The organism is Kitasatospora sp. NPDC015121 (assembly GCF_055562955.1).
Genome location: NZ_JBVHEH010000029.1, coordinates 56,926 through 97,559 on the forward strand (window position 1 = coordinate 56,926; position 40,634 = coordinate 97,559).

The following is a 40,634-nucleotide window of genomic DNA, read 5'->3' on the forward strand; positions in this document are numbered from 1 at the left end:
GCGGCTTCGGCGCGCAGCAGCGCCTCGTCGCGGGCGGTGGCGAGCCGGTCGGCCTCGGCCTCGGCGGCGGCGGCCCGGGAGCGGGCGGCGGCGGCGGTGCCCTGCAGGCGGGCGAGGCCTTCGCGGCGGTCGGCGATGGCGCGGGCGGCGGCCCTGAGCCGGGTCTCCTCGGTGGCGAGGGCGCGTTCGAGGTCGGCGCGTTCCTCGGTGGTCTCGGCGAGCGCGTACCGGGCCTGTTCGAGGGCTTCTTCGAGGGCGGCCTCGTCCTCGCGGACCCGGGCGGCCTCGCGTTCGAGGTCCTCGGGGTCGCGGCCCCGGCGCTCCTCCAGCTGTCCGGCGGTGGCGGCGGCGCGGACCCGGGCCTCGGCAAGGCCGATGGTGCCCCGGGTGCGCTCGGCGAGCGAGGAGAGCCGGTACCAGGTCTGCCGGGCGGCTTCCAGCGCGGGCCCGAGCTGTTCGACCTGGGCCTCCAGGACGGCTTCGCGCTGGACGGCGGCGGCGAGTTCCTGCTCGACGGTGGTGCGGCGGAGCTTCAGCGCGAGTTCGTCGGCGACCTCGGCCTCGACGGCGCGGCGCAGCGCGAGCAGGTCGTCGGCGAGCAGCCGCAGCCGGGCGTCGCGCAGTTCGGCCTGGATCCCGGCGGCCCGCCGGGCGATCTTCGCCTGGCGGCCCAGCGGTCCGAGCTGGCGGCGCAGCTCGGCGACCAGGTCCTGGACGCGGTTGAGGTTGGTCTGCATCGCGTCGAGCTTCCGCAGCGCCTTCTCCTTGCGCTTGCGGTGCTTGAGGACGCCGGCCGCCTCCTCGATGAAGGCGCGCCGCCCCATCGGGTCGGCGTGCAGGACGGAGTCGAGCTGTCCCTGGCCGACGATGACGTGCATCTCGCGGCCGATGCCGGAGTCGGAGAGCAGTTCCTGGATGTCGAGCAGGCGGCAGACGGTGCCGTTGAGCGCGTACTCGCTGCCGCCGTTGCGGAACATCGTCCGGGTGAGGGTGACCTCGGAGTAGTCGATCGGCAGGGCGCCGTCGGTGTTGTCGATGGTGAGGCTGACCTCGGCGCGGCCGAGCGGGGGGCGTCCGCTGGTGCCGGCGAAGATGACGTCCTCCATCTTGCCGCCGCGCAGCGACTTGGCGCCCTGTTCGCCCATCACCCAGGAGAGCGCGTCGACGACGTTGGACTTGCCGGAGCCGTTGGGGCCGACGACGCAGGTGATGCCGGGCTCGAAGCGCAGGGTGGTCGCCGAGGCGAAGGACTTGAACCCGCGCAGGGTCAGGCTCTTGAGGTGCACCCGACCGTCCTCCTCGCGCCGCCGCGCGGTCGCCCGCCGTCCCCCGCCGGGACGGCCCGCCGCCTGCGACTGTATCCGGCCGGGCCGTCGGCGGCCCTCAGCCGGTGGTTTGGCGCCGCGGCGGGTCGGGGAGGTGTGACGGCAAAGGGTCGTCGCGGACACGACGAAGGGACGTCCGCCTCGGACGTCCCTTGCAGGCTGCCGCCCCCTCGCGGGGGAAGCTCAGCGCACGACTGCGTCGATCGCGAGGACCACGAACGATCAGGTCAGGGCCGGCTCGCGCTGGTCCAGGTCGATGCTGCTGAGCAGCGAGTGCTCGTCGGCGACGGCGGACAGCGCGTCGTTCTCGGCCTGGAGCTTGACCAGCTCGTTCTCCAGGTCCTGGACGCGCTGCTGCAGCCGTCGCATCTCGGAGAGCATTCGCGGGTCGGGGCCGCCGACGTACCCGAGAAGCGCCTTTGCCATGATGTGTGGTCCTCCACGCTGAGTGACCGAACCGTGTACGGTGGGTCTTGGGGGAAGGGATACGCACGCGCCTGCGCGCCGGACGTGCTGGCTGGGCACTACGAAGGCATCCGCTGGTGAGTGGCACACTCACAGGCGTGGCCTCGCCGGTTAAACGCAAACCTGTGCGCGGGTTTCCAGCGTCTCACCAAAGACCGTACGGGTCAACACGATCACCGCACGCTACCGCGCCCCTGTCACCTGCATGGCGGGAACGACACGCCATCGGCCGGGCTAGTGGATCACTACGTCTGCGGAGTCAACCACGAGTCTGCCCCGATGGCAACCCTGTGACACCGGCAGTTGCCGGGGGCTCTCCTCCCACCGGCAACTGCGGTGCGCTCATCGGATCGCGAAGCCGTCGTACCCGTCGCCCACCGCGGTCCAGATCTCGGTGACCCCGCTGACCCGACCAGGCGTTCCGGGCCCGCGGAGCGCGGCGAGCAGCCGCTCGCAGTCGGCGCGCGACCCCTCGGCGACCACCTGGACGCGGCCGTCGCCGAGGTTGCTCGTGTAGCCCGTCAGCCCGATCTCCAGCGCCCTGGCCCGGGTCCACCAGCGGAACCCGACCTGCTGGACGCGCCCGCGCACCCAGATGGTGGCGCGGACCGACCGGTGGCTGTCGTGACCTTGCATGTGTCCGACCATAGTCGGGCACGCCGGGGGCGCTCGGAACGGGCTTCACGCCCCTTCCACCGACCCTCCCCACCCGCGGCGGTTCAGTGCCGCGGCTCGGCCAGCGCGTGCAGCGTCCAGCCCCGGCCGGCCGGGTCGAGCGGGGCGGTGGCGGCGGTGAACAGCTCGGCCGCCCGCCGGTAGGAGAGCCGGCCGCGGCCGGTGAGCGGGCAGCGGTCCCGCTCGGGGGTGCCCGCCGGGGCGCGGCGGTCGGTGAGGAACAGCGGCCCGGCGGTGCGGCCGGCCACCAGCAGCGGCAGCAGCCGGGCGGCGGCGCCGCGCCAGCGCAGCGGGGGCTCGCCGGGGGCGGTGCGGGCCTGCCGGCCCGCGAGGTCGATCCGGTCCACGTCCAGCGCGAGCAGCCGCTCGATCGGCGCGCCGCTCTCCCGGACCAGGTGCCAGAGCACCTTCTCGCGCAGCGGCACCCGCAGCGCCAGGACGGCCCGCAGCCGCTCCTCGTCGAGGCCCCCGGTGGGCGCGGTGGGCAGCGGGCGCAGCCCGGCGGCGGGGTCGGCGGCCAGCCAGCCCCGGGCGCACCACCAGCGCAGGGCGGCCCGCAGGACGGACAGCTCGCGGTTGGCGGTGCGGGCGCCGACCGCCCCGGCCCGCCCGGCGAACGCGGCGGCCACCCGCTCCGGCGCGCCGGGCCCGTCCAGCAGGGCGAGCGGCAGCACCGGCGGGGCGGCCCCCCGCCGCTCGGGGCCGGTCGGCGGGACGCGGCCGACCAGCAGCCAGGCCCAGGTGTGCAGGGCGATCCGGTAGACCCGCCGGGAGCCGTCCGCGAGCGGGGCCCCGGCCAGGTACCGCTCGGCGGCGACGGCGAACTCCACAGGTGTCACAGCCGCAGTAAATACGGCAGCGAATGCGACGTCAACACCGACCCTGACAGCGGTAAATCGACGATTTACTGCGGCTAATCCCCATCCCTCCAACATTGATGCCGATCCGCTCAACTTTTTCGGCGGAAGCCCTTGCCGGGCCGCCCGGCGACCGGGCAGCCTGCCGGGTGTGAAACCGATCCCACGGCGGCTCGCCGTTCTGCGCGGGCGGCAGTTCCGCCTCTTCTTCACCGGCTACGCGGTCTCCCTGTTCGGCTCCTCGATGGCCTCCGTCGCGGTGGCCTTCGCCGTGCTGGACGGCGGGGGCGGCGGCTCCGGGCTCGGCGTGGTGATGGCGGCCCGGATCGTGCCGATCGTGCTGCTGCTGGTGCTCGGCGGGGCGGCCGCCGACCGGCTGGGCCCGCGCCGGACGATGCTCGGCTCGGACGGGCTGCGCTGCGCGACCCAGGCCGCGACGGCGGCGCTGCTGTTCGCCGGGCACGGCACGGTGTGGGCGCTGGCGGTCCTGATGGTGCTGTGGGGACTGGGCGAGGCGGTGTTCCTGCCCGCGCTGGACGCACTGCTGCCGCGCCTCGTCCCGCCCGCCGAACTGGCCGACGCCAACGCGCTGACCGGCATCGCCCGCAACGGCGCGGCGGTCGCCGGGCCCGCGCTGGCCGGGCTGCTGACCGCCGCCGCCGGGCCCGGCTGGGTGCTGTTGCTGGACGCCGCCTCGTACGCGGCGGGCCTGGCGGCGCTGGCCCTGCTGCGCGTCCCGCCGCCGCCAGCCGGGGCGGTCGGCGCGGACGAGCCCGGGCTGGTGGCCGAACTGCGGGCCGGCTGGGGCGAGTTCCGCTCCCGGCGGTGGCTGTGGGTGGGCGTGCTGCAGGGCTGCCTGTTCAACCTGCTGGTGTGGGCGCCGTTCCTGGTGCTCGGTCCGGTGCTGGCCCGCGAGCACCTGGGCGGTGCGGGCGGCTGGGGCGCGGTGATGGGCGCGTACGGGGCGGGGGCGGTGCTGGGCGGGCTGGTGCTGCTGGGCCGTCGGCCGGGGCGGCCGCTGCGGGTGGTGCTGGCGGTGTCGGCGGGCTGGGCGCTGCCCTCGGGGGCGCTGGCGCTCGGCGGGTCGCTGCCGCTGGTGATGGCGGCGGCGGCCGGGGCGGGGGTGGTCTCGATCGTCTCCGGCTCGCTGTTCTCCACCCTGGTGCAGCGCCACGTCCCGCCGCGGGCGCTGGGCCGGGTCGGCGCGTACGTGACGCTCGGGGCGTTCGCGTTCGGGCCGGTGGGGCTGGCGCTGGCCGGTCCGCTGGCGGCGGCGGTCGGGGCGCGGACGGTGCTGGGCTGGGGCGCGCTCTGGCAGCTGGCGTCCGGCGCGGCGGTGCTCGCGCTGCTGGGCCGCCGCGAGCCGGGGGCCGCCGACGCCGTGCCCGCCCCGGAGCCGCGGACGGCCCCCGTCCCGTCCGGGGACGGGAGCCGGGGGCCGTCGGGCCGCTGAGGGACGCGGGCGCGGGCGGGGGCGGGGGCGGGGGTCAGCCGCCGAAGTTGCCGAAGTCGCCGCCGCCGCCGAAGTCCCCGCCGCCGCCACCGCCGTCGAAACCGCCGCCGCCGCCGAAGTCTCCGAAGTCATCGGTGTCGAAGTCCGCGCCCGAGTACTCGCCGGCGTCCGCGCCGCCGTTGTCGTCGTACCCGCCGTCGCCGTAGGCGTAGGCCGGGGTGGAGACCATCGAGCCGAGCATGGTGCCGACCAGCAGGCCGGGCAGCAGGCCGCCGCCGAAGTAGCCGCCGGCCCAGGGGCTGTAGGCGGGACCGGCGTTCCAGTACGGCTGGTGGCCGTGCTCGGTCTCGACGGTGCGGACGTCCGGCTCCTGGCCGCCGGAGACCCGGGCCGCGTCGGCGGCGCAGGCCGGGACGGAGCGCGGCGCGCCGCCCGGCGGGGCCCACTGCACGTCGGTGCTGGAGGGGCCGTGCCGCGGGTCGAAGAAGCACGGGACGCGGCGCTCGGGCAGCGGTCGGCCCTCGCGGCGGGCGGCCAGCGTGGCCAGCGCGAACCGGCCCTGCTCCAGCGCCTCGGTGACCGGGCGGACGTCCTCGGGCCGCTTCGCCTCGTCCATGGTCCGCTTGGCGCGGTCGTAGGCGTCCAGCGCGGCGGTGTAGTCGGCGCGCTGGACGTCGTCCGCGTCGGGGGCGCCCGGGTCGAAGTCGAGCCGGTCGAGCTCCTCGCCGAACGCGGTGATGTCCTCGTCCACCACGGTGCGCAGCTGGGCCAGTTCGGCCCGGACCTGCTCCTGCTTGCGCTTCTTCGCCCGGCGGAACAGCAGGAACGCGCCGCCGCCGAGCAGGACGAGCAGCAGCACCGGGACGACCACCCAGGCGATCGAGGTGCTGTGCTGCGGGCCCTCGCCCTTGGTCTGCTGGGCCGCCCCGTCGACGAACTCGTTCAGGGTGGCGGCGACGTCCCCGCCGTGGGAGCGGTACGCGGCGCCGGCCAGGTTCTCGGTCGCGGTCCTGCTCAGCGCCCCGGCGTCGGAGACGGCCTGGAACTGGTCACCGCGCCAGACCGCGTAGACGCCGACGATGCCGACCTTGGTCCGGAGGTCCCTGAACAGGCTCTGCTTCGGGTAGGCCTCGCTGTCGGGCAGCACCGCGACGAAGATCGGCCTGTCGGCGTCCTTCAGCTTCTTCGCCAGCGCGTCCGCCTGCTCCGCGGGGAACCGGCCGTCCATCGCCGGGTCCACGTAGAGCTGGACCTTCTTCATCGCGTCGGCCGCGTCGTTCAGGCCGGACGCCGAGGCGGGCGCGGCCAGGCCGAGCACCACCAGCAGGCCGAGCAGCGCCGCCAGGACGGCGGCGGGCCCGGTACCGGCGGCCCGGGAGCGGCGGGGCACAGTTCTCATGCTCCAGACCGTACCGGCCCGGGGCCGGACCCACCCCCTCCCCCGGTACCGTCCGCCCCGGAGAGTCCCCCTACTCCAGGGCGAGACGGGCGGCCCGGACCCCCGCCGACCGGCCGGAGTCGGGGCCGGGCGTGCCGCCGGGGCCGTTCGAGCGGGCATAGTGGTGACGATCTTCCGCACTCGCGTCCGTTCCCCCGACAGGAGACCCCAGGTGATCCTCGGCCTCGTCACCGCCGTCGCGGCGTCCGTCTGCTACGGCACCGGTTCGGTGCTGCAGGCCCTCGGCGCCCGCCGCTCGGCCCGGCAGGAGGCGGCGGCGGGCATCGTCACCGAGCACGGCGGGCCGAGCCTGTCCTCGACCGCGAAGGCCGCCGTCACCTGGGAGTTCATCCTCGGCACGGTGCTGGACTTCGTCGGTTTCGGCCTCGGTGCGCTGGCCGCCCGGCTGCTGCCGCTGTTCCTGTCGCAGACCATCATCAGCGCCAACCTGGTGATCACCGCGGTGCTCTCGGTGAAGCTGCTGGGCCTGCGGCTGCGGCAGCTGGAGTGGCTGTCGATCGGCATCCTGTGCGGCGCGCTGGTGCTGCTCGCGGTCGCGGCCGGTCCGGAGGGCGGGCACGAGGCGGCCCGCTCCTTCCACTGGGCACTGCTGATCGGCTCGGCGGTGCTGATCGCGGGCGGTTCGCTGCTGGTGCGCCGGCTCGGTTCCGGCGGGGCGATCGTGGCGGGCCTGCTCTCCGGCCTGGGCTTCGGCGCGCTGGGCATCGGGGTCCGGATCCTGGACGGCGTGCAGCCCTTCGACCTGGGGGCGCTGCTCGCCGACCCGGCCCTGTACGCCGTGCTGGTGGGCGGCATCGGCGGGATGTACCTGCACACCGTCGCCCTGCAGGTCGGCTCGGTGAACGGGGCGACCGCCGCCCTGGTGGTCGGCGAGACGGTCGTCCCCGGCGCGGTGGGCGTGCTCTGGCTGGGCGACTCCTCCCGGGACGGCCTGGGCTGGCTGGCCGTCTCCGGCTTCGTGCTGGCGGTGGCCAGCGCCGTCGGCGTCGCCTACTTCGGCGAGGAGGGCGGCGCGCTGCAGGCGGCCGCCGAGGAGGAGGAGACGGCCACCGCCGGGAAGGCGCGCTGACCCCGCGCCCCGGGCCCGCTCCGGCGGCTCCCGCCGACGCTCGGTCCCGGGGCGGTCAGGCCCGGGGCGGGCGCTGGCAGGTGGGGCAGGAGTAGCTGGAGCGGTTCATCCAGGCGTCCCGGCGCATCGCGGTGCCGCAGCGGCGGCAGGGCCGGCCCTCGCGGCCGTACGCGTCGAGGTCGCGGGAGAAGTAGCCGCTCTCGCCGTTGACGTTGACGTACATCGAGTCGAAGCTCGTCCCGCCGACCGCGAGCGCCGCCGTCATGACGTCCCGGGCGTGGCCGAGGAGTTCGAGCGCGGCGGGGCGGGTCAGGGTGGCGGTGGGGCGGTCGAAGTGCAGGCGGCTGCGCCAGAGCGCCTCGTCCGCGTAGATGTTGCCGACGCCGCTGACCAGGGTCTGGTCGAGCAGGGCGCGCTTGACGGTGGTGCGCTTGGCGCGCAGGGCGCGGGCGAAGGCGTCGTCGTCGAAGCGGGCGTCGAGCGGGTCGCGGGCGATGTGGGCGAGCGAGAGCGGGGTGGCCTCGGGGTCGCCGGCCTCGGCCTCCTCGACGGCCAGGCCGCCGAAGGTGCGCTGGTCGACGAAGCGCAGCTCGGTGCCGCCGTCGGTGAACCTCAGCCGGGCCCGCAGGTGCACGGAGTCGGCCATCTCCGGTTCCTGGACGAGGAGTTGGCCGCTCATCCCGAGGTGTCCGACCATCGAGAGGCCGTCGCCGAGCGGCACCCACAGGTACTTGCCGCGGCGCTGCGGCGCGCCGAGCGTGCGGCCGCGCAGCAGGGCGGTGAACTCGTCGGCGCCGCCGACCTGGCGGCGGACGGCGCGCGGGTGCAGCACCTGGACGTCGGCGACGGTGCGTCCGGCGGCCCAGCGGGCCAGACCGCGGCGGACGACCTCGACTTCGGGCAGCTCGGGCACGGCGGGCCGGTCAGACCGTCGCGGCGGGCTGGTCGGCGGCGGGCGGCACGGCCTCGTTCTGGGCCTTAATGGCGCGCCAGGCGGACTCGGCGGCCTTCTGCTCGGCTTCCTTCTTCGAGCGGCCGCTGCCGGAGCCGTAGTCCTGACCGGCCACCCGGGCGGCGGCGGTGAAGGTCTTCTCGTGGTCCGGCCCGGATTCGGTGACCACGTACTCGGGGACGCCGAGGCCCACGGAGGCGGTGAGCTCCTGCAGGCTGGTCTTCCAGTCGAGTCCGGCGCCGAGCTGCGCGGATTCCGCGATCAGCGGGTCGAACAGGCGGTGGACGAACTCGGTGGCCGCGTCCAGGCCCTGGTCGAGGTAGGTGGCGCCGATCACGGCCTCGACGGTGTCGGCGAGGATCGACGACTTGTCGCGGCCGCCGGTGCCCTCCTCGCCCTTGCCCAGGCGGATGAAGGCCCCGAGGTCCAGGCCTCGGCCGACCTCGGCGAGCGCGCGGGAGTTGACCACCGCGGCGCGGAGCTTGGCGAGCGTGCCCTCGGCGACCTCCGGGTGGAGGCGGTAGAGGGTGTCGGTCACCACGAGGCCCAGCACCGAGTCGCCCAGGAACTCCAGGCGCTCGTTGGTGGGCAGGCCACCGTTCTCGTACGCGTACGAGCGGTGGGTCAGGGCACGTACCAGAAGGGCGCGCTCAAGTGGGTACCCGAGGCGCCCTTCCAGGACGTCGTATTCGGTCGAAGCCGGCCCACCGCCCTTGCCCCCGTTGGTCCCGGGGTTCGGCTTGCGGGTGGAACTGCCACTGTCCGACATCGATCCGTGCACCCCGCCGATCAGACCGAGAGGACCTGGCGACGGTTGTACGTGCCGCAGCTCGGGCACGCGATGTGCGAGAGCTTCGGCTCGTGGCAGCGGTCGCACGCGACGAGCGCGGGCACGACGGCCTTCCAGTTGGAACGGCGGTGACGCGTGTTGCTGCGCGACATCTTCCGCTTCGGAACAGCCACGGTAAATCTCCTGGTTCTACGGCGAGGCCCTCACGGGCAGCGCTGTGTCTTATTCCTCGTCACCCTCGTCGCCGGGGGCGGCGGAGAGTCCCTGCAGTGCCGCCCACCGGGGGTCGGCGGCGTCGTGGTGGTGAGCCGGGTCGTCGCTCAGGCGTGCCCCGCACTCGGAGCACAGGCCCAGGCAGTCGTCCTGGCACACCGGCTGCAGCGGCAGTGCGAGCACCACCGCGTCACGCAGCACCGGCTGGAGGTCGAACAGGTCGCCCTCCAGGCGGTAAGTCTCGTCCTCGGACTCCTCGTCGAAGTCGTCCCCCGCGATGGCGCGGTGCCGCTCCTCGGACTCCGGGTAGTAGTAGAGCTCCTGGAAGTCGACCTCCAGGTCGTCCTCCACCGGCTCCAGGCAGCGCGAGCACTCGCCGGTCACGTGGGCCTCGGCGGTGCCGGTGACCAGCACGCCCTCGACCACGGACTCCAGGCGGAGCTCCAGCGTGATCTCGCTCTTCTCGGGGACGCCGATGACGTCCGCGATGCCGAGCTCCGCCGGGGCCTCCAGGGTGCGGGAGACCTTGCGCAGCGATCCGGGGCGACGGCCGAGCTCGTGCGTGTCGAACACGAGCGGGTCGCGGTGGTCGAGGCGGTTCAAGGTTTCCTGACTTCCTGGTGGCGGCACGCATTCCTGCGTGGCGCGGGTTTTCGGTCTCCGTAGCCGCACCGCCCGGTTGCGGGCGCGCGGCGGACCCGGCGCGAACAGGCCGGAGTGGTCAGACTACCGGAGACTGCGCGCCGAACCCAACTCGCCGCCTCAGCGGCCGCCGAGCTCCCGCAGCCTGGTCATGTCGATCATGCTGGTGTCGAAGAAGCTGGTCTCGTCCAGCCCGGCCTGCTGCCCGCCCTGCTGCTGGGGCGGCTGGGCCGGGGGCTGCTGCTGGTAGCCGTACGGGTCGGCGGGCAGCGGGTTGCCCCACTGGTCGAAGCCCTGCGGCTGCTGGTAGTGCGGCTGCTGGTAGTACGGGTCGACCGGCTGCTGGTGCCCGTAGGGCTGGCCGTACGGGTCGGTCTGCGGGGCCGCCGCCGGGTCGTAGCCGCCGTACGCCTCGGCGTACTGCGGGGCCTGCGGCTGGGCCTGGGGGTCCCCCCAGCCGGAGGCCGGGTCCTCGCCGGGCTGCTGCCAGCCGGCCGCGGCCGGGGTCTGCTCCGGCCAGGACTGCTGCTGCGGCACCTCGGCGTACCAGCTCTGCTGCTCGGCGCCGTCGGCGAAGCCGGCCGCCACCGCCTCGGCGCGGTCCTTGAGCTGCTGGGCCTCGTCGGCGGCGGCCAGGTAGGCGCCCAGCTCGTCGATCGGGGCCTTGCCGAGCAGCTTGTCGCGGCCCTTGCCGACGGCCTCCAGGGTGGCGGAGAGCACCGCCTCCAGGGTGGCCAGCTTCACGTCCACGTACTCGTCGGCCTCGGGGCTGGGGCTGGTCCGCGGCCGGAACTCCTCGCCGTCCTCGGTGCCGTCCGCCTCCGGCTCGTACACGCCGGACTCGCCGCGCAGCTTCTGCCGGCCGCGGCCGACCGCGCCGAGCGTCTTGGTGAGCACCACCTCGAAGTTGGCCAGCTTGGAGTCGACGTAGTCGTCGGCCTCGGCCCGCTTGGTGTGCACCTCGGACCGGGCCTCGGCGAGGATCCGGTCCGCCTCGGCCTGGGACTGCCGGACCACCTCGGTGTCGGAGATCAGCGAGCCGCGCTCGTCGTGCGCGCCGCGGATGATCCGGTCGGCCTGCTCCCGGGCGTCGGCCACCATCTGCTGGTGGTCGGCCACCACCGACTGGGCCTGGGCGAGTTCGGCGGGCATCGCCTCGCGCAGGTCGCGGAGCATCCCGGTCAACTCGGCACGGTTGACCACGCAGGACGACGACATCGGCATGGCCTTGGCCTTCTCGACCAGGGCGATGATCTCGTCGAGTTTCTGCTGCACGTCCACGGGCTCTTCAGTCTTTCCGTGTGCCGCCGAGGTGCGGCGGAGGCAGTGCCCGCTGGCCGCCGGCTGCGGCCCCGGGGCCGGGGGTACAGACTGTACGGCCACCTGCCCCGCGGCTCACAACGCCCCGGCTAGCCGCGGCGTTCGGCGATCCGCTCCAGCAGCCGGCGGTGCACCGCGTCGGGCAGCAGGTGGGAGACGTCGCCGCCGAGCGAGGCGACCTCCTTGACCAGGCTGGAGGAGAGGAAGCTGTACGTCGGCGAGGTCGGCACGAACAGCGTCTCGACGCCGGTCAGGCCGTGGTTCATCTGGGCCATCTGCAGCTCGTAGTCGAAGTCGCCGGCCGCCCGCAGGCCCTTGATGATCGCGGGGATGCCGCGCTCGCGGCAGAAGTCGACCAGCAGGCCGCTGTGCGACTCCACCTCGATGTTGCCCAGGTGGGCGGTGGTCCCGGCGATCAGCTCGATCCGCTCGTCGATCGAGAACATGCCCTGCTTGTTGCGGTTGATCAGCACCGCCACGTGCACCACGTCGTACAGCTTCGAGGCCCGCTCGATGATGTCGAGGTGTCCGTTGGTGATGGGGTCGAAGGACCCCGGACAGACGGCGCGGCGCATGGGTGTGCTCCCTTGTGGGGCGGGATGTTCCGTTACGAGTCTTGATCAGCCCCGTCGGCGGCGCGACCGTACCAGAGCGTGCCCTCGCCGTACTTGCGCGAACGCAGCGGCTCGAACCCGTCCGGCCAGCCGAACTCACCGCCCCGGGTGCTGCGTTCCACGGTGACGAGAACGTGCGCGGACAGCCAGCCCCCCGAGCGGAGTGTGACCAGCATCTCGCGCAGCACGGCGTCCTCCACCGCGTACGGCGGATCCAGGAACACCAGGTCGTACGGGGTGGCCGGGGGCGGCCCGGCGATCACCTTCTCGGCCTTCTCCGCGCGCACCTCGGCGCCGGGCAGGCCCAGCGTCCGGACGTTCTCCCGGACGGTCCGCACCGCGCCCGGGTCCGCCTCCACCAGCAGGGCGTGCGCGGCCCCGCGGGAGAGCGCCTCCAGGCCGACCGCGCCGCTGCCCGCGAACAGGTCGAGCATCCGGGCGCCGGTCACCGGCCCGGACAGCGCCTCGATGGTGGAGAACATCGCCTCCCGCGCCTTGTCCGAGGTCGGGCGGGTGTTCCGGCCCGGCGGGGCGGCGAGCGGGCGGCCTCCGGCACGGCCGGCGATCACGCGAGGCATGGCGTTGGGTCCTTTGCGGGCGGAACGGCGGAACGGGCTGCGCGCCCGACCCTAGCCGACGGATCGGCCCCGGGCCGGGCGCGCGGCCCCGCTCCCCGTTCGTTCCGCCGCCGGGCCCGGCGGCGGGCTCACTCGTTCGAGGCGGCGCCCAGCAGCGTCGGCGACGCGTACCGCGACCAGGACAGGCAGCCGTCGGGCGGGCAGTACTCGGGGCGGCGCGGGTCGTGCCCGAGCTCGCGCAGCTTGGTGCGGACGGAGTCGGGCGTGCGGCCGTAGCGGGCGGCGATCCGGGCGATGGTCTCGCCCTCGTGGAAGCGCCGGACCAGCTCCTCCTCGTGCTGCGGCACCCACGGGGAGCCGTGCCCGGGGTAGAGCTCGCGCAGCACGTCCCGGTCCGGAATCGGCTCGGAGACGTCGGCGACGATCGCCAGCGCGCGCAGGGCCCGGTTCAGCGCGATGCGCAGGGACGCGACGTCCTCCACCGGGAGGCGCAGCTTGCCGGAGGCGACCGGGTTGGCGGCGTCGCCCTCGCGCCAGCCGGTCAGGGTGAGGGTGACTTCGCGGTCGTCCTCGCTGGCGACCTCGATCCGGAAGACCTTGTCGCCGAGCGGGAGCTCGTTGAGGTGACGGAATGCCATGGCAATGACCCCCAATTCTCGTGCCGGGGAAGCGACTTGGAGCGCGCCCCGAACAACTACATTCTCTCCCGGGGCACTGACAATCCGTGGGGTGCGAAGGGCCCGCGCGGCCCTTCCCCGGCCGTTCCCGCTCAGCCCTTCTCCAGGTACTCCGCGCGCTCCTCGTCGAGCAGGCTCTCCAGCACCGTGCGCAGCTCGGGGTGGGCGGCCAGGTCGGGGTCGGCGGCGACCAGCCGGGTGGCCTCGGCCCGGGCGGTGGCGATGACCTCCTCGTCCTCCAGCACCGAGAGCACCTTCAGCGAGGACTTCACGCCGGACTGGGCCTGGCCGAGCACGTCGCCCTCGCGGCGCTGTTCGAGGTCGATCCGGGAGAGCGCGAAGCCGTCCAGCGTGCCGGCCACCGCGTCGAGCCGGGCCCGGGCGGCGCTGGCCGCGGGCATGTCGCTGACCAGCAGGCAGAGCCCGGCGGCGGAGCCGCGGCCGACCCGGCCGCGCAGCTGGTGCAGCTGGGAGACGCCGAACCGGTCCGCGTCCATGATCACCATCACGGTGGAGTTCGGGACGTTGACGCCGACCTCGATCACGGTGGTGGCGACCAGCACGTCCACCTCCCCGGCCGCGAACCGGCGCATCACCTCGTCCTTGGCGTCGGGCGCCAGCCGCCCGTGCAGGATCTCCACCCGCAGTCCGGCCAGCGGGCCCCCGGCGAGCATCGCGGCGGTCTCCACCACGGCCAGCGGCGGCCTGCGCTCCTCGCCGTCCGCTCCCCCGCCGACCTCCTCGGGCTCGTCCTTGCGCTTCTTCCTGCCGCCCTTCGCGGGCTGCTCCTCCTCGTCCCCGATCCGGGGGCAGACCACGTACGCCTGGTGGCCCTTGCCGACCTCCTCGCGGACCCGCTCCCAGGCCCGGGCGAGGAAGTTGGGCTTCTCCAGCGCGGGCACCACGTGGGTGGAGATCGGCGAGCGGCCGGACGGCAGCTGGTCCAGGACGGAGGTCTCCAGGTCGCCGAAGACGGTCATCGCGACGGTCCGCGGGATCGGGGTGGCGGTCATCACCAGCAGGTGCGGGGGCTGCTCGCCCTTGGCGCGCAGCGCGTCGCGCTGTTCGACGCCGAAGCGGTGCTGCTCGTCGACCACGACCAGGCCGAGGTCGGCGAACCGCACCCTGTCCTCGATCAGGGCGTGCGTGCCGATCGCGATCCCGGCCTTGCCGGAGGCCATGTCGAGCAGCGCGCCCCGGCGGGCGGCGGCGCCCATCGAGCCGGTCAGCAGGGCGACCCGGGTGCCGGTCTCGGAGCCGCCGATCATCCCGGCCTCGGCGAGGTCGCCCATCATCTCGACGATCGAGCGGTGGTGCTGCTGGGCGAGCACCTCGGTCGGGGCGAGCAGCACGGCCTGGCCGCCGGTGTCGACCACGGCGAGCATGGCGCGCAGCGCCACCAGCGTCTTGCCGGAGCCGACCTCGCCCTGGAGCAGCCGGTGCATCGGGTGCTCGGTGGCCAGGTCGGCGAAGATCTCGGCGCAGACCTTGCGCTGCCCGTCGGTCAGGGTGAACGGCAGCCGGGCGTCGAAGGCGTCCAGCACGCCGCCGGGGACGGGGCGGCGCGGGACGGCGGGCAGCGCGGAGTCGGCGGCCCGGCGCTGGGCGAGGGCGACCTGCAGGACGAACGCCTCGTCCCAGCGCAGCCGGTTCTGCGCGCGCTCCCTGTCGGCCTGGTGGTGCGGGCGGTGGATCAGTTCCAGCGCCTCGGGCAGCGGGATCAGGCCGTGCTCGGCGCGCAGGTCGGCGGGCAGCGGTTCGCCGACGTCGGCCAGGTGCTTGGTGAGGGCCATCCCGACGCAGAGCGAGAGCTTCCAGCTGGGCATCTGGGCGCTCGCCGGGTAGACCGGGATGAGCCGGCCGGCGAACTGCTCCGCGGCCGTCGATCCCTCCTCCTCGTCGATCAACTGGTAGTCGGGCGAGGCGAGTTGGCGGGAGCGGTTGAACAGGCCGACCTTGCCGGCGAACAGGCCCTGCCGGCCGGGGCGGAGGTCCTTCTGCCGCCAGCCCTGGTTGAAGAACACCAGCGAGAGCTTCGAGCGGCCGTCGGTGACCACCACCTCCAGCCGGTCGCCCTTGCGGCCGCGGAACGGGATCAGCGTGACCTTCTCGATCCGGGCCAGCACGGTGACGTGCTCGTCCACCTCCAGCTCGTCCAGGCTGGTGAGCTGCCCGCGCTCGACGTACCGGCGCGGGTAGTGGTGCAGCAGGTCGCCGACCGTGCGCAGGCCGAGGCTGTCGGCCAGCACCTTCGCGGTGCGGTCGCCGACCAGGTCCTTCAGAGGTTCATCGAGAGCGCCCATCGCCCCCATTTCACACCACGGGACCGACGCTCCGGGCTCACTCCACCCCGATGAGCAGCGGGGCGGCCTCCTGGCCGCCCTGGTAGGCGACGGTGTCGACCTCGGGACGGGTGCGCCGGGCGTGCGCGATCAGCCGGTCGGCGAGCTCGGCGGGGGCCTCCTCGCCGAGCACCAGGGTGACCAGTTCGCCGCTCGCCGCGATCATCCGGTCGAGCACGGTCAGCGCGGTCTCGGTGAGGTCGGTGCCGATCACCGCGACGTCGCCGTCGATCAGGCCGAGCACGTCGCCGGCCTGGCAGACGCCCGCCATCGTCCAGGACTCGCCCTCGGCGACGGCCAGTTCGGCGTACCGGGTGGCGCCGGCCGCGGAGGTCATCGCGACCACGTCCTCGTCGAAGCGCCGCCCGGCGTCGTGCACGGCGAGCGCGGCCAGGCCCTGCACCGGGGAGCGGGTGGGCAGCACGGCGATCCGGACGCCCTCCTCGCGCAGCTGGTCGGCGGCGGCGCCGGCGGCGTGGCGCAGCTCGGGGTCGTTGAGCAGCAGCACCACCTCGCGGGCGCCGCAGCGGTGCACGGCGGTGACCAGTTCGGCGCTGGCCGGCGGCCGGTCCGGGTCGGCGGACAGCACCACCGAACCGGCCTGCTCGCACAGCTGGGCGAGGCCGCTGCCGCTCACCACGCTGAGCACGGCGCGGCCGTGCGAGACGGTCTCCTCGCGCTCCCCGGCGCGGGCGGCGGCCTCGGCGAAGTGGGTGATCCGGATCCGGTAGGGCCGCCCGGCCTCGACGCCCGCCTCGACGGCCGCGCCCGCGTCGTCCACGTGCACGTGGACGTTCCACAGGCCGTCGCCGCCGCCGATCACCAGCGAGTCGCCGAGCCGGCCGAGCCGCTCGCGCAGCCCGGGCAGCTGCCCGTCCTCGGCCTCCAGCAGGTAGATCACCTCGAACGCGGGGTGGCCGGGGCCGGGCGGGCGCTCGTGGCCCTCGCAGCCGTCCAGCACCAGCGGGTCGACCTCGCGGCGCAGGGCGACCGGGCCCATCGGCTGCTGCCCGGAGACGGCGTCCACCAGCGCGCCGAGCACCGCGACCAGGCCGCGGCCGCCCGCGTCCACCACGCCCGCCTCGGCCAGCGCGGAGAGCTGGTCGGGGGTGCGCAGCAGCGCCTGCCGGGCGGCCCGGTACGCCTCCTGGGCCTGTCCGGTCAGTCCGTCCGCGCCGGTGGCGGCCGCCGCGGCGGCGGCGGCGACCGTCAGCAGGGTGCCCTCCACGGGTTCGGCGACCGCGAGGTACGCGGAGCGGGCGCCGTGGTCGAGCGCGGCGGCCAGTGCGCCGCCGGCCGCCAGCACCTCGGCCAGGCCGCGCAGCCACTGGGCGAGGATCACGCCGGAGTTGCCGCGTGCCCCGATCAGCGCGCCGCGGGCGGCGGCGGCGGCGGCCACCGCGAGCTCGGGCTCCTCGGCGGCGGCGAACACCGCGTCCAGCGCCTCGGCGGCGGACTCCACGGTCAGGTAGAGGTTCGTCCCGGTGTCCCCGTCCGGCACCGGGTACACGTTCAGCGCGTCGATCTCCTCGCGGGCCTGGCCGAGGGCCGCCAGCGCGAGCCGGCACCAGGTGCGGACGGCCGGGGCGTCGAGGGTGTCCAGCACCAGGTCTCCTCCGGATGAACGCCACGGGAACACGACGGGACGCGGTGGCGAGGGGCGATGCTGGCAGGTTATCGGCCCCCGCGACCCCCTCCGCCGCAGGCTCGGGCCCGGCTGCCGCCCAGCTCGGGGGAACGATCACCCCGGCGATCGTGGTAGTTTCGTTGAGCGGGAGTCACCGTTGTATGCTCTCCCGGTTGCCTGGAGCATCCCGGGCTAGTTCAAGTACCTGATCTGAAGTCTTGGAGTGACTCCTGTGGCTGCCAACTGTGACGTCTGCGGCAAGGGCCCGGGCTTCGGCAACAGCATCTCCCACTCGCACCGCCGCACCCCCCGTCGTTGGAACCCCAACATCCAGACGGTGCGCGCTGTGATCGGGCGGACGCCGAAGCGGCTCAACGTCTGCACCTCGTGCATCAAGGCCGGTAAGGTCTCGCGCTGACGCGCAGACCGGTGCGCCGGTCACCTCTTTTCCCGTAAGCCGACCACACCCCCCGGGGACCGTGGCCGGCTTTCGGCATTTCCCCGCCGGGAGGCGCTCCGGGGGTCCCGGAACGCCCCGCCCGCCTACCCCCTGGCCTGCCAGAAGTGGTCCACCGGCCCGATGCCGGCGCCGAGCGCGAAGCCGTGCGCGATCGCACCGGTGACGTAGGCCTTGGCGCGGGCGACGGCCAGCGGCACCGGGTCGCCCTTGGCGAGCTGGGCGGCGACGGCGCTGGCGAGGGTGCAGCCGGTGCCGTGGGTGTGGCGGTTGTCGTGGCGGGGGGCCCGGTACCAGTGGGGTTCGCCGTCGGGGCCGAGCAGCAGGTCGGCGGCTTCGCCGTCGAGGTGGCCGCCCTTGACCAGGGCCCAGTCGGGGCCGAGGTCGCGCAGCGCCTTCGCGGCGTCGAGCATGTCGTGCTCGCCGGTGACGGTGATCCCGGTGAGCTGGGTCACCTCGTGCAGGTTGGGTGTGGCGAGGGTGGCGACCGGCAGCAGGCGCTCGCGGAGGGTGGCGACGGCGTCCGCGGCGAGCAGCGCGTCGCCGTGCTTGGAGACGCCGACCGGGTCGACGACGACGGGGGCGGGGGTGCCGGCGAGCAGGTCGGCGACGGTCTCGACGAGCGCGGTCGAGGCGAGCATGCCGGTCTTGACGGCCTGGACGCCGATGTCGTCGACGACGCTGCGGTACTGGGCGCGGACGGCTTCGGCGGGCAGCTCCCAGTAGCCCTGGACGCCGAGCGAGTTCTGCGCGGTGACGGCGGTGATGACGCTCATGCCGTGGACGCCGAGGGCGAGCATGGCCTTGAGGTCGGCCTGGATGCCCGCACCGCCGCCGCTGTCGGAGCCGGCGACGGTGAGGACTCGGGGCGGGGCGGCGGTTTCGGTGCTCATGCGCCCCAACCTACCGATCCCGCCGGACGGCTCAGAGCACGGCCTCGGATTCGGTCCAGCGCTCCTCGGGGACGGTCTTGAGCTGGACGACGGCGTCGGCGATCGAGGTGAGGTGGATGTCGGTGCCGCGCAGCGCGGTGAAGTGCCCGAACGCGCCCTTGTGGACGGCCTCGACCGCGTGCCAGCCGAAGCGGGTGGCGAGCACCCGGTCGAGCGCGGTGGGGGTGCCGCCGCGCTGGGTGTGGCCGAGGATGACCGGCCGGGCCTCCTTGCCGAGCAGGTTCTCCAGTTCGATGGCGAGCCGGGTGCCGATGCCGCCGAAGGTCTGGTGCCCGAACTGGTCGACCTGGCCGTGCTCGAAGCGCAGCGTGCCGGGCAGCGGCTGGGCGCCCTCGGCGACCGCGATGATGGCGAACTTCTTGCCGCGCTGGAAGCGCTCCTCGATCATCCGGGCGACGGCCTCGATGTCGAAGGGCTTCTCCGGGATGAGGATGCCGTGGGCGCCGCCGGCCATGCCCGCGGTGAGGGTGATCCAGCCGGTGTGCCGGCCCATCAGCTCGACGACCATCACCCGCTGGTGCGACTCGGCGGTGGTCTTGAGCCGGTCGATGGCCTCGGTGGCGACGTGCACGGCGGTGTCGAAGCCGAAGGTGACGTCGGTGGCGTCGATGTCGTTGTCGATGGTCTTGGGGACGCCGACGACGGGCAGCCCGGCGTCGCTGAACAGCTTGGCGGCGGTGAGGGTGCCCTCGCCGCCGATCGCGATCAGCGCGTCGATGCCCAGGTTCGCGGCGAGCTGCTTGGAGTTCTCGACCGCCCAGCGGATCTTCTCGCGCTGCACCCGGGCGGAGCCGAGGATGGTGCCGCCGAGGGTGAGCAGGCCGGTGACGTCGTCGTGCGAGAGGGGCCGGGCGCGGCCCTCGATCAGGCCGAGGAAGCCGTCCTCGATGCCGAGGATCTCGTCGCCGTGCACGTCGGTGCCGCGGTGCACGACCGAGCGGATCACCGCGTTGAGGCCCGGGCAGTCGCCGCCGCTGGTGAGGACGCCGATTCGCATGGTGGCTGCGCTCCCTGCTCCCGGGGGCGCGCGCCCCCGCGTACGTAGGTGGACCGGACCGTCGACGCTGTCGGCCCGCCCGACAGGCGCAACACTACGCGTTCGGGGGCCCTCGGCCCGGCAGCCACCAGGGCGCGGACTACCCCTCGGCGAAGTGGTCCCAGCCCGCGGTGCGGTCCCAGGGGGCGCCGTCGACCGTGACGCTTCCGCCCCGGCCGGGGCGGGCGGTCCGGACGACCTCGCCGATGACCCGCCAACGGGCGGGCAGCGGGACGGACTTGGGGAAGGTCGCGACGATCGCGTGGTCCTCGCCGCCGGACAGCACCCAGACCAGCGGGTCGACGCCGACGGCCTGCCCGATGTCGGCCATCTGCGCGGGGACGTCGAAGTCGGCGGCGTGCAGGTCGATGTCGACGTCGCTGGCCCGGGCGACGTGGCCGAGGTCGGCGACCAGGCCGTCGGAGACGTCGACCATGGCGGTGGCGCCGAGCTCGCTGGCGGCGGGGCCGGCGTGGTACGGCGGTTCGGGGCGGCGGTGGGCCTCGACGAAGGCGCGCGGGGAGCGGAATCCGCGCTGCAGGACGGTCAGCCCGGCGGCGGACCAGCCGAGCCAGCCGGTGACCGCGACCACGTCCCCGACCTGCGCGCCGGAGCGCACCACCGGGCGCCGGCCCTGCAGGTCGCCGAGCGCGGTGATGGCGAGCGTGATGGTGTCGCCGCGCACCACGTCGCCGCCGACCACGGTGGCCCCGGCCACCTGGCACTCGTCGCGCAGGCCGTCCATCAGCTCGGTGGCCCAGGTGGTGGGCAGGTCGGCGGGGGTGACCAGGCCGAGCAGCAGCGCGGTCGGGACGGCGCCCATCGCGGCGATGTCGGCGAGGTTCTGCGCGGCGCACTTGCGGCCGACGTCGTACGCGGTGGACCAGTCGCGGCGGAAGTGCCGGCCCTCGATCAGCACGTCGGTGGTGGCCACCACCCTGCCGTCGGGCGCCTTGACCACGGCAGCGTCGTCACCGGGTCCGAGCTCCACCGCCGGGGTCATCGGCAGCCGCGCGGTCAGCTCCCGGATGAGCCCGAACTCGCCGAGCTCGCCCACGGTCCCCTGCATCAGCCCGTCCTCCCGCGTTCCCCGTGTCCGATTGGTGTGCGCCCCCGCGCGCAGCGTACGCCTTCCGGGCCCTCCGGGGTCTCCCCGGTCCGCACCCGGGCGCGGTAGCGTGGTTGATCAGACTGCCGGTCCGCTCTCCCACCCCACCCAGCCGCCTGGAGGTCCACCGTGGTGCAGGCGTACATCCTGATCCAGACCGAGGTGGGCAGGGCCACCGCGGTAGCCGAGTCCATCGCCAAGATCGGCGGGGTCATCACCGCCGAGGACGTGACGGGCCCGTACGACGTGATCGTCCGCGCCGAGGCGGAGTCGATCGACGAACTGGGCCGCCTGGTGGTGGCCAACGTGCAGCAGGTCGAGGGGATCACCCGCACCCTGACCTGTCCGGTGGTGCGGCTGTAGGACGGCTTACCATCGTGCGGTGGCCCTCCGCGTCCTCCTGAACCGCCTGCCCGCCCCGGTGCGCTGGCTGGCCCCGCCCGCCGTGCTGCTCGCCTGCACGGCCGGGCTGGTCGCCGCCTGGAGCGGCGAGCCGGACGTCGCCGCGCCGCGGCCGGCCGCCGAGGCGGCCGGCTACTGCCGGGCGCTGGACGCCGCGCTGCCCGCCGAGGTGCTGGGGCACGCCCGCCGGGACCCGTCCCCCGCCTCCCCGTACACCGCCGCCTGGGCGTCCGCCCCGCGCACCGTGCTGACCTGCGGCGGCGAGCGCCCGGCCTACCTGGACGCGTTCGACCGCAAGGGCCCCTGCGTGGACGGCGTCAGCTGGGGCATGGACGAGGACGGCAGCGGCGGCTACCGCTTCGCCACCGGGCTGCGCAAGGCGTACGTGGAGGTGGAGGTCCCGGCCGGCGCGTACGGCAACTACGCGGACCCGCTCTCCTCGCTCTCGGCGGCCATCCGGTCGTCCGTCCCGGTGATCGACGGGACGGACGACTCGAAGTGCCAGGACGACTAGGGCGCCGTCAGCGCAGGCCGGTGGAGCGGCGCAGCGCGGCGGTCAGCAGGCGGTCGATCAGCTCGGCGTAGGGCACGCCGGTGGCCTCCCACATCTTGGGGTAGGCCGAGATCGGGGTGAAGCCGGGCATCGTGTTGACCTCGTTGACCATCCAGCGGCCGTCGGCCAGCAGGAAGAAGTCGACCCGGGCCAGGCCCTCGCAGCCGAGGCCCTCGAACACCTCGACGGCCTGCCGGCGGATCTCGGCCTGCTCGGCGTCGGTGAGCTCGGCGGGGATCCGCACCTCGGAGGAGTCGATGTACTTGGCCTCGAAGTCGTAGAACTCGAAGTCGCCGTCGACCAGCACCTCGGCGGGCACCGAGGCGCGCGGGCCGTCCTCGAACTCCAGCACGCCGCACTCGACCTCGCGGCCCTCGACGCCCTTCTCCACGATCACCTTCGGGTCGTGGCGGCGGGCCTCCTCGACCGCGGCGTCCAGGTCGGCGAGGTCCTTGACCTTGGTGATGCCGATCGAGGAGCCGGCCCGGCAGGGCTTGACGAACAGCGGCAGGCCGAGCGCGGCGATCCGCTCGCGGGCGGCGGCCCGGCCCGCCTCGGACTCCCACTCGCGCGGCTTGAGCACGGTGTACTCGCCCGCGTACAGGCCGAGCGACTCGATGATCCGCTTGGTGAACTCCTTGTCCATGCCGACCGCGGAGGCCAGCACGCCGGAGCCCACGTACGGGACGCCGGAGAGCTCCAGCAGGCCCTGCAGGGTGCCGTCCTCGCCCCACGGGCCGTGCAGCAGCGGGAGCACCACGTCGACCTCGCCGAGCACCTTCGGCGCGGCACCGGGCTCGCTCCACACCACCTCGCGGCTGCCGGGGGCGGCCGGCAGCGCGACCTGGCCCTCGGTGGACTCGGCGACCTGGTCGACGTCCGGCATCCGGCCGTCGGTGATGGCCATCCGGGACGGTTCGTCGCCGACCAGGGCCCACCGGCCCTCGTGGGTGATGCCGATCGGCAGCACCTCGTACTTGCCGCGGTCGATCGAACGCAGCACGCTGGCGGCGGTGACCACGGACACGCCGTGCTCGGAGCTGCGACCGCCGAAGACGATCGCGACGCGCGGCTTGGCCGCCTGGTTCGGGGAGGTCTGTTCGATGCTCATATCGGCGTTGAGACTACCGTCCGATTCCGGTCAGCGGCGCTCAGGCTTGGCCGAACGGGCCATCAGCCCTTCGAGTACCTCCTGGGTCGGCCGGCCCTTGTGCACCACATCGACGACGGCCTCCACGATCGGCATGTCGACCCCGTTGCGCCGGGCCAGGTCGAGCACCGACTCGCAGGACTTCACTCCCTCGGCGGTCTGGCTGGTCGCCGCGATCGTCTCGGCCAGCGTCATGCCGCGGCCCAGGTTGGTGCCGAAGGTGTTGTTCCGGGACAGCGGCGAGGAGCAGGTCGCCACCAGGTCGCCCATCCCGGCCAGTCCGGCGAAGGTGTGCGCGTCGGCGCCCAGCACCAGGCCCAGCCGGGTGGTCTCGGCCAGCCCGCGGGTGATCAGCGTCGCCTTGGTGTTGTCGCCCAGCCCCATGCCGTTGGCCATGCCGACCGCCAGGCCGATCACGTTCTTCACCGCGCCGCCCAGCTCGCAGCCCACCACGTCGGTGTTGGTGTACGGGCGGAAGTACGGGGTGTGGCAGGCCTTCTGGAAGCGCTTGGCGACCTCCTCGTCGGTGCACGCCACCACCGTCGCGGCGGGCTGCCGGTTGGCGATCTCGCCGGCCAGGTTCGGGCCCGACACCACCACGACCCGCTCCGGGCCGACCCCGGCGACCTCGGCGATCACCTCGCTCATCCGCTTCACGGTGCCCAGCTCGACGCCCTTCATCAGGCTGACCAGCGCCGTCCGCGGCCCGATCAGCGGCGCCCAGAGCGCGAGGTTGTCGCGCAGCGTCTGGGACGGCACCGAGAGCACCGCGAAGTCCGCGCCGGCCAGCGCCTCGGCGGCGTCCGTGGTGGCCCGGACGCCCGCGGGCAGCACCAGCTCGGGCAGGTAGTCCCGGTTGACGTGCTCCCGGTTGATCGCGTCGACCAGCTCCGCCCGGCGGCCCCAGAGCGTCACCTCGCAGCCCGCGTCGGCCAGGATCATCGCGAAGACGGTGCCCCAGGAGCCCGTCCCCATCACCGCGCAGCGGGTCACCGGCCGCCCTCCTCGGCGGCGCGCTCGCGCTTGGCCTGGGCGGCCGCGGCCCGGTCCTTGGCGGCCCGGCGCATGTCGTACCGCTCCTTCGGGGCCTGCTCGCCGCGGATGTCCTCCAGCACGGCGGTGATCGCCGCCATGATGTCGTCGGTGGCCTCCCGAAGCACCCGGGCGGTGATCTCCTGCCCCTGGTACCGGCTCAGGTCGACCGCCGGGCCCGCCGCGACGATCACCCGGTGCCGCGGGAACAGGCGGTACTTGCCCTTGCCCTTGCCGTACGGCGGGATGATCTCGTGCGCGCCCCAGTGCGCCACCGGGATGACCGGCGCGCCGGTCATCAGCGCGACCCGGGCCGCGCCGCTCTTGCCGGTCATCGGCCACAGCTCGGGATCCCGGGTCAGCGTGCCCTCCGGGTAGAACTGCACGCACTGGCCGCCGTTCACCGCGTCGATCGCGGCCCGGAACGCCTCGGCCGCGTCGGTGGACTCCCGGAACACCGGGATCTGACCGGTCTTGCGCAGCATGAAGCCGATGAACGGCACCGAGAACAGCGAGGACTTCGCGAGGATCCGCGGCGGGCGGCCCGAGTTGTACTGCCAGTGCGCGTAGAACACCGGGTCGATCACCGAATTGTGGTTCACCGCGGCGATGAACCCGGACTTCTCGGGCAGGTGCTCCCAGCCGCGCCACTCCGCCTTTGCCAGGGCGTTGGTCACCGGCTTCACGAGCACCGCCGCGAAGCGGTACCAGATCCCGTAGTCGGCGTTTCCGAACCTGGCGTTAGAGCGGCGGGCCACCCCAGCTCCTCCTCATCCGTGCGGCGCCCCGTACTGCGCCGCGGTCTCACCTCGCCGGGGCCGGCCAGCGGCTCCGGGGCGGCGACCAGTCTCGCCCGGGAGCCGAGCCTGTGTCGAGCTGCCACCACCGCCACCAGCCGCCCGGCCCCCGCCCGCCGCCGGGGACACCCCCCGGCACGCTGGCCAGGGCTCCCCGGCCGACGCCACAATGGCGCCGATGACAGAGGACACCGTACGCCCCGCCGCCGTCGGGCCGACCGCCCCGGGGCGGCCCCGCAGCCCGGCGGACCCACCGCGGACCGGCTGGTCGGTGGTCGTCCCGGTGAAACCGCTCGCCGAGGCGAAGAGCCGGCTGGCCGCGCTCGGCGGACTGCGGCCCCGGCTCGCCCTCGCCTTCGCCCGCGACACCGTCGCCGCCGCGCTCGCCTGCCCCGCCGTCGGCCGCGTCCTGGTGGTCACCCGGGACGCGCGCGCCGCCGAGGCGCTGCGCGCGCTGGGGGCCGACGTGCTGGCCGACGAGCCCGGCGGCCTCAACCCGGCGCTCGCGCACGGCGCCGCGAGCGCCCTCCGGCGCCACCCCCGCTCCCCCGTCGCCACCCTCTCCGCGGACCTGCCCGCGCTCCGGCCCGCCGAACTCGCCCGCGTCCTCGCCGCGGTCCCGGCCCGCGGCCGGGCCTTCCTGCCCGACGCCCCCGGTACCGGCACCGTGCTGCTCGCCGGCGCCGACGGCGCTCCGCTCCGCCCGGCCTTCGGTCCCGGCTCCCGCGCCGCCCACCTGGTCGGCGGCGCCACCGAGCTCCGCCTCCCGCGCGTCCCCTCCGTCCGCCGCGACGTGGACACCCCCGCCGACCTGGCCGCCGCCCACCTGCTCGGCCTCGGCCCGGCCACCGCGGCCCTGCTCCGAAGCCCTATGCTGGCTCCCATGCAGGCCACCGCGTTCACCTTCGAGCCCACGACCCGCTCCGGCTCGGTCCTGCTCGACGACGGCACGCCCGTCCCCTTCGACACCCCCGCCTTCGACGCCGGCGGCCTCCGCCTCCTCCGCCCCGGCCAGCGCCTGCGCATCCGCACCACCGGGGAGGGCCCCGACCGCCGCGTGGTCTTCCTCACCCTCCCGACCTTCCCCGACCCGGAAGCCGACGCCCCGCAGCCGTAGCCCACAGTCGTTCCCCGCGGCCGTGACCCCGGCCCGTCCGGCGGTCAGACGCCCCACCGGTACGGCGCGTCCCGGCCCGGCCGCCCGCCCGAGCCGTCCAGGCCCAGCGCGGCGACCTCCGGGGAGGCGACCAACCTGAGCGGCACGGGCCCCGGTTGGAGCGGCCCGTCGACCGTCGGGAGCACGCTGATCAGCCGGGTGCGGCCGAGCAGCGCGAAGCTGAGCCGCAGTCGGCCGTCCCGGGCCAGGAACTCCTCGGTGCGTTCGGTCGCCCCCGGCCCGAAGAAGTACCGGTAGGCCTCGAACTGCGTCCAGCCGAGCGGGAGGATGCGCAGGACCTGCCAGAGCGAGGAGAGCGCGGGCGCGAGGGTGAGGAACGAGGCCGGCTCGGTGACCTCCTCGATGCCGACGGTGTAGCCGGGTGGCGTGTCCTTCACGGCGGCTCCTGGGGTGGGTCGAATTCGGCCCAGACGGTGTGGGTGCGGGTGCGGTAGCGGTGCCCGTAGCGGTCGGCCCGGGTGAGGACGTCGAGGACGGCGAGGTGGTCGCGCGGGTCCGGGGTGGTGAGGTAGTCGGCTTCCACCCGGTAGCCCCCGTCGGGCAGCCGGATGATCCTGGCTTCGGATCCGGTGGCCGCGGCGAGCCTGGATGCAAGGTCGAACACCCTCGTGCTTGGCACGCCGCGCCTCTCCCCGAAGTCGGTCGATCACTCATAGTGAATCTAAGCCATTAGATTCCACCTGATGCATTAGGTTGTCAAGCTGAATCACCCGTCACCACCGTCCTGCCGTCACCCCCGGCAGGTCACGCCCTCCGCCGGGAGACGCCAGATGCCCTCACAGGACCCGCCGTACCTCCGCATCGCGGACCACCTGCGCCGTCGGGTGACGGCCGGGGAGTGGGCGGTCGGCGAGCGGCTGCCGTCCCGGGCGCGGCTGGCCGAGAGCTACGGGGTGGGGCCGAACGTGCTCCAGCGGGCGCAGGAGGTGCTCATCGCGGAAGGGCTGCTGTAGGGCCGGACGGGGTCGGGCACGTACGTCCGGGAGCCGGTGGAGCGGCTGACGATGGTCCGGTCGCGGACGGCGGGGCTGTTCCCGGCCGCGCTGACGCCGGACGGCGAGTGGGAGTCGGAGTCGGCGGCCCGCACGCCCGCCCCGGAGGGGATCGCGCGGCGGCTGCGGATCGAGCCCGGCGCGCCGACGGTGCACACCCGCTACGAGTTCCAGCTGGACGGCCGGACGGTCCAACTCGCCGACTCCTGGGAGCCGATGGAGCTCACCGGCGGCTCCCCGGTGCTGCTGCCCGAGTACGGCCCGCTGCACGGCCGGGGCGTGGTGGCCCGGATGGCGGCGATCGGGGTGCGGGTGGCGCGCGCGGTGGAGCGGCTGCGCCCCTCCCGGGCGAGCGCGGAGCAGGCGGCGCTGCTGGGGATCGCCTCGGGCGACGCGGTGACGCTGATCGAGCGGACGTACCTGGACGACTCCGGGCGGCCGGTGGAGACCGCCGATCTGGTCATTCCGGATTCCCGCTGGGAGATCTGCTACGAGCTGCCGCTGACGCCCGCGGAGTAGCGGCGCGGAGCGGTGGCTGGCCGGTCCGCGGCGGAATTCGCCTTTCCTTTCCGTTCCGGGCGCCCGCGCTGACGCCGCGTCGCGCCGACGGCCCCTCAACCGGTCGGCCCCGCCGGGCCGCCGGGACGGAGAAACGGCCGCGCCGGTCCGGGCCCGGGCGGAACCCGGGCCGGACCGGCGCGGCCGGTGCCCCGGTGCCGGTCGGGCCGGCGCCGGAGGTGGGGCGACTACTTGGCGGTGGACTTGCGCGCGGTGGTCTTCCGCGTGGCGGTCTTCTTCGCCGGAGCGGTCTTCTTGGCGGTGGCGGCGGTCTTCTTGGCGGCGGCCGCGGTGGTGGTCTTCTTGGCCGCGCCCTTGGCCGGGGTCGCCTTCTTGGCCGCCGCGGTCTTGGCCACGGTGGTCTTGGCGGGGGTGGCCTTCTTGACCGCGGTCTTGGCGGGGGCCGCCTTCTTGGCCGTCGTGGCGGTGGTCTTCTTGGCGGCGGTCTTCTTGGTCGCGGCGGCGGCGGTGCCGGCGGCCGCGGCCCGCTTGGTGGCGGCCCGCTTGGCGGCCGGGGTGGCGGCCACGCCGGACTTGCCCGGGGTGAGCGAGCCCTTGGGCGCCTTCTTGACGGACGGGCCGTCCTTGGGCAGCTTCTTGCTGCCGGAGACGAGGTCCTTGAAGCCCTGGCCGGGACGGAACCGCGGCACGGCGGTCTTCTTGACCTTGACCCGCTCGCCGGTCTGCGGGTTCCGGGCGAAGCGCGCCGAGCGCTCCACCTTCTCGAAGGTGCCGAAACCGGTGACCGAGACGCGGTCACCCGCCACGACGGCACGCACCATGGTGTCGAGCACTGCGTCGACGGCCTCTGCGGCAGCCTTGCGACCGCCCAGCTGCTCGGCCACCGCTTCGACAAGCTGAGCCTTGTTCACGTCTTCCCCTTCGGAAACGGGCGCCGGATGATTCCATCCGTTCTTTTCGCACGTTAGGTATGTATCTGCGGACTTTCAATTACCAAACGCGTGAATCACCCTAGTGTCGCAATGGATTTGCGCATGGAGGTGCTCACCTGGGAGGCATCCGCCCCTCGTCGAGGTCCTGCACAAAGCGACTCAACCGCCGTGCCGCCTCCGGGAGATCGCGCTTCGCGGTCTCGGTGACGATCAGCAGTTGTCGGGTGAGAGCGGTCTTTGCGTCCGTCGACACGTTCAGCGCGTGAACGCGGGCGTGGGCTTGCTTCAACCGCTCGGCCACCAGTGCGTAGAGCAGGGTGACTTCCGAGTCGGCAGCACCGTCCCGACCGTCCCCGGACGCGGGTTCGCCGTCCTGGTACGGGGGTTCGGGACTGTGGTGCATGCAACGATTGTGCCATCTGTACGGAGTTGCGCTACACCAGGGTCTATTCCGGGCTGACGAACTCCCCTGCGAACAACGAAGACCCGCCCCGGAGGGGGGCGGGTCTTGTTGTCGGTCCGTCAGAAAGCGGTGGCTCAGGCGACCGGCTGGGTGCGCGGCTTGTAGGCGGGGCGCCGCGCCTCGAACGCGGCGATGTCGCCCTCGTCCTGCAGGGTGATGCTGATGTCGTCCAGACCGTTCAGCAGCCGCCAGCGCACGTTGTCGTCCAGCTCGAACGGCGCGGTGACGCCCTCGGCCCGGACCTCGCGGGTCTCCAGGTCGACGGTGATCTCGGCGGTCGGGTCGGCCTCGGTCAACTCCCAGAGCTTCTCGACGGTCTCCTGCGGCAGGACCACCGTGAGCAGGCCGTTCTTCAGCGAGTTGCCGCGGAAGATGTCGGCGAAGCGGGAGGAGATGACGGCCTGGAAGCCGTAGTTCTGCAGCGCCCAGACGGCGTGCTCGCGGGACGAGCCGGTGCCGAACTCGGGGCCGGTCACCAGGACGGAGGCGCCCTGCCGCTCGGGCAGGTTCAGGACGAAGGACTCGTCCTTGCGCCAGGCCTCGAACAGGCCGTCCTCGAAGCCGGAGCGGGTGACCTTCTTGAGCCAGTGCGCCGGGATGATCTGGTCGGTGTCCACGTTCGAACGGCGCAGCGGGACGGCCCGGCCGGTGTGGGTGGTGAACTTCTCCATGGCGTCAGACCTCCACGGCCACGTTGTCGGTCAGGTCGGACGGTGCGGCCAGACGGCCCAGCAGCGCGGTCGCGGCGGCCACCTGGGGGGAGACCAGGTGGGTGCGTCCGCCCTTGCCCTGGCGGCCCTCGAAGTTGCGGTTCGAGGTGGAGGCGCAGCGCTCGCCCGGGGCCAGCTGGTCCGGGTTCATGCCCAGGCACATCGAGCAGCCGGCGTGCCGCCATTCGGCGCCCGCGGCGGTGAAGACCTTGTCCAGGCCCTCCTCGACGGCCTGCAGGGCGACCCGGACGGAGCCGGGGACGACCAGCATCCGCACGCCCTCGGCGATCCGCCGGCCCTCGACGACGGCCGCGGCGGCCCGCAGGTCCTCGATCCGGCCGTTGGTGCAGGAGCCGACGAAGACCGCGTCGACCTTGACCTCGCGCAGCGGGGTGCCGGCCTCCAGGCCCATGTACTTGAGGGCGTTCTCGGCGGCGATCCGCTCCTGCGGGTCCGCGAAGTCCGCCGGGTCCGGCACGTTCGCGCCCAGCGGCGCGCCCTGGCCGGGGTTGGTGCCCCAGGTGACGAACGGGGTCAGCGAGGCGGCGTCGATCAGCACCTCGGCGTCGAAGACCGCGTCCTCGTCGGTGGCCAGGGTCTCCCAGTAGGCGACCGCGGCGTCCCAGTCCTCGCCCTGCGGGGCGTGCGGGCGGCCCTGCAGGTAGTCGAAGGTGGTGCGGTCGGGGGCGATCATGCCGGCCCGGGCGCCCGCCTCGATGGACATGTTGCAGATCGTCATCCGGGCCTCCATGGAGAGGCTGCGGATCGCCGAGCCGCGGTACTCCAGGACGTAGCCCTGGCCGCCGCCGGTGCCGATCTTGGCGATCACGGCCAGGATCAGGTCCTTGGCGGTGACGCCCTCGGGCAGCTCGCCCTCGACGGTGATCGCCATGGTCTTGAACGGGGCCAGCGGCAGCGTCTGGGTGGCCAGCACGTGCTCGACCTGGCTGGTGCCGATGCCGAAGGCCAGCGCGCCGAAGGCGCCGTGGGTGGAGGTGTGCGAGTCGCCGCAGACCACGGTCATGCCGGGCTGGGTCAGGCCCAGCTGCGGGCCGACCACGTGCACCACGCCCTGCTCGACGTCGCCCAGCGAGTGGATGCGCACGCCGAACTCGGCGGCGTTCTTGCGCAGCGTCTCCAGCTGGACCCGGGAGACCGGGTCGGCGATCGGCTTGTCGATGTCGAGGGTGGGGGTGTTGTGGTCCTCGGTGGCGATCGTCAGATCGGTCCGGCGGACCGGGCGGCCGGCCAGCCGGAGGCCGTCGAAGGCCTGCGGGCTGGTCACCTCGTGCAGCAGGTGCAGGTCGATGTAGAGCAGGTCGGGCTCGCCCTCGGCGCGCCGGACGACGTGGTCGTCCCAGACCTTCTCTGCGAGTGTCCGTCCCATCGGATTCCCTCCAGCCGGCCGCTCTGCCGGCCTTCTCGTGATCGTCGAGGTCTTGTCCCGTGCCGCCCTGTGAGGCTCGCTTGGAGTCGCGACCTGCACGCCGGACCGTCCAGGATGCGGACACCGTGGTGGGGTGCCGTCCTGGGTGTCTCCCGGGCTGCTGACACCAAGAGTGGCGCTTTTCTCGGAAGATTGAACTTGCGTCTCGCTGATTGAGACTGCAGTATCGAGACATGGACAACACTAGCGGCGTCGGCGTTCTCGACAAGGCCGCTCTGGTGCTCAGCGCACTGGAGTCGGGCCCCGCCACGTTGGCGGGGCTGGTCGCCGCCACCGGTCTGGCACGGCCCACGGCCCACCGACTCGCCGTCGCACTCGAGCACCACCGCCTGGTCACCCGCGACATGCAGGGCCGCTTCATCCTCGGGCCCCGGCTCGCCGAGCTCTCCGCCGCGGCCGGCGAGGACCGGCTGCTGGCCGCCGCCGGACCGGTGCTGACCCACCTGCGGGACGTCACGGGCGAGAGCGCCCAGCTCTACCGCCGGCAGGGCGAGATGCGGATCTGCGTGGCCGCCGCCGAGCGCCTCTCCGGCCTGCGCGACACCGTGCCGGTCGGCTCCACGCTGCCGATGAAGGCCGGCTCCGCCGCCCAGGTGCTGCTCGCCTGGGAGGAGCCCGAGCGCCTGCACCGCGGCCTCCAGGGCGCCCGGTTCACCGCCACCGCGCTCAGCGGCGTGCGCCGCCGCGGCTGGGCCCAGTCCATCGGCGAGCGCGAGCCCGGCGTCGCCTCGGTCTCCGCGCCCGTCCGCGGGCCCTCCAACCGGGTGGTCGCCGCCGTCTCGGTCTCCGGCCCGATCGAGCGCCTGACCCGCCACCCCGGCCGGATGCACGCCCAGGCCATCATCGAGGCCGCCAATCGCCTCACCGAGGCGCTGCGCCGCAGCTGAGCCGCTCCCGCACCCGTACGACGTCCCCCGGCCGGCGGCCGGGGGACGTCGTCGTACCGGAGGGCGTCGTCGTACCGGGCCTGGACATGCAAAAAGAGCCCCGGTCACCCGGAGCTCATTCTGTGGAGCGTTTCTTGGCTGGGGTACCAGGACTCGAACCTAGACTAAATGAACCAGAATCACTCGTGCTGCCAATTACACCATACCCCATGAGTACCCCCGACCGGATTCGAACCGGCGCTACCGCCTTGAGAGGGCGGCGTGCTAGGCCACTACACAACGGGGGCCTGAACGAGTGAGTACCCCCGACCGGATTCGAACCGGCGCTACCGCCTTGAGAGGGCGGCGTGCTAGGCCACTACACAACGGGGGCGAGACTCATTCATTCATCTGCAATTGTCAAGAATTGCGTACCCCCGACCGGATTCGAACCGGCGCTACCGCCTTGAGAGGGCGGCGTGCTAGGCCACTACACAACGGGGGCTTACTGCAGTGAGGTGCTGCGCTGGGGTACCAGGACTCGAACCTAGACTAACTGAACCAGAATCAGTCGTGCTGCCAATTACACCATACCCCACCAGAGTTCAACCCCTCTGCGGGGTCTTCCTCGGTGTCTTGCGCCTCCCGGCCCGGGCGGCGCAGAAAGAACATTACCCGACGCCCCGCCCCGCTCCAAAATCGATAACCGCAGGCAGCGCGCCGGACACCTGCGGGCCAGGTCAGCGACACGGCCCGCAGGTGCCCGGGGGGCGCCCGGGAGGCGGCTCAGGAGGCCGGGAGCAGCTCCAGCGCGGACCGCAGGCGGCGGAGCGTCTCCTCGCGGCCGAGCAGCTCCATCGACTCGAACAGCGGCGGGGAGACCCGGCGGCCGGTGACCGCGACCCGCAGCGGGGTGAAGGCGAACTTGGGCTTGATGCCCAGGCCCTCGACCAGGGCCGCGCGCAGCGCGGCCTGGATCGGCTCGGGGGTGAAGTCCGGCAGTTCGGTGAGCGCCTCGACCGAGGCCTCCAGCACCGGGCGGGCGTCGGCGGTGAGGACCTTGGCGCCGTCCTCGGGGTCGACCGCGAAGTCCGCGGGGGCGACGAACAGGAAGCCGGCCATGGTGACGATCTCGGAGAGGACGACCATCCGCTCCTGGGTGAGCGGCGCGACCTTCGCCAGCAGGTCGAGCTGCTCGGCGGCGGGCTCGGCCGGCAGCAGGTCGGCGGCCTGCAGGTAGGGCACCAGCCGCTCGACGAACTCCGCGGGGGCGAGGCGGCGGAGGTGCTCGGCGTTGATGTGCTCGGCCTTCTTGAGGTCGAAGCGGGCCGGGTTGGCGTTGACGTGGTCGATGTCGAAGGCGGCCACCATCTCGTCGACGTCGAAGATGTCGCGGTCCTCGGCGAGCGACCAGCCCAGCAGGGCCAGGTAGTTGAGCAGGCCCTCGGGGAGGAAGCCGCGCTCGCGGTAGAGGTTGAGCGAGGCCTGCGGGTCGCGCTTGGAGAGCTTCTTGTTGCCCTCGCCCATCACGTACGGCAGGTGGCCGAACCGCGGGGTGGTGCCGTTGCCGACGCCGATCTCCGCCAGGGCGGCGTACAGGGCGATCTGACGGGGCGTCGAGGAGAGCAGGTCCTCGCCGCGCAGGACGTGGGTGATCTCCATCAGGGCGTCGTCGACCGGGTTGACCAGGGTGTACAGCGGGGCGCCGTTGGCCCGGACGATGCCGTAGTCGGGGACGTCCTTCGGGTCGAAGGAGATCGGGCCGCGGACCAGGTCGTCGAAGGCGAGGGTGGTGTCGGGCATCCGGAAGCGGAGGATCGACGGGCGGCCCTCGGCCTCGTAGGCGGCCTTCTGCTCGGCCGTCAGGTCGCGGCAGTGGCCGTCGTAGCCGGAGGGCCGGCCGGCCGCGCGGGCGGCCTCGCGGCGGGCGTCCAGCTCCTCGGTGGTGCAGTAGCAGGGGTAGGCGTGGCCGGCCGCGCGCAGCCGCTCCGCGACGTCCGCGTAGACGTCCGTCCGCTGCGACTGGCGGTAGGGGGCGTGCGGGCCGCCGACCTCGGGGCCCTCGTCCCAGTCGAAGCCGAGCCAGCGCATGGCGCCGAGCAGCTGCTCGTACGACTCCTCGGAGTCCCGGGCCGCGTCGGTGTCCTCGATCCGGAACACCAGGGTGCCGCCGTTGTGCCGGGCGTAGGCCCAGTTGAACAGGGCGGTGCGGACCAGGCCGACGTGCGGGTTGCCGGTCGGGGAGGGACAGAAGCGGACCCGGACGGCCGGGTTCCCCGCGGCGGAGCCGCTGATACCTGCATTAGCCACGCTTGATCACCTTGTTGGAGAGGGTGCCGATGCCTTCGACGGAGACGGCGACCTCGTCGCCGATGTTCAGGGGGCCGACACCCGCGGGGGTGCCGGTGAGGATGACGTCGCCCGGGAGCAGGGTCATCGCCTCGGAGACGTGCACGATCAGCTCGGCGACCGAGCGGACCATCTGCGAGGTGCGGCCGGCCTGCCGGAGCTCGCCGTTGACGGTGCAGGTGACGGCCAGGTCGGCGGGGTCGAGGTCGGTCTCGATCCACGGGCCGAGCGGGCAGGAGGTGTCGAAGCCCTTGGCGCGGGCCCACTGGCCCTCGCGCTGCTGCACGTCGCGGGCGGTGACGTCGTTGGCGCAGGTGTAGCCGAAGACCACCTCGGGGACGCGCTCCAGCGGCACCTCGCGGCACATCCGGCCGATCACCACGGCGAGTTCGGCCTCGTACTGCACGTCCGCGGAGAACGGCGGGTAGGCGATCGACTCGGTGGGGCCGATGACGGCGGTGGAGGGCTTGAAGAAGGTCAGCGGGACGGCCGGGACCTCGTTGCCCAGCTCGGCGGCGTGCGCGGCGTAGTTGCGGCCGACCGCGACGACCTTGCTGGGGAGCATCGGGGCCAGCAGCCGGACGTCCTGCAGGCGGTGGGTCTCGCCGGTCGGCTGGGGGGTGCCGAAGGGGTGGCCGGCCAGCGCGTGGACCACCAGCGAGTCGGGTTGCGCGGCGTCCCCCTCGATGATTCCGAAGGAGACCGAGCCCGCCGCGGGGCTCCCTTCGCGGACGGAGAACCTGGCGATACGCACAGCCCTGCAACCTCTCGGTTCGTCGGCCGCCCGGACGCTCCCGGACGGTTGCCGGGCCCGCAGTACCGGGCTCGGCTCGTGGGTACCAGGTTATCGGCGCGAGGGGCCGCCCCGCCCCGCGCGGGGTGCCGGGGCGCGGGCCGGGTCGGGCTGGGCCGTCCGGGTCAGCGGACGGTGCGGCGCGGGTTGGCCGTGGAGGCCGGGAGGTCGGTGGAGTACGTCCGGGCGACGCGGGTCGCGAAGCCGGGCAGCTGGGCGAAGTCCGCGACGGAGGCCAGCGTGGTGCGGCGCGGGTTGGCCGTGGAGCCGGGGGCCTTGGTGGTCGTCTCGGACATCTGCGTCAGCACCCTTGTTTCACTCGAACTCGAATCGGACTTTTGCGCGGGCCCGCCGCCGGGCAGGCTCCGAGCAACCCTGCCAGGTTAGGGAGCCCATTCCACAGCGACCGTGACCAAAGCTACACATCGGGCTGTGAGTTTGCTCACAATTGCCGGTGCAAAGGGCGCGGAGGTGACGATTCCGGCCAATGCCGGAATCCACCATTAGGGATATCACGGACATTCGGCGCACATGCCGATCTTCCCCTTCGTTGACCTGGACACGTCGAGTGTCCGAAAAGGACCGTATTCCACGCCGTGAGCGCCACGCAACGTGAGTCCCCGCGCGCGGAGGGTGGCCCAGGACACCGTGTCGTAACGGCCCTTGTTGGACTTCCCCCGCTGTGCTGGAATGCCACGGAAAAACTCGACACCGCCCTATCTCCGCCCGGCGGGGAAGGGCGCCCGGTCCAGAGGTTGCGACGCCAGTGCAGGGACGTTTCAAGAGGGGCAGCGGCGCCGCGGGTGACCCGGAGTCGCGGGAGCCCGTGGCCGGCCCCCACCAGGCGACACCGGCGACGACGGGCCAAGGCGAGCGGCCGTACGGCTCCCCCGCCGAGCCCGCCGCCGACAGCGGTGCGCAGGGCGCGAACAGCGCGCCCCAGCAGGACGGCGACAAGCCGGCCGGTCCGAAGAGCCGTCGCGCCAGACTGCGCGGCACGCTCAACCGCCGCCGGGCCACCGGCCTGAGCCGCTTCGCCATGCGCAACTGGCGGATCCGCACCCGCCTGATCGCCCTGCTCTTCCTGCCCGTGATCGTGGCGCTGGTCTTCGGCGGCCTGCGCGTGCAGGGCTCGATGGAGAACTCCCGCGAGCTCTCCCAGATGAGCGACCTGGCCGAGCTGGCCCGCACCGCGACCGACCTCGCCGACGCCCTGCAGACCGAGCGCGACATCGCGGCCGGCCCGGTGGCGCACGGCGGCAACGCGGACACCGACAAGGACGTGCAGCAGGCGTACTCCGTCAGCAGCGCGCTGTCGAAGAAGTTCAACGCGGCCGCCGACAAGTTCGACGACCTCGACCTGGCCGGTTCCAAGACCCTGCTGCTGCAGGTCCGCAAGGACCTCAACACGCTGCCGCGGGCCCGCCGGGGCGCCTTCACGGACCCGAACAACATCCAGGCCACGATCACCAACTACAACGTGATCATCAACGACCTGATCGGCGCCGCGCAGGACATCGCGATCACCTCGAACTCCACCGAGCTGGTCAAGTCCACCCGGACCCTGTACCAGTTCTCGCTGTCCAAGGAAGCCACCTCCATGCAGCGCGCGCTGATCTCGGCCGCGCTCGCCAACCCGGTGGCCCCCACCCTCTCCGCCTCCGACGAGACCTTCGGCATCCGGCTGATCAACTCCGAGGACAACGCGATGGAGAACTTCACCGCGCTGTACGGAGAGGGCGCGGCCCGCTCGCTGCGCTCGGCCATGAGCTACAACAAGGTCGTCGCCGAGGCCGACCGGTTCGCCCAGGCGGTGCTGAACCCGAACGGCATCAAGCAGGCCGACGGCGTCAGCTACCAGCAGTGGTACGAGGAGTCCACGGCCAAGATCAACGCCGAACGGGTCATCGAGAAGAAGCTCCTCTCCGACCTCGACGGCAAGGCCCAGCAGCTGCAGTCGGACGCCGACGCCCAGTCGGTCATCAACGCCTCGCTGGTCGCCCTGGTGCTCGTCGTCGCCATCGCCGGCGCCGCCCTGGTGGCCCGCTCGATGGTGCGCTCGCTGACCCGCCTGCAGGCCTCCGCCGAGGACGTCGCCGAGCGGCGGCTGCCCGAGCTGGTCAAGACGCTCTCCGAGAGCGACCCGCACGACGTCGACGTCACCGTCGAGCCGGTCGGCGTCGACTCCGCCGACGAGATCGGCCACGTGGCGCACGCCTTCGACATGGTGCACCGCGAGGCGGTCCGCCTGGCCGCCGAGCAGGCGCTGCTGCGCGGCAACATCAACGCGATGTTCACCAACCTCTCGCGCCGCAGCCAGGGCCTGATCCAGCGCCAGCTGTCGCTGATCTCCGAGCTGGAGAGCCGCGAGGCCGACCCGGACCAGCTGGCCTCGCTGTTCAAGCTCGACCACCTCGCGACCCGCATGCGCCGCAACGGCGAGAACCTCCTCGTCCTCGCGGGCGAGGACCCCGGCCGCCGCTGGACCCGCCCCGTCCCGCTGGTCGACGTGCTGCGCGCCGCCGCCTCCGAGGTGGAGCAGTACGAGCGCGTCGAGCTCGCCTCGGTGCCCACCGCCGAGGTCGCCGGCCGCGTCGTCAACGACCTCGTCCACCTGCTCGCCGAGCTGCTGGAGAACGCCACCTCGTTCTCCTCCCCGCAGACCCGGGTCCGGGTCACCGGCCACGCCCTGCCGGACGGCCGGGTGCTGATCGAGATCCACGACACCGGCATCGGCCTCTCCCCCGACGACCTCGCCGACATCAACGAGCGCCTCGCCAACCCGCCGGTCGTGGACGTCTCCGTCTCCCGCCGGATGGGCCTGTTCGTGGTCGGCCGGCTGTCCCTGCGGCACGGCATCCGGATCCAGCTCCGCCCGTCCGACTCCGGCGGCACCACCGCGCTGGTCATGCTGCCGGTGGACGTCACCAACTCCGCCGAGCGGCGCGGCAACCGGCCCGGGCCCGGGCAGCCGGGCCAGCCCGGCCAGCCGCCGCAGGGCGGCCGGCCGCGCGGCCTGGCGCCGACGCCGCGCCAGCAGGGCCGCCCGGCGGGCGACCTGCCCGGTGCGCGCACCGCGCTCGGCCAGGCGGGCCCGAACGACCCTGCGGGCCGTCCGCAGCTGGGCCAGGGCCCGGCCGGCGGCAGCCCCGACCTCTTCTCCCCGGCCGGCTCCTCCGGCCCGGCCGCGCCGCAGCGCACGCCGGGCGGACCCGGCGGCCCGGGCGCGCCCGGCGGCCAGCCGGGCGACGGCGGCTTCGGCCCGAACGGCGCCTTCGGCGGCCGCTCGCCGCAGCCGCAGGGCCGCCCCGGCGCGCTGCCGACCCGCTCGGTCGGCCAGTCGCTGCGCGAGAACCCGGCGGCGGGTGCGCCGGCCGGTCCGGGCGCGGGCGCGCCCGGTGGTCCGGGTGCCGGTGCGCCGGCCGGCGGCGGGCTGCCGCCGCGGCGGGTGCCGGGCGCCTCGGGCGCCCCGGGCCTCCAGGACGGTCCGGGCCAGCAGCGCGGCGGGCTGCCGCCGCGCCGCCCGCAGCCGGGCCAGCAGCCCGGCCAGCCCGGCCAGCCGCCGCAGGGCGGTCCGCAGGGCCCGGGTCCGCGTCGCCCGCAGGCGCCGCAGGGCCCGCAGGGCGCCCCGCTGCCGGGCCGGCCGCGTCCGGGCGGTGAGCCGGCCCAGCACGGGCGGGCCGAGCAGCCGCCGCGCCGTCCGCTGCCGCAGCAGCAGGCGCCGGCCGCCCCGGTCGAGCAGTCGGGCGGGTTCGACCGGCCGCGCTTCGAGGCGTCCGACATCGACCCGCGCGACCCGCTGGGCCTCGGCCTGGTGGAGCCGGTGCTGCCGGACCCGGTGGGCCAGGGCTTCCCGCCGGTGCAGCAGCAGTACGCCGAGCGTCCGCAGCAGGCCCAGCAGCCGCAGCAGTTCGCCGAGCGCCCGCAGCCGATGGCGCTGCCGACGGCCGGCGAGCGGTCGGCCGGGCCGGGCGCCCCGGTGCCGGGCCACGAGCAGCTCCGCCCGCGTGCGTACCAGCCGCAGCGCCCCGGCACCTCCGCGCCGGGCTTCACCGAGCGTCCGCAGGCCGAGCCGGTCGAGCGGCAGCGCCCGCAGGGGCCCGGCCCGCAGTCGCAGGGCCTGCCGCAGCGCCCGGCGCCGGGCGGTGCCCCGCAGCAGCAGCGCCCCACCGGCCCGCAGCAGCAGCGTCCGGCCGCGCCCCAGCAGCCGCAGCAGCCGCAGCAGCCGCAGCAGCAGCCCCAGCGTCCGACCGGCCCGCAGGGCCAGCCGGGCCCGGGCCAGCGTCCGGCGGCGCCGTTCGGCGGTGCCCCGCAGGCCGGTCCGCAGGGCGCCCCCGCGGTCGACCCGCAGGGTGACCCGGACGCGCCGTGGCGCCCGTCGGCGAACGACGAGCGCTGGCGGCGGGCCGAGCAGATGCGCGAGCCGCAGACCAACGGCCTGACCACCTCGGGGCTGCCGCGCCGCACCCCGCAGGCCAACCTGGTCTCCGGCAGCGCCGAGGCCAGCCCGCTGACCGGCCCCCAGGTCTCGCGCAGCCCGGAGGAGGTGCGCGGCCGGCTGACCAACCTGCGGCGCGGCATCCAGCAGGGCCGCCAGGCGGGGACGCAGCAGCCGGGCTTCGGCGGTCCCGGGCCGCAGCAGCGGCCGGGCTTCGACTTCGGCGGGACGTCCGAGGGCTACCGGGGAGCCCGGGGCGGGCGGTCCGACGTCGATGGCAACAACGGCTTCGGCCCCGAGCACCAGGAGCGTTGAGTTGATCCAGATGAGCCAGGCCGCACAGAACCTGAACTGGCTGATCACCAATTTCGTGGACAACACCCCCGGGGTGTCCCACACCGTGGTGGTCTCCGCCGACGGTCTGCTGCTGTGCATGTCCGAGGGCTTCCCCCGGGACCGCGCCGACCAGCTGGCCGCCGTCGCCTCCGGACTGACCTCGCTGACCTCCGGCGCCAGCCGCATCTTCGAGGGCGGCGAGGTCAACCAGACCGTGGTCGAGATGGAGCGGGGCTTCCTGTTCCTGATGGCGATCAGCGACGGCTCCGCGCTCGCGGTGCTCGCCTCGCCGGACTCCGACATCGGTCTCGTCGGCTACGAGATGGCGCTGTTGGTCGACCGGGCCGGCGCGGTGCTCACGCCGGCCCTGCGGGCGGAGCTCCAGGGCAGCCTGCTCCACTGACGGGCCGGTTCCACCCGACTCCTCAGCACCACCCTCACCGTGCCGGACCCTCACCCGACCCCCGGGTCCGGCACTCCCACCCCAGGTCTTCGCCGTACGGTGGCTGACAGCCCGTCAGTCAACGGCCCGCGGGCTCCGGCCGCGAACGACTGCAGCACAAGGAGGACGCATGACCCCGCCCCCGACACCCGCCGGCGCGTACGGCAACGGTTACGGAAACGGCTACGGCGGCCAGCAGGCCGGCGGGTACGGCGGCCAGCAGTCGGACGGCTACGAGCAGCAGCCGCTGGTCCGCCCGTACGCGATGACCGGCGGTCGCACCCGGCCGCGCTACCAGCTGGCCATCGAGGCGCTGATCTCGACGACCAGCACCACCGCCCCCGGCGGGCTGCTCCCCGAGCACGCCCGCATCGTGTCGCTGTGCCGCGACGTGAAGTCGGTGGCGGAGATCTCCGCGCTGGCCGGCGTCCCGCTCGGGGTCGCCCGCATCCTCGTCGCAGACCTGGCGGAAGCCGGTCTGGTCGCCATCCACCAGCCCGCCGCCGCGGGCGAGTCGGGCGGTACGCCTGACGTCACGCTGCTCGAAAGGGTCCTCAGTGGACTTCGCAAGCTCTAACGCGGCCGCCCCCAGCCGCGCCACCACCTCCGCCAAGATCGTCGTCG

The 40,634-nt window shown here is 74.0% G+C and carries 39 protein-coding genes, 5 tRNA genes and 2 pseudogenes (1 of these 46 running past the window's edge); 11 read left to right on the plus strand and 35 right to left on the minus strand.

Features of this window, described 5'->3' with window-relative positions:
* The 4 genes from smc to ACZ3J7_RS33080 form a co-directional block, all read right to left on the minus strand.
* Window positions 1-1,286 carry the beginning of a chromosome segregation protein SMC gene (gene smc / locus ACZ3J7_RS33065; RefSeq protein WP_465627080.1) on the minus strand. 2,302 nt of this gene lie to the left of the window's left edge, so only the first 1,286 of its 3,588 coding nucleotides appear in the window; its start codon is at window positions 1,284-1,286; the stop codon falls past the left edge of the window.
* Window positions 1,287-1,547: 261 nt separating this feature from the next.
* Complete coding sequence (locus ACZ3J7_RS33070; protein ID WP_030458828.1) at window positions 1,548-1,751, minus strand: hypothetical protein; 204 nt, start codon at window positions 1,749-1,751, stop codon at window positions 1,548-1,550.
* A 381-nt stretch (window positions 1,752-2,132) separates the two neighbouring features.
* Window positions 2,133-2,426 carry an acylphosphatase gene (locus ACZ3J7_RS33075; protein WP_033259303.1) on the minus strand — a complete coding sequence of 98 codons (294 nt, stop codon included), beginning with the start codon at window positions 2,424-2,426 and terminating at the stop codon, window positions 2,133-2,135.
* An 83-nt stretch (window positions 2,427-2,509) separates the two neighbouring features.
* Window positions 2,510-3,304: a hypothetical protein gene (locus ACZ3J7_RS33080; RefSeq protein WP_465627081.1), complete on the minus strand. Its 795-nt coding sequence runs from the start codon at window positions 3,302-3,304 to the stop codon at window positions 2,510-2,512.
* A gap of 169 nt (window positions 3,305-3,473) precedes the next feature.
* Here ACZ3J7_RS33080 and ACZ3J7_RS33085 point away from each other — a divergent pair, with 169 nt between their 5' ends.
* Entirely contained in the window at window positions 3,474-4,775 is a 1,302-nt protein-coding gene (locus tag ACZ3J7_RS33085) for an MFS transporter (RefSeq protein ID WP_465627082.1), read from the plus strand.
* 34 nt (window positions 4,776-4,809) lie between these two features.
* Here the strand turns inward: ACZ3J7_RS33085 and ACZ3J7_RS33090 are convergent, their stop codons facing one another.
* The gene (locus ACZ3J7_RS33090) at window positions 4,810-6,174 is read right to left on the minus strand and encodes a hypothetical protein (RefSeq protein WP_465627083.1); all 1,365 of its coding nucleotides are present in this window, start codon (window positions 6,172-6,174) and stop codon (window positions 4,810-4,812) included.
* A 211-nt stretch (window positions 6,175-6,385) separates the two neighbouring features.
* Between ACZ3J7_RS33090 and ACZ3J7_RS33095 the strand changes: the two genes are divergently transcribed.
* Complete coding sequence (locus tag ACZ3J7_RS33095; protein WP_465627084.1) at window positions 6,386-7,303, plus strand: DMT family protein; 918 nt, start codon at window positions 6,386-6,388, stop codon at window positions 7,301-7,303.
* A 55-nt stretch (window positions 7,304-7,358) separates the two neighbouring features.
* On the opposite strand, the gene mutM is transcribed toward ACZ3J7_RS33095, so the two are convergent.
* The 10 genes from mutM to ACZ3J7_RS33145 all read right to left on the minus strand — a co-directional run bounded on the left by mutM (window position 7,359) and on the right by ACZ3J7_RS33145 (window position 17,037).
* Window positions 7,359-8,216, minus strand: a complete 858-nt coding sequence (mutM, locus tag ACZ3J7_RS33100) for a bifunctional DNA-formamidopyrimidine glycosylase/DNA-(apurinic or apyrimidinic site) lyase (RefSeq protein ID WP_465627085.1) — start codon at window positions 8,214-8,216, stop codon at window positions 7,359-7,361.
* A 10-nt stretch (window positions 8,217-8,226) separates the two neighbouring features.
* The gene (gene rnc, locus ACZ3J7_RS33105; protein ID WP_465627086.1) at window positions 8,227-9,024 is read right to left on the minus strand and encodes a ribonuclease III; all 798 of its coding nucleotides are present in this window, start codon (window positions 9,022-9,024) and stop codon (window positions 8,227-8,229) included.
* Window positions 9,025-9,044: 20 nt separating this feature from the next.
* A complete protein-coding gene (gene rpmF, locus ACZ3J7_RS33110) occupies window positions 9,045-9,218 on the minus strand; it encodes a 50S ribosomal protein L32 (protein ID WP_014138241.1) in 174 nt (57 codons plus the stop codon).
* Between the two features lie 49 nt (window positions 9,219-9,267).
* Window positions 9,268-9,861 carry a YceD family protein gene (locus tag ACZ3J7_RS33115; protein ID WP_465627087.1) on the minus strand — a complete coding sequence of 198 codons (594 nt, stop codon included), beginning with the start codon at window positions 9,859-9,861 and terminating at the stop codon, window positions 9,268-9,270.
* Between the two features lie 159 nt (window positions 9,862-10,020).
* On the minus strand, window positions 10,021-11,181 hold the full coding sequence (locus ACZ3J7_RS33120; RefSeq protein WP_465627088.1) for an ATP synthase F0 subunit B: 1,161 nt from the start codon (window positions 11,179-11,181) through the stop codon (window positions 10,021-10,023).
* Window positions 11,182-11,309: 128 nt separating this feature from the next.
* Window positions 11,310-11,795, minus strand: coding sequence for a pantetheine-phosphate adenylyltransferase (gene coaD / locus ACZ3J7_RS33125; RefSeq protein WP_465627089.1), 486 nt, complete (start codon window positions 11,793-11,795; stop codon window positions 11,310-11,312).
* Window positions 11,796-11,827: 32 nt separating this feature from the next.
* Window positions 11,828-12,412, minus strand: a complete 585-nt coding sequence (gene rsmD / locus ACZ3J7_RS33130; RefSeq protein WP_465627090.1) for a 16S rRNA (guanine(966)-N(2))-methyltransferase RsmD — start codon at window positions 12,410-12,412, stop codon at window positions 11,828-11,830.
* A gap of 128 nt (window positions 12,413-12,540) precedes the next feature.
* A complete protein-coding gene (locus ACZ3J7_RS33135; protein WP_465627091.1) occupies window positions 12,541-13,050 on the minus strand; it encodes a hypothetical protein in 510 nt (169 codons plus the stop codon).
* 131 nt (window positions 13,051-13,181) lie between these two features.
* The gene (recG, locus tag ACZ3J7_RS33140) at window positions 13,182-15,392 is read right to left on the minus strand and encodes an ATP-dependent DNA helicase RecG (RefSeq protein WP_465627092.1); all 2,211 of its coding nucleotides are present in this window, start codon (window positions 15,390-15,392) and stop codon (window positions 13,182-13,184) included.
* Window positions 15,393-15,429: 37 nt separating this feature from the next.
* On the minus strand, window positions 15,430-17,037 hold the full coding sequence (locus tag ACZ3J7_RS33145) for a DAK2 domain-containing protein (RefSeq protein ID WP_465627093.1): 1,608 nt from the start codon (window positions 17,035-17,037) through the stop codon (window positions 15,430-15,432).
* A gap of 253 nt (window positions 17,038-17,290) precedes the next feature.
* On the opposite strand from ACZ3J7_RS33145, the gene rpmB reads away from it, so the two are divergent.
* Entirely contained in the window at window positions 17,291-17,476 is a 186-nt protein-coding gene (rpmB, locus tag ACZ3J7_RS33150) for a 50S ribosomal protein L28 (protein ID WP_014138233.1), read from the plus strand.
* A gap of 125 nt (window positions 17,477-17,601) precedes the next feature.
* Here rpmB and thiD read toward each other — a convergent pair whose 3' ends face one another.
* The 3 genes from thiD to ACZ3J7_RS33165 form a co-directional block, all read right to left on the minus strand.
* The gene (gene thiD, locus ACZ3J7_RS33155) at window positions 17,602-18,408 is read right to left on the minus strand and encodes a bifunctional hydroxymethylpyrimidine kinase/phosphomethylpyrimidine kinase (RefSeq protein WP_465627094.1); all 807 of its coding nucleotides are present in this window, start codon (window positions 18,406-18,408) and stop codon (window positions 17,602-17,604) included.
* Between the two features lie 31 nt (window positions 18,409-18,439).
* Entirely contained in the window at window positions 18,440-19,465 is a 1,026-nt protein-coding gene (locus ACZ3J7_RS33160; RefSeq protein ID WP_465627095.1) for a 6-phosphofructokinase, read from the minus strand.
* 139 nt (window positions 19,466-19,604) lie between these two features.
* Complete coding sequence (locus ACZ3J7_RS33165) at window positions 19,605-20,573, minus strand: thiamine-phosphate kinase (protein ID WP_465627096.1); 969 nt, start codon at window positions 20,571-20,573, stop codon at window positions 19,605-19,607.
* A 168-nt stretch (window positions 20,574-20,741) separates the two neighbouring features.
* On the opposite strand from ACZ3J7_RS33165, the gene ACZ3J7_RS33170 reads away from it, so the two are divergent.
* Window positions 20,742-20,975, plus strand: coding sequence for an Lrp/AsnC ligand binding domain-containing protein (locus ACZ3J7_RS33170; protein WP_465627097.1), 234 nt, complete (start codon window positions 20,742-20,744; stop codon window positions 20,973-20,975).
* Between the two features lie 19 nt (window positions 20,976-20,994).
* Entirely contained in the window at window positions 20,995-21,528 is a 534-nt protein-coding gene (locus ACZ3J7_RS33175; RefSeq protein WP_465627098.1) for a DUF3515 domain-containing protein, read from the plus strand.
* 7 nt (window positions 21,529-21,535) lie between these two features.
* On the opposite strand, the gene ACZ3J7_RS33180 is transcribed toward ACZ3J7_RS33175, so the two are convergent.
* The 3 genes from ACZ3J7_RS33180 to ACZ3J7_RS33190 are packed head-to-tail and all read right to left on the minus strand — an operon-like array spanning window position 21,536 to window position 24,507.
* Window positions 21,536-22,678 (minus strand): D-alanine--D-alanine ligase family protein, encoded by a 1,143-nt coding sequence (locus ACZ3J7_RS33180; RefSeq protein WP_465627099.1) that lies wholly within the window; start codon window positions 22,676-22,678, stop codon window positions 21,536-21,538.
* 30 nt (window positions 22,679-22,708) lie between these two features.
* A complete protein-coding gene (locus tag ACZ3J7_RS33185) occupies window positions 22,709-23,710 on the minus strand; it encodes an NAD(P)H-dependent glycerol-3-phosphate dehydrogenase (RefSeq protein WP_465627100.1) in 1,002 nt (333 codons plus the stop codon).
* On the minus strand, window positions 23,707-24,507 hold the full coding sequence (locus ACZ3J7_RS33190) for a lysophospholipid acyltransferase family protein (protein WP_465627101.1): 801 nt from the start codon (window positions 24,505-24,507) through the stop codon (window positions 23,707-23,709). Before ACZ3J7_RS33190 ends, ACZ3J7_RS33185 begins: the two co-directional genes overlap by 4 nt.
* Before the next feature lie 217 nt (window positions 24,508-24,724).
* Between ACZ3J7_RS33190 and cofC the strand changes: the two are divergent.
* Window positions 24,725-25,432, plus strand: a pseudogene (gene cofC, locus ACZ3J7_RS33195) (2-phospho-L-lactate guanylyltransferase); the annotation flags it as partial.
* Window positions 25,433-25,707: 275 nt separating this feature from the next.
* Here cofC and ACZ3J7_RS33200 read toward each other — a convergent pair.
* Window positions 25,708-26,100 carry a hypothetical protein gene (locus ACZ3J7_RS33200; protein WP_465627102.1) on the minus strand — a complete coding sequence of 131 codons (393 nt, stop codon included), beginning with the start codon at window positions 26,098-26,100 and terminating at the stop codon, window positions 25,708-25,710.
* Complete coding sequence (locus ACZ3J7_RS33205; RefSeq protein WP_465627103.1) at window positions 26,097-26,342, minus strand: hypothetical protein; 246 nt, start codon at window positions 26,340-26,342, stop codon at window positions 26,097-26,099. Before ACZ3J7_RS33205 ends, ACZ3J7_RS33200 begins: the two co-directional genes overlap by 4 nt.
* 151 nt (window positions 26,343-26,493) lie before the next feature.
* On the opposite strand from ACZ3J7_RS33205, the pseudogene ACZ3J7_RS33210 reads away from it, so the two are divergent.
* Window positions 26,494-27,234 (plus strand): annotated as a pseudogene (locus ACZ3J7_RS33210) (GntR family transcriptional regulator).
* A gap of 227 nt (window positions 27,235-27,461) precedes the next feature.
* Here the strand turns inward: ACZ3J7_RS33210 and ACZ3J7_RS33215 are convergent.
* The 4 genes from ACZ3J7_RS33215 to leuC all read right to left on the minus strand — a co-directional run bounded on the left by ACZ3J7_RS33215 (window position 27,462) and on the right by leuC (window position 30,726).
* Entirely contained in the window at window positions 27,462-28,145 is a 684-nt protein-coding gene (locus ACZ3J7_RS33215) for an HU family DNA-binding protein (protein WP_465627104.1), read from the minus strand.
* A 133-nt stretch (window positions 28,146-28,278) separates the two neighbouring features.
* The gene (locus tag ACZ3J7_RS33220; RefSeq protein ID WP_465627105.1) at window positions 28,279-28,569 is read right to left on the minus strand and encodes an SCO5555 family protein; all 291 of its coding nucleotides are present in this window, start codon (window positions 28,567-28,569) and stop codon (window positions 28,279-28,281) included.
* Window positions 28,570-28,703: 134 nt separating this feature from the next.
* Window positions 28,704-29,300 carry a 3-isopropylmalate dehydratase small subunit gene (leuD, locus tag ACZ3J7_RS33225; RefSeq protein WP_465627106.1) on the minus strand — a complete coding sequence of 199 codons (597 nt, stop codon included), beginning with the start codon at window positions 29,298-29,300 and terminating at the stop codon, window positions 28,704-28,706.
* 4 nt (window positions 29,301-29,304) lie between these two features.
* Window positions 29,305-30,726 carry a 3-isopropylmalate dehydratase large subunit gene (gene leuC / locus ACZ3J7_RS33230; protein ID WP_465627107.1) on the minus strand — a complete coding sequence of 474 codons (1,422 nt, stop codon included), beginning with the start codon at window positions 30,724-30,726 and terminating at the stop codon, window positions 29,305-29,307.
* Window positions 30,727-30,959: 233 nt separating this feature from the next.
* On the opposite strand from leuC, the gene ACZ3J7_RS33235 reads away from it, so the two are divergent.
* Window positions 30,960-31,673: an IclR family transcriptional regulator gene (locus ACZ3J7_RS33235; RefSeq protein ID WP_033215067.1), complete on the plus strand. Its 714-nt coding sequence runs from the start codon at window positions 30,960-30,962 to the stop codon at window positions 31,671-31,673.
* Window positions 31,674-31,808: 135 nt separating this feature from the next.
* Here the strand turns inward: ACZ3J7_RS33235 and ACZ3J7_RS33240 are convergent.
* From ACZ3J7_RS33240 to ACZ3J7_RS33275, 8 genes are all read right to left on the minus strand, one after another.
* Window positions 31,809-31,883 (minus strand) — tRNA-Gln (locus ACZ3J7_RS33240).
* A gap of 4 nt (window positions 31,884-31,887) precedes the next feature.
* Window positions 31,888-31,960 (minus strand) — tRNA-Glu (locus tag ACZ3J7_RS33245).
* Window positions 31,961-31,973: 13 nt separating this feature from the next.
* Window positions 31,974-32,046, minus strand: a tRNA-Glu gene (locus ACZ3J7_RS33250).
* A gap of 38 nt (window positions 32,047-32,084) precedes the next feature.
* Window positions 32,085-32,157: transfer RNA gene (locus ACZ3J7_RS33255), tRNA-Glu, on the minus strand.
* Between the two features lie 21 nt (window positions 32,158-32,178).
* Window positions 32,179-32,250: transfer RNA gene (locus ACZ3J7_RS33260), tRNA-Gln, on the minus strand.
* 188 nt (window positions 32,251-32,438) lie between these two features.
* Window positions 32,439-33,962 (minus strand): glutamate--tRNA ligase, encoded by a 1,524-nt coding sequence (gene gltX, locus ACZ3J7_RS33265; protein ID WP_465627108.1) that lies wholly within the window; start codon window positions 33,960-33,962, stop codon window positions 32,439-32,441.
* Window positions 33,955-34,755 (minus strand): fumarylacetoacetate hydrolase family protein, encoded by an 801-nt coding sequence (locus ACZ3J7_RS33270; protein ID WP_465627109.1) that lies wholly within the window; start codon window positions 34,753-34,755, stop codon window positions 33,955-33,957. The genes gltX and ACZ3J7_RS33270 overlap by 8 nt, the downstream gene beginning before the upstream one ends.
* A gap of 164 nt (window positions 34,756-34,919) precedes the next feature.
* Entirely contained in the window at window positions 34,920-35,090 is a 171-nt protein-coding gene (locus tag ACZ3J7_RS33275; protein WP_465627110.1) for a hypothetical protein, read from the minus strand.
* Between the two features lie 530 nt (window positions 35,091-35,620).
* Between ACZ3J7_RS33275 and ACZ3J7_RS33280 the strand changes: the two genes are divergently transcribed.
* The 3 genes from ACZ3J7_RS33280 (at window position 35,621) to ACZ3J7_RS33290 (ending at window position 40,587) form a co-directional block, all read left to right on the plus strand.
* Window positions 35,621-39,547, plus strand: coding sequence for a sensor histidine kinase (locus tag ACZ3J7_RS33280; RefSeq protein ID WP_465627111.1), 3,927 nt, complete (start codon window positions 35,621-35,623; stop codon window positions 39,545-39,547).
* Window positions 39,548-39,557: 10 nt separating this feature from the next.
* Window positions 39,558-39,971 (plus strand): roadblock/LC7 domain-containing protein, encoded by a 414-nt coding sequence (locus ACZ3J7_RS33285; protein ID WP_097236138.1) that lies wholly within the window; start codon window positions 39,558-39,560, stop codon window positions 39,969-39,971.
* A gap of 169 nt (window positions 39,972-40,140) precedes the next feature.
* A complete protein-coding gene (locus ACZ3J7_RS33290) occupies window positions 40,141-40,587 on the plus strand; it encodes a DUF742 domain-containing protein (protein WP_014138210.1) in 447 nt (148 codons plus the stop codon).
* The last annotated feature ends 47 nt before the right edge of the window (window positions 40,588-40,634 follow it).

Excerpts from the sequence above, each read along its gene's own strand:
- ACZ3J7_RS33070 (WP_030458828.1), bottom strand. The coding sequence starts at position 1,751 with ATGGCAAAGGCGCTTCTCGGGTACGTCGGCGGCCCCGACCCGCGAATG.
- ACZ3J7_RS33075 (WP_033259303.1), bottom strand. The coding sequence starts at position 2,426 with ATGCAAGGTCACGACAGCCACCGGTCGGTCCGCGCCACCATCTGGGTG.
- ACZ3J7_RS33090 (WP_465627083.1), bottom strand. The coding sequence starts at position 6,174 with ATGAGAACTGTGCCCCGCCGCTCCCGGGCCGCCGGTACCGGGCCCGCC.
- rnc (WP_465627086.1), bottom strand. The coding sequence starts at position 9,024 with ATGTCGGACAGTGGCAGTTCCACCCGCAAGCCGAACCCCGGGACCAAC.
- coaD (WP_465627089.1), bottom strand. The coding sequence starts at position 11,795 with ATGCGCCGCGCCGTCTGTCCGGGGTCCTTCGACCCCATCACCAACGGA.
- rsmD (WP_465627090.1), bottom strand. The coding sequence starts at position 12,412 with ATGCCTCGCGTGATCGCCGGCCGTGCCGGAGGCCGCCCGCTCGCCGCC.
- ACZ3J7_RS33135 (WP_465627091.1), bottom strand. The coding sequence starts at position 13,050 with ATGGCATTCCGTCACCTCAACGAGCTCCCGCTCGGCGACAAGGTCTTC.
- recG (WP_465627092.1), bottom strand. The coding sequence starts at position 15,392 with ATGGGCGCTCTCGATGAACCTCTGAAGGACCTGGTCGGCGACCGCACC.
- thiD (WP_465627094.1), bottom strand. The coding sequence starts at position 18,408 with ATGAGCACCGAAACCGCCGCCCCGCCCCGAGTCCTCACCGTCGCCGGC.
- ACZ3J7_RS33160 (WP_465627095.1), bottom strand. The coding sequence starts at position 19,465 with ATGCGAATCGGCGTCCTCACCAGCGGCGGCGACTGCCCGGGCCTCAAC.
- ACZ3J7_RS33165 (WP_465627096.1), bottom strand. The coding sequence starts at position 20,573 with ATGCAGGGGACCGTGGGCGAGCTCGGCGAGTTCGGGCTCATCCGGGAG.
- ACZ3J7_RS33180 (WP_465627099.1), bottom strand. The coding sequence starts at position 22,678 with ATGAGCATCGAACAGACCTCCCCGAACCAGGCGGCCAAGCCGCGCGTC.
- ACZ3J7_RS33220 (WP_465627105.1), bottom strand. The coding sequence starts at position 28,569 with ATGCACCACAGTCCCGAACCCCCGTACCAGGACGGCGAACCCGCGTCC.
- leuD (WP_465627106.1), bottom strand. The coding sequence starts at position 29,300 with ATGGAGAAGTTCACCACCCACACCGGCCGGGCCGTCCCGCTGCGCCGT.
- leuC (WP_465627107.1), bottom strand. The coding sequence starts at position 30,726 with ATGGGACGGACACTCGCAGAGAAGGTCTGGGACGACCACGTCGTCCGG.
- ACZ3J7_RS33235 (WP_033215067.1), top strand. The coding sequence starts at position 30,960 with ATGGACAACACTAGCGGCGTCGGCGTTCTCGACAAGGCCGCTCTGGTG.
- ACZ3J7_RS33275 (WP_465627110.1), bottom strand. The coding sequence starts at position 35,090 with ATGTCCGAGACGACCACCAAGGCCCCCGGCTCCACGGCCAACCCGCGC.
- ACZ3J7_RS33285 (WP_097236138.1), top strand. The coding sequence starts at position 39,558 with ATGAGCCAGGCCGCACAGAACCTGAACTGGCTGATCACCAATTTCGTG.
- ACZ3J7_RS33290 (WP_014138210.1), top strand. The coding sequence starts at position 40,141 with ATGACCCCGCCCCCGACACCCGCCGGCGCGTACGGCAACGGTTACGGA.